Genomic DNA, 49,684 nt, shown 5'->3' with positions numbered 1-49,684 from the left:
ACACCCTCGCCGAGCAGATCGAGCAGGCGACGATCCTGATGCAGGACGTCAAAGGTGCCCCGAAGCCCCACACCGCCATCGTCGATCTGGGCTATCGGGGGGTTGAAGTGCCGGGAGTCGAGATCATTCATCGCGGCCGGATCAAGAGTCTGAGCGCCCAGGCCCGCCGTCTGCTCAAACGCCGTCAGGCGGTGGAACCCGTGATCGGGCACCTGAAGGACGACTGCGGGCTAAGGCGGAACTGGCTGAAAGGATCGGAAGGGGATGTGCTGCACCCGGTGCTGTGTGCCGCCGGGTACAACCTGCGCTGGTTGATGCGGGCGGTGGCCCGTCTGGGGCTGAAGGCCCTTTTTGCGCTCTGGCTTCTGGTTGGGATGCGTGGGCGGGTGGTCAGCAACGAGCGTTCCTGGCTGCCAGACGGGCCGCGGGCAACGGCAAACTGAATATTTCAGGACCGACTTTATAGACCGCCCACTTATCACGGAGGGAATATGAAGGAATTTTTTGCCTTTATCACTGCACTGTCTGCTGCAATTGGATCTATTTCTTCGTGCAGCGACAAAGCTCAACGCACTCCGTCTGGCCCACCAGCAAGCCAGCAGCAGTCCACCACAGTCATGATCACTCCTTCGCAAAATCTAGCGACGGAGGCCTCCAATGCAAAGGAATCACCGAATAACGCTGAATCGCCTGCACCGCAAAGGCCGTCAATGAGCGTGGTGTCCTCGTCTTTTCCAAGTATCGCAATGGACAAATATCTTGAGCTAAAAGCGCTTAATGCTGCTCCAGTAGTTGGCGATAGCGGGGAAGCTGCAGAAAATCGTCTTATTCATGCGTACCGCAAACTCGAATTGGCCAGTTTTCTTGCAGAGAATGCTCATTTGCTGAAGCAGCTTACTGGAGCAAATTCGGATTATGTCGGAGCCATCGAAGAAGCAGACCGACTACCGTACTACCAAGCTGAAGCAGCTCGTTTGGAATCAGCATGGAAACGATAAAAACCGGCTTCTCCCTCATGCTTTCCGTTTGCCTCGTGGCAGCAGGCTGTGCCTTACCTCAGGCACCAGCGGAAAATCCGAAACACACGCCGTCATGCGCAGTGGGAATTCTGCTCGCCGGGCGAGATCAGGTAAGTACGGTTTTCAAGCTAAAGATAGATAATAATGTTGCTTATCTGACGACAGCTCACTCCCTACCATCCAAACCGAAGGATATGTCGGTGATCTTTCGTTGCAACGGAGCCATGGCGGAACAGCCCGTGCTTACTTCGGAATCTCTGCCTGGCGTGGATGTAGCCCTCCTTGGATTACCGGGACCGCTCTTAGGAATGCCTGCCCTGAAACCCGAACGCGCAACAACAGAGCGAATTCGGATTCCCCACTATCCGAACATGAGCGCCCTTGACCCAAGGCTGGCCGAAATGGCCATTGAGATCGACGGAAAAATTTTCGGCGAGAAGGGCGGCCGTATTTATTACACTGCAACCCCCATACGTATTGGCGCAAGCGGAGCCCCCGTTCTCAATGAAAATGGACGAGTAGTCGGCATCTCAGTGGGGCGCCTGATGGACGGCAACATTTTTTCTGGAATTGGATATGGAGAAACGATTGAAAGAGTGCTTACTGCACTTGCGATCAGGGATCGTTCCGGCAATCGTAATGCAACTGGCAGCATGCTCGACAACGTCGCCACCAATGCATTCTGATAGTGAGATTACCATCAAGCCCGAGCTTAAAGTATATAGCTCAGCAGCAGTCGAGGGATTAAAAATTAACAATCTCTACAACGCTGGTCAGTATAGCGCAGCTTATGATCAGGTCAGGATCTGGTTCGGCGACGATAACAAAGTGTCGAATCTTTTTGACAACCCATCTGTGACCAGTCATGCGCTGCAGGTCTGCGCATGGAAGGGTGACCAAATTCTTCACAGCACCATTTCAAGAAAGTCTAATGCGGCGACTAAAGCAATTAGCGCTCACAAAGCGATCTCAGCGAAAAATTCACTCCCAGACTTCTTAAAACTTAAGGATTATTATCAGTGTTACCTCAGGAGTCGCCCCCCATCTCTTTCGGAATGCGGGGCACAAGTTAGGGAGTTGGTACGCATGACTCCGGAGTACAAGGAAATTTGGGAGCCTGCGAGGTGATCACCACCGCCTCGCTAAGCGGCTACCTTGTAGTAATCTGATTTCCCTGGACTACGCAGGCAATTGTGATCGCATCAGTCCAGCCTGGCCCCCATTCACCCGCCCTTTACCCCCGACCCACCGGCTTCACGCCCTCGAGGGGGCTGTCGAGGATGGCGGCGCGGATCACGTCGATGGCGCCGCTGCGCGGGTAGGTGACGCGCCAGGCCAGCGCGACGCGGCGGAAGGGCTCCGGCGCGGTGAAGGGGCGCACCGAGAGCAGCGTGTTGCCCCCCGGCAGCGGATCGGCGGCGGCGCTGGGCAGCACCGTGATGCCGGCGCCGGTGGCCACCATGTGGCGGATGGTTTCGAGGGAGCTGCCTTCGAGGGTGCGCTGCAGGCCCTCGCCGGAGCGGCACAGCGGGCAAGCTTCGAGCACCTGGTCGCGGAAGCAGTTGCCCGCCCCGAGCAGCAGCAGCGGCGCCTCGGCGAGCCGGCGGGCCTCGATGCGCTCTTCCGACTCCCAGGCATGGCCGGCGGGCAGCAGCACGCGGAAGGGCTCGTCGTACACCGCCTGGGTGACGATGCCGGGCTCCTCGAAGGGCAGCGCCACCACGATCACGTCGAGGTCGCCGCGCTTGAGGGCCTCGGCGAGGCGGGCGGTGTAGTTTTCCTGGATCAGCAGCGGCATCGACGGCGCCGCGGCATGCACCCGGGGGATCAGGTGGGGCAGCAGGTAGGGCCCGATGGTGTAGATCACGCCGAGCTTGAGCGGGCCCGACAGCGGGTCGCGGCCGGCGGTGGCGAGCTCCTTGATCTGCCCCGCCTCGAGGAGCACCTTCTCGGCCTGGGCGACGATGCGCGCGCCGATGTCGGTGATCTTCACGTCGGCGGCGCTGCGCTCGAAGAGGGTGACGGCCAGCTCCTCCTCGAGCTTCTTGATGGCCACCGACAGGGTCGGCTGGCTGACGTTGCAGCGCTCGGCGGCGTGCCCGAAGTGACGTTCGCGGGCGAGGGCCACGAGGTAGCGAAGATCGGTAAGCGTCATGAAAGCACTCCGCGATGGCGATAGGCTTTAACTATACATGGGAACGGGCGCCCGGCTCCCCCTTCCCCGCACCTCACCGCCTCGCGCCCCTTGTTTCCGCGCCGGGCCACCCCAAATTTGTAAGTCGATGTTCGCCCGGGGAACGGCCCGCCCCGGGGCACGTCCATAGTCCCGTGACAAAATTCAGGAGCACCCCATGAAGCCTGCCGTGTTTCGATCCACCCTCGGCGTCTCCGCCATCGTCCTCGCCCTTGCCGGCTGCCTGCAGGAAGGCGGCGCGATCTCCCCGTCCCACGCGGCCAACGGCAGCGCCCCCCCGGTGGTAGCGCCGGCCGCCGCGCCGGCTGCCAGCCGCTACGGCCTGCCCGACTTCTCGGCGCTGGTCGAGCAGGTCGGGCCGGCGGTGGTGAACATCAGCGTGACCCAGAAGGTCGGACGGGGCGACGCCACCGCGGGCGAAGACCCCTTCGCCGACGACCCCTTCTACGACTTCCTGCGCCGCTTCGGCGTGCCGGTGCCAGGCATGCCGGGCAATGGCGGCGGGCGCCGCATGCCCGAGCAGATCCAGCAGGGCGTCGGCTCGGGCTTCATCGTGAGCGCCGACGGCTACGTGCTGACCAACGCCCACGTGGTGGATGGCGCCACCGAGGTCACCGTCAAGCTCACCGACAAGCGCGACTTCAAGGCCAAGGTGGTGGGCGTCGACAAGCGCACCGACGTGGCGCTGCTCAAGATCGACGCCACCGGCCTGCCCTTCGTCAAGACCGGCGACGCCGAACGCAGCAAGGTCGGCGAATGGGTGGTGGCGATGGGCTCGCCCTTCGGCTTCGAGAACACCGTGACGGCCGGCATCATCAGCGCCAAGGCGCGCCGCCTGCCCGACGAGAACTACGTGCCCTTCATCCAGACCGACGTGGCGATCAACCCGGGCAACTCCGGCGGGCCGCTGTTCAACCTGGCCGGCGAGGTGATCGGCATCAACTCTCAGATCTACTCCCGCTCGGGCGGCTTCATGGGCATCTCGTTCGCGATCCCCATCGACGTGGCGATGAAGGTCAAGGACCAGCTCCAGAAATACGGCAAGGTGTCCCGTGGCCGCCTGGGCGTGACGATCCAGGGCCTCGACGCCGAGCTGGCCCAGAACTTCGGCCTGGACAAGCCGGCCGGCGCGCTGGTGGCCAGCGTCGAGAACGGCTCCCCCGCCGCCAAGGCCGGCCTCGCGCCCGGCGACGTGGTGCTCGGCGTGAACGGCCAGAAGGTGGACAACTCCGCCGACCTGCCGCGCATCATCGGCGAACAGAAGCCCGGCTCGGTGGTGCGCCTGTCGATCTGGCGCGACCGCAAGGCCCGCGACATCAACGTGACCCTCGGCGAACAGGCCGGCGAACGGCTCGCCGCGAGCGGCAGCCCCGAAGGCAAGGGCGACAACACCAGCGGCAAGCTGGGGCTCACCGGCCGCGCCCTGACGGCCCAGGAGGCAGCCCGCCTCGGCGTGCCCGGCGGGGTGGTCGTCGAGGGGCTGGGCGGCCCGGCGGCCAAGGCAGGCCTGCAGCCCGGCGACGTGATCCTCGGGGTCAACAACCAGCCGATCACCGGGATAGAGCAGTTCCGCAAGCTCCTCGACGCGGCCGGCAACCGCTTTGCGCTGCTCGTCCAGCGGGGCGGCAGCCGCATCTTCGTGGCCATCCGCCTCGGCTGACGCACGCCTGGCCGGGGAGTGGCGCCCCCCGGCCAGGCGGCCGGGCGCCGGCGAGCGCACACACCGCCACAAATATTACGCAGCGGCACTCGGGGCCGCGTGGCTATAATTGGCGCAAGAATGGTGGGGATATTTCCAGGGCACCAGACTCTGCCCCACGAAAAATAAAAAGCCAGCGCGCCGCCGATGCCCCCTATCCCCCGGACCTTGCTCGTCCTCCTTGCAGGCGCCTTGCCTGCAGGAGCCGCCATTGGCGCCGATCAGGTGGCGTCCGCCGCCAGTGAGTCGCCCTTCTTCGAAGAGCTGCCGACGGTGCTGTCGGCCTCGCGCCTGCCCCAGGTCCTCCACGAGGCGCCGGGGGCCGTCACGATCCTCGACCGGGATTTCATCCGCGCCACCGGCTACCGCGACGTGGCGCGCCTGCTGCGCCTGGTGCCGGGCATGCAGGTCGGCCAGGAGCGCGGCCACGCCCAGTGGGTCACCTACCACGGGCTGAGCGGCGACTTCCCCACCGAGATGCAGGTTCTCATCGACGGCCGCTCGGTGTATGCGGCGGGCTCCTTCGGCGAGGTCGACTGGCCGGCGCTCCCCCTCACCGTCGACGAGATCGAGCGCATCGAGGTCGTCCGCGGCACCAACTCCAACACCTTCGGGGCCAACGCCTTTCTCGGGGTGATCAACATCATCACCCGCGACGCGCGCCAGGACCAGGGCAGCCGCGCCCAGGCCAACCTGGGCAACCATGGCATCGCCGACCTCCAGGCCAGCTGGAGCCACAGCGACGACGGCCTGGGGATGCGCATCGCGGCTGCCCGCACCCGCGACAACGGCTTCAGCGGCATCAACGACTCGCGCGTCAGCCAGACCCTCAGCCTGCGCAGCGACTACCGGCTCGATGCCCGCAACGAGCTCACCGTGCGCGCCGGCGCCAACACCCTCGAACGTGGCCAGGGCTACCCCGACTCGATCTTCGGCAACAACGCCGAGCGCACGCTGGCCACGGAAGCCTACAACCTGCACCTCACCTGGCGCCATACCACCGGCGACGACGGGGAATGGCTGGCCAGCTTCTACCACACCCGCGAGTCCGGCATCGACCACTGGCTGGCCAATGGAGCCTTCAACGGCCGGCTGTTCATCAACGTACCCCTGTCGCGCGACACCACGAGCAGCCGCACCAACGCCGAACTCCAGCACCGCTTCGCCCTCGGCCCCCAGGCGCGGCTGGTGTGGGGCCTGGAGGCGAGGCGCGACGAGGCCAACTCGGTCGGGCTGTTCGCGGGCGGCCAGCCGCCGGCCTACGAGCTCTACCGGGCCTTCTCCAACCTCGACTGGCGGCCGACGCCGGGCTGGCAGCTCAACCTCGGCGCCCTCGTCGAGAAGAACGGCACCGCCGCGCTGCAGTTCGTCCCGCGGGCCTTTGTGAACTGGCAGGCCAGCGCCACCGACACCTTCCGGGCGGGCTACTCGCGGGCCTGGCAGCAGCGCAACCTGTTCGAGCTCTACGGCGACGTGCGCGCCTACGACCCCAAGGGCGCGCCGGGCGCCCCGCCGATCGCCCGGCCCTACGCCCCCAACCCCAACCTGCGCCCCCCCCACGTGGATACCGTGGAGCTGGGCTACCTGGGCCGCTTCCCGCGCCTCGACGCCACCCTCGACGTGCGCGTGTTCAACGAGCGGATCAGCGATTTCGTGGTCCGCTCGCTGCTGCCGGCCTCGCCGCTGAGGCCCCTGGCGCTGCCGCTGCCGACCTCCCAATACACCAACCTCGCCAGCCCGATCGAGCTGCGCGGCGTCGAGTACCAGCTGCGGACCAAGCCCTGGCGCGGCGGCGAGCTGCTGTTCAGCCACACCCTGATCGACCGCCGCACGGACAGCCAGGAGATCCGCCAGCGCACCTCGCCCTACGTGGCCTCCCTCACCTGGCTGCAGGCCTACCCGGACGGCTGGACGAGCACGGCCAGCGGGCTGCGGATGGGGCCGCTGGCGGGCGCAGCGGGCTACGTGCCGGGCTGCGACACCACCTCCCGCGCCTACACCGCCCTCGACCTGCGCGTCGCCCGGGCCTTCCGGCTCGAAGGCCGCCGGGCCGAGGTGGCCGTGAACGGCATCAACCTCGGCGGCCGGCACCAGGAGATCGCCGACCGCTCCGAGCAATGCCTGCCAACCCACCGCGGCACGCCGGTGAACCCGGTCTCGAGCATGGTCTGGACCTCCCTCTCGATCGAACTCTAGGCGGCCCGCGGCGGGGCCTCAGGCGTCGGGGCCGGTGGTCTTGCGGATGAACACCGCCCGCTGCACGTCGCTCACCCACACCAGCCCGTCGCCGGTCTGCCCGGTGGTGGCCACCTGCACGATCTGCTCCACCAGCGTGTCCACCATCTCGTCGGGGGCGATGATCTCGACCCTCACCTTCTCGGTGAAATCCACCAGTTCCTGCTTGATGTTGTGGGGCGTGTGGCGCACCGTCGAGCCGCAACCGAACGCCTTGCTCACCGTCATGCCCGGGAAGCCCGGCAGGGCCCGCAGGGCCTCGCGCAGGCGCGGCAGCTTCTGCGGGCGGATGATGGCGCGGATTTCCTTCATTGTCGTCTCCTTGCGTCGGCGGGCCGCCCGCGGCGGGGCAGCCCGTCCGGATCAGTCAGCGGTCAGGCCTCGTAGGGCGTGTCGTCGAACCACTTGTAGAGGGTGGGCAGCACCACCAGGGTCAAGAGGGTCGAGGTGAGCAGGCCGCCGATCACCACGATGGCGAGGGGACGCTGCACCTCAGAGCCCGGCCCCGTGGCGAACAGGAAGGGGATCAGCGCCAGCAGCGCCACCGTAGCCGTCATCATCACCGGGCGGAAACGCTGGGTCGCCCCTTGCACCACCGCCTCGGCGAGGGAGACCCCCTCCGAGCGCATGTTGCGAATACAGGTGACCAGCACCACCCCGTTGAGCACCGCGATCCCCCACAGGGCGATGAAGCCCACCGAGGCTGGCACCGACAGATATTCACCTGTGAACAGCAACCCCAGCACCCCGCCCACGCTGGCGAAAGGCAGCACCAGAATGATCAGGCTGGCGAGCTTGAGGGAGCCGAAGAGCAGGAACAGCAGGAAGAAGATCGCGCCCACCGTCACCGGGATGATGATGGTCAGGTGGCCCATCGCCCGCTCCAGGTTCTGGAACTGGCCGCCCCACTCGAGGTAATAGCCCTCCTTCAGCTCGACCTTGGCGGCGATGGTCTTCTGCAGCTCGGCGACGAAACCGCCGAGGTCGCGGTCCTTGACGTTGATCGCCACCACCACCCGGCGCTTGGCGAGCTCGCGGGAGATCTGCGCCGGCCCATCGACGATGCGGATGTTGGCCAGATTCTCCAGCGCCACCTGCACGCCGCCGGGGGCGCTGACCAGCACCTTGCCGATCTTCTCGACGTTGTCGCGGAAGCTCTCGGGCAGGCGCACCACCGAGGCGAAGCGGCGCTCCCCCTCATACACCTCGGTGGCCTGCTTGCCGCCGATGGCCGCCTCGATCACGTCGTTCACGTCCGACACGTTGAGGCCGTGACGGGCGATCGCGCCCCGGTCGATCTCGATCGACAGATATTGCTGGCCGGTGATGCGCTCGACGCGGATGTCGGTGGCGCCGGCCACGCCGGCTGCCACGCGGGCGATCTCGTCGGCCTTCTGCTTGAGCAGGGCGAGGTCGTCGCCGAAGACCTTGACGGCCACGTCCGAGCGCACGCCGGTGACCATCTCGTCCACCCGGTCGGAGATCGGCTGGGCCATCACCACCTGGGCGCCGGGCAGCACCTTGAGCTTCTCGCGCATGGCGTCGGTGATGTCGTCCTGGGTCCAGCCGGCCGGCCACTCATCGCGGGGCTTGAGGCTCACGATGGGGGTCGATTCGTTCTGGCCCTGGGGGTCGGCCGGGGATTCGCCACGGCCGACGCCGGAGATCGCCGACTTCACGCCCGGCACCTCCATCACCAGCTTCATCGCCTGCATCTCCATCTTGATCGACTCGTCGAGGGAGATGTTGGGCACCCGGTTGATGCCCGGCACCACCGAGCCCTCCTTCATCTCGGGGATGAAGGCCGTGCCCAGGAAGGGGAACATCCCGAGGGTCGCCACCAGCAGCACCGCGCTGCCCGCCACCACCTTGCGGCTGTTGCCGACCGCCCAGTGGAGCATCTTGAGGTAGGGCGCCTTGATCTTCGCGATCAGCCAGGTGTCGTGGCCCGGGCCGCCCTTCAGCAGGTAGGACGACAGCACCGGCGTGAGCGTGAGCGACAGGAACAGCGACACCGCCAGCGCGATGGCGATGGTGTAGGCCAGCGGGGCGAACATCTTGCCCTCCATGCCCTGCAGGGTCATCAGCGGCAGGAACACCAGGATGATGATGCTGACCCCGAAGATCACCGGCGTGGCCACCTCCTGCACCGCGTCGAAGATGATGCGGGCCTTGCTCTCGCCGCGGTCGGCGGCGTGGCCGAGGCGCTCGAAGGCGTTCTCGACCACCACCACCGAGCCGTCCACCATCAGGCCGATGGCGATCGCCAGGCCCCCCAGCGACATCAGGTTGGCGGAGATGCCGTAGTGGTTCATCGCCATGAAGGTGAGCAGCGGGGTGAGCACCAGGGTCGCCACCACGATCAGGCTGGAGCGCACGTCGCCGAGGAACAGGAAGAGCACCACCACCACCAGCACGACACCCTCGAGCAGCACCTTGGTGACGGTCCACAGGGCCGCGTCGACGAGCTCCGAGCGGTCGTAGTAGGGCACGATCTTCAGGCCGTCGGGCAGCATGCCCTTCTCGTTGATCTCGGCCACCCGCGCCTGGATGCGGCTCACCACCTCCTTGGCGTTGCCGCCGCGCAGCATCATCACCACGCCGCCGACCGCCTCGGTGGTGCCGTTCTTGACCACCGCGCCCTGGCGCACCTCGTGGCCGAAGGTCACCTCGGCCACATCGCGCACATACACCGGCGTGCCGCCGACCTCCTTGAGCACGATGGCGCCGATATCGGACAGGTTCTTGACCAGGCCGACGCCGCGGATCAGGTACTGCTCGGCGTACTGGGGCAGGATGCCGCCGCCCGAGTTGGCGTTGTTGCGCGCCACCGCTTCATACACGTCGCGCACCGTGAGCTGGTAGTGACGCAGGCGGTCGGGGTTCACCAGCACCTGGTACTGGCGGTTGTAGCCGCCCTGGGAGTTGATCTCGGCCACGCCGGGAATCGAGCGCAGCAGCGGGCGCACCACCCAGTCCTGCACGATGCGCCGCTCGGTGAGCTCCGCCTCGGTGAGCTGGCGGTCGCCGTCGTCCGGGTGGTCGAGGGTGTATTGGTACACCTCGCCAAGGCCGGTGGACACCGGCCCGAGCACCGGCACCACGCCCTCGGGCATCCGGCTGCCCACCTCGAGCAGGCGCTCCATCACCAGCTGACGCGCGAAGTACACGTCGGTGGCGTCGGTGAACACCAGGGTGATCAGCGACAAGCCCGGCTTGTTGAGGGAGCGCATCTCCTCGAGCCCGGGCAGGCCGGTCATCGAGATTTCGAGGGGCACCGTGACGAAACGCTCGACCTCCTCGGGCGAGCGGCCCGGCGCCTCGGTGGCGATCTGCACCTGCACGTTGGTGACGTCGGGGAAGGCATCCACCGACAGCTGGCGCGCCGCGTTGAAGCCGAAGGCGAGCAGCACCACCGCCACCACGACCACCACCAAGCGCTGCTGGAGCGCCGTCCTGACAAGGGATTGGATCATGCGTTACTCCAGTTCCTTGCGCTTGCGCTCGTTGTTGAGATGGAAGGCCCCCGTGGCCACGATGGGCTCGCCGGCCTTCAGCCCGTCGAGCACCGGGCGCTGGCCGCCGCTCTCGGGGCCGAGGCGCACGGGCGTCAGGCGGAAGGTCCGCGGCGCGATTTCGACGAACACGTGGTCGGCGTTGTTCTCGCGCACCACCGCCTCGGCGGGCACCACGATGCGCTGCGCCGGCGCGGCCTGGATCAGCATGGTCGCCAGCATCGCCGGCTTGAGCTGGCGCTCGGCGTTGTTCACCCGGCTGCGCACGGTGACCGTGCGGGTCTCCGGGTTCACCGTGTCGGCCACGTAGATGAGCTTGCCGGTGAGCCGCGCGCCCAGCGCCGGCACCTCGATGTCCACCTGCTGGCCGGCACGCACCAGCGCCGCCTGCTGCTCGGGCACCTCGGCGGTCACCCACACCTCGGACAGGTCGGCCACCACGTACAGCGCGTCGGCGGGCTGGACCACCTGGCCCTGGGTGATGCTGCGCTCGACGACGGTGCCGGCCACCGTGGACACCACCGGCGTCACCGAATTGATCGCCCCGTTGTTGCCCAGCCGGGAGATCGCCGCGGCGGACATGCCGAGCACCCGCAGCTGGTCGGCGGCGGCGCGCTGCTCGGCCGAGGCGATCGCCAGCTCGCTCTCGCGGCGCTGGAGTTCGGCGCGGCCGATCACGTCGGCGGCGAACAGCTGGCGCGCCCGCTCCACGCTGCGCGCCTGCAGGTCGGCCTGGGCGCGGGCCTTGATGTAGTCGAGCTGGGACTGGCCGAGCTCGGTACTGTTGATCACCGCCAGCGCGTCGCCGACCTTGACCGTCTGGCCCAGGCGCGCGTTGATCTCGATGACCCGGCCGGTCACCGTCGCGCCGATGCGCGACACCCGGTATTCGTCGAAGTCGACCCGGCCGGCCACCCGCAGCGTATCGGACACCGAACGCGCGCCCGCCGGCACCACCTTGAGCGCGGTGCCGAAATCGGGGGCGGCGCTGACCACCAGCGGATCGGGCCGGGCGGCCTTCTCGCCGGCATTGAGGGCGGTGGACACCTCGTCGGCCGCCGGCTTGCCGTTGGTGTTGGCGGACTCCTTGCAGCCGGCAAGGAGGAAGGCGGCCGTCAGCACGGCCAGGGCGAGGGGCTGGATCTTGAGTCTGGGTTTCATGGCGAGGGTCCGGATCATTGGGGCGCGCGCAGGCGCTCGATTTCGATGGCGGCCAGCTGCAGCGCGTAGCGGGCGGCGATGAGTTCGTTACGGGCGGCACGGAAGACGCGCTGGGCGTCCAGGTATTCGAGGATGCCGCGCTCGCCGAAGCGGTAGGCCGCCTCGGCGACCTTCATGGTGGACTCGGCCTCGCGCAGGATGCCGTTCTCCAGGGCATTGACCTGGGTGCGGGCGATCTCGTATTCCCGGTAGGCACCCTCCAGGGCCTGCACCAGCATCAGCTGCTGGCTGGCCTCCTCGCTGCGGCTGCGCGACAGCAGCGCGGTCGCCTCGGCCACCGGCCCCTTGCGGCGATCCCAGATCGGCACGTTGACCACCACGCCAAGACGGGTGTCGCGCAGCTCGCGGTCCTGCTCCTCGGCCACCTTGAGGGCCACCTCCGGCTGGCGGCGCAGGCGCTCCAGGTCGAGCTGGCGCTCGGCCCGGCGCACGTCGGCGCGGCTGCGCAGCAACTCGGGGTTGCGCGCCAGCAGGTCGGCGCGCAACTCGTCGAGGGACGGCACCACCGGATTGCGGGCAAGGCTGCCTTCCACCTGGAAATCGGCAGGCAGCGACGGCCCGACCACGGTACGCAGCGCGGCCCGGGCCTGGGCGATGCGCAGGCCCGCGCTCTCGGCCGCCTTCTGGGCGTTGAGCAGCTCGGTGTCGGCCTTGATCAGCTCGTAGCGCGGCGATTCGCCGGTGTTCACCCGCACCGCCACCTTGCTGCGGATCTGCTCGGCGATGCCCAGGTCTTCCTGGCTCGCCCGCAGCTCGGCCTGGCGGCGCAGCATGTCGAAGAAGCGCTGGTCGAGCCGCGCCAGCAGGTCGTTGCGCAGGCCGCGGCGCTCGGCCTCGCGGGCCTCCAGGCCGAAACGCGCCGCGTCGAGGCGGGCCTCGCGCTGCCACGGGTTGTCGAGGCGCTGGGTCAGCGCCAGGCTGCGGACGCTGCCGTCCACCGCGCCGGGCAGGCGGGCCTGGCTGCGGCCGGCCAGAAACTCGACGTCGGGGTTGGGATAGGCGGCCGCCGTGGTGAGCTGGGCCTGGCCCGCCTCGACATAGGCGTCGGCCGCCGCGAGGGACGGGTGCGTGGCGCGGGCCATGTCGCGCAGGGCGGCGAGGGAGAACGCCGCAACGGGCGCCGCAGCCGCAGCCGCAGCCGGGGCCGCGGCGGGCGCCAGCGCCGGCCGGCCGGGCACCACGTCACCACCCGAGGCCGCGAAGCCGGGAAAGACCGCCGCGGAAAGGGCGACGGCAACACAGATTTTGCTGATCATTGGAATCTTTCGGCGCCCGGGCGGCGCCGTCTGGCTGGTTGGACGGCAGAGGGCGGCGCGCGGCAGAGCCCCGCCCGATCGGGCGGAATACAGCCGAAGAGCCACCCGCGAAGGGTGTCGGTCAGACCCGTCGCGGGGGCGGAGAGGTGGGGCGGGGAAGGATGGGGCTGAAGGCGGGCAGCACGGGCGTCGGCCGCACCTCCAGAAGCAGGCGCGACGGCTGGGCGAACACGCTGACGATGCCGGGGCAGTCCTGGGGATCGCCCCCGTCGCCGTCGAAGACCAGCTGGCTCAAATGTTCCACCTGCCCCTGGTCGGCCAGCTCGAAGGCCGAATCACAGGCGTCCTGGGCGCTGGCGGCGCCCGCCCACATCAGGACGAGGCAGGCGAGCAGCAGGGAGAGGAGGCGGCGGACTAATTGCATTGCAGCATAAGGACATTGCCGGCGGCGCGGGAGTTCCCTTGTAACAGAAAAAAACCAGCGCCGTTTGCGGCCGGTTGGGTGACTATAATCGCACTTTTTGGTTTTTGCTCCGATCATGTTGCGTCGCATCATCCTGCTCCTGCTGGTCCTCCCGACCCTCGCCTTCGCCCAGATCGCGCCTCCACCGGTCGCCGCCCGCGCCTGGCTGCTCCTCGACGTGGGCTCCGGCCAGGTGCTCACCGCCGAAAACCCCGACCAGCGCATCGAGCCCGCGTCGCTCACCAAGCTGATGACCGCCTACCTGGCCTTCGCCGCGGTGAAGGGCAAGACCCTGTCCCTCGACCAGACCATCCCGGTCTCGCCGAAGGCCTGGAAGGTGCCGGGCTCCAAGATGTTCATCGAACCCCAGACGCCGGTCACCGTGAAGGAGCTGCTCCACGGCATGATCGTGCAGTCGGGCAACGACGCCTGCGTGGCGCTCGCCGAGGCCATCGCCGGCTCCGAAGAGGCCTTCGCCCAGCTGATGAACAAGGAAGCCGCCCGCCTCGGCCTCAAGAACACCCACTTCGAGAACGCCACCGGCCTGCCCAACCCGTCGCACCTCACCACCGTGCGCGACCTGTCGGTCCTCGCCACCGCGCTGATCCGCGACTTCCCCGAGTTCTACCCCATCTACTCGGTCAAGGAATATACCTACAATAAGATCAAGCAGCCCAACCGCAACCGCCTGCTGTTCCTCGACCCGAGCGTGGACGGCGTCAAGACCGGCCACACCGACAGCGCCGGCTACTGCCTGATCGCGTCGGCCAAGCGCAACGACCGCCGCCTCCTGTCGGTGGTGGTCGGTACCACCAGCGACAGCGTGCGCGCCCAGGAATCCCAGAAGCTGCTCAACTGGGGCTATCTGGCCTACGATACGGTCAAGGTGTATGGCGCCAACCAGGCCGTCACCGAGCCGCGCGTCTGGAAGGGCAAGGAGAACACCGTCAAGGCCGGCTTCCTGAACGACTTCGTGCTGTCGGTGCCCAAGGGCGACGCCGACAAGCTGAAGGCCACCGTGGTCAGCCAGCAGCCGCTGCTGGCGCCCATCGCCAAGGGCCAGCAGATCGGCACCCTGCAGCTCGCCCTCGGCGACAAGCCGATCGGCGAATATCCGCTGGTGGCCATCGACGAGGTGCCCGAGGCCGGCTGGTTCGGCCGCCTGTGGGACGCGCTGCGCCTGTGGATCAAGAACCTGTAAGCCATGACTGAAGAACGCAAGACCCTGCTCGAATTCCCCTGCGACTTCCCCATCAAGATCATGGGCGCGCGGGTGGACGACTTCGCCCAGACGGTGCTCGAGGTGGTGCTGCGCCACGCCCCCGACTTCGACGCCGGGGCGATGCAGATGCGACCCTCCTCCAAGGGCAACTACCTGGCCATCACCTGCACCGTGAACGCCACCTCCCAGGCCCAGCTCGACGCGCTGTACATCGAGCTGTCGTCCCACCCGATGGTGAAGGTCGTGCTGTGATCGTCCGCCGCCCCGGCCGCGTGCCCTACGAACCCACCTGGCGGGCGATGCAGGACTTCACCGCCCAGCGGGACGCCGCCACGCCCGACGAGCTGTGGCTGGTCGAGCACCCGCCGGTGTACACCCTGGGCCAGGCCGGCAAGGCCGAGCACCTGCTCCACGTCACCGACATCCCGCTGGTCAAGATCGACCGCGGCGGCCAGATCACCTACCACGGCCCCGGCCAGGTGGTGGGCTACCTGCTGCTCGACCTGCACCGCCGCGGGCTCAAGGTGCGCGAGATGGTCAATCTGATCGAGCAGGCCCTGATCGACTGCATCGCCGATTATGGTCTCGACGCCCGCCGCAAGGACGGCGCGCCCGGCGTGTACATCGACGACGCCAAGGTGGCCGCCCTCGGCCTGCGCGTGAAAAACGGCTGCAGCTACCACGGCCTGTCCCTCAACGTCGATATGGACTTGACACCATTTACCTGGATCAACCCCTGCGGCTATAGTGGGCTCCAGACCATCCAACTCAAGGACTTCGGCGTGACTGAAGGCCCCGACGAAGTCACCACCCGGCTTCTCGGCCACCTGCAGCGGCATTTCCCGGACGTCCCGCCCACCTGACCAAAGGACAGCAGCTTCATGGAAGACACCGCCCGCAAGCAACGCGGCGCCGAAAAAACCGCGCGCATCCCGATCAAGATCGTCCCCGCCGAGCGCCTCAAGAAGCCCGACTGGATCCGCATCAAGCTCGGCGCCGGCGTCGAGGCCGAGCGCTTCAACGAGATCAAGGACACCCTGCGCGAGCACAAGCTGCACACGGTGTGCGAGGAAGCCTCCTGCCCCAACATCCACGAATGCTTCGGCAAGGGCACGGCCACCTTCATGATCATGGGTGACATCTGCACCCGCCGCTGCCCCTTCTGCGACGTCGGCCACGGCCGCCCGCTGCCCCTCGACGCCAACGAGCCGGCCAACCTGGCCAAGACCATCGCCGCGATGCGCCTCAACTACGTGGTGATCACCAGCGTCGACCGCGACGACCTGCGCGACGGAGGCGCCCAGCACTTCGCCGAGTGCATCCAGGCCACCCGCGCCGCCAGCCCCAAGACCACCATCGAGGTGCTGGTGCCCGACTTCCGCGGCCGCATGGAGATCGCCCTCGACATCTTCGACCAGGCCCCGCCGGACGTCCTGAACCACAACCTCGAGACCGTGCCGCGCCTCTACAAGCAGGCCCGCCCCGGCTCCGACTACGCCTACTCCCTCGAGCTGCTCAAGCAGTTCAAGGCCCGCCACCCCGAGGTGCCCACCAAGTCCGGCCTGATGGTCGGCCTCGGCGAGACCGACGAGGAGATCCTCGACGTCATGCGCGACATGCGCGCCCACAACGTCGAGATGCTCACCATCGGCCAGTACCTCCAGCCCTCCGGCGGCCACCTGCCGGTGCTGCGCTACGTGCATCCCGACGTGTTCAAGATGTTCGAGACCGAAGCCCTCAAGATGGGCTTCAAGAACGCCGCCTGCGGCCCGATGGTCCGCTCCAGCTACTGGGCCGACCAGCAGGCGCACGGGGCGGGAGTGGTGTAAGCCTCTGCCGGTCAGTTGTCTGCCAAGAGGGCGTCCTGCGGGGCGCCCTTTTTCGTTAACGCTGCAAGCTGTCCAGAAAAATACAAAAACTTCTTTGTGCAAAAAATTCTTTGCACTATATTTTCTTTGCACAAACACCCAGACCACACCATGGACAACATCGCCGGCTCCCCGGTCGAAGGGGCTAACTTTTTGGCTCTGTCCTCGTTACCTGTGGAACCACCCCCTTGCGATGCTGTCTGTATGTACAGTCAAGCCGAGCGAGGGAGTTTGCGATGAAATCACTTGATTTTCAGCGCATCGCGAAGTCGGTCGGGGCGCTGTCGCACTGGCAGCGCGACAGGCTGCTGAGCCTGTTGCGCGAGCCTGCGGCGGGCCGAGAGGCGATTGGGTGCATTCAGGCCTCGTTTGAGGCCGTGCCGAAGTGTCCGCACTGCGGCCACGAACAGCTGCACCGACATGGCCAGTCCGATGGTCTTCAGCGCTACCGCTGCCGCGCCTGTGGCAAGACCTTCAATGCCTTGACGGGTACGCCGCTGGCGAGGCTTCGGCACAAGGCGAAGTGGCTGGGTTTTCTGCAGACGACGCTCGATTCCATGACGGTTCGTCAGGCCGCCCGGGAAGTGGATATTCATCGGCACACCAGTTTTCGCTGGCGCCACCGCTTTCTGGAGTGGGTCAAGAACGACCGGCCCGAGCATCTGCATGGGATCACCGAGGCCGATGAGACCTACTTTCTCGAGTCCCACAAAGGCGCCCGCCAGCTTGAGCGCCCCGCCCGCAAACGCGGCGGCTCCGCGACCAAGCGCGGGGTTTCCAAGGAGCAGGTCTGCGTGCTGATCGCCCGCGACCGCACGGGCCAGACCCTGGACTTCGTCACCGGCAACGGCTCCGTCAGGAAAGCCCAGCTGCGCCAATGCCTCCAGCCGGCGCTCGACAAGGACGTCCTGCTCGTGAGCGACGCCAATGCCAGTTACCGCTACTTTGCCAAAGAGGCGGGCATCAGCCACGAGGCGGTCAATCTATCCGCTGGCACGCGCGTCAAAGGCGCCATCCATGTGCAGAACGTCAATGCCTACCACAGCCGGCTGCGACAGTGGATTCAACGCTTCCATGGGGTCGCTACGCGCTACCTGCCCAACTATCTGGGCTGGCGCCGCGCACTCGATACGCGCCACCTTGACACGCCAGGGAAAATGCTAATGGCTGCGTGTGGCATATTTCCACAGGTAACGAGGACATAGCCTTATACTTTGCCATCTTCTGCAAGGCAGATATAAGTTCAAGAGCGGGGTGACTGCTGTATCCGAACAGTCAGTGGATAGCACACGGCAAAAGCCATATCCACGCAGGAACCCTCTCCGACAAGGATTCATTGGAAGGTAAGGGCATGACTGAAATCAGTGTAGTGATCCCGGCGCACAACGAAGAAAAGAACATCGCGTCGACTTTTCGGGAAGTCCAGAGCGCGCTGGAGAATTCGGCCGCCGATTGGGAGATCATCTTCGTTGATGACGGCTCACGCGACGGGACTGCCGCGGCCGTGCGCTCACTGATGACCGCCTGCAGCGGTATCCGGCTGATTCAGCTAGCACGCAATTTCGGCCATCAGGCTGCCCTGATGGCCGGCCTCTCCGCCGCCAGGGGTCAGGCCGTGATCTCGATGGACTGCGATCTTCAGCACCCGCCCCGCTACATCCCCAAGATGATCGACGCCTGGCGAGCCGGCTATCTGGTCGTGGACATGGAGCGGGAGCGCACCATTGGCATCTCCAAGACCAAACACATGCTGTCAGTGGGGTTCTATCGTCTAATTAACCTGCTGAGTTCGGTCCCGATCTCCGAAGGCGTTTCCGATTTCCGCCTGCTCGACCGCATCGTCGTCGAACAACTGATCAAGATCAACGATCCAAAGCCATTCATCCGGGGGCTGGTCGCCTGGCTCGGATTCAAGCCCAAGATGATCAAATACACCGCCGACGAGCGGCGCTTCGGGCAGCCAAGCTACACCCTGCGCAAAAGCATGCGCTTGGCCCAGCATGCGCTGCTGTCGCTTTCTCAGGAGCCCCTGCGCTTCAGCATCTACGTTTCCGTCGGGCTTTTCCTGCTGTGCTTCGTTTATCTTGCCTACGTCATCGTCGCCAGCCTTACCGGCAACGTGGTCGCGGGCTGGCCCTCCATCATCGTGTCGGTGCTCATTCTGGGCGGCATCCAATTGATGTCCCTGGGGGTACTGGGTGAATACGTGGCACAGATATTCGAGCGCACCCGCAATCTACCGGCCTACGTCACCCTGCCCGAATCCCCCCCTAACACCCAAGCCTGAGGAAGCCCATGAGCAGTTTACTTTTATTGCTCTTGCACGGAGCGCTCGGCAGTCTCGGGCTCGCACTCATGAAGCTCCACCTGGCGCCCGCCCGATCGTCCGTGCTGAACGGCGCCCTCATGGATAACAGCGTAATGTTCGCGGCAGCGGGCATCGGCCTGTACGTCGCGAGCTTCCTGCTGTGGCTGACCATCGTCACAAAAATGCCACTCAGTTACGCCTACCCCATGTCGGTGGGCATCACGCTGCTCGCTACCAGCCTGCTCGCGATATTCTTCCTTGCGGAATCCATAAGCCTGTTTCGCATCGTCGGCATGGCGGTGATTCTCTTCGGGGTCGTGATCGTCAATCTCGCCTCCTGACACCCTGGACCTGGCGCCTCTGTATCCTGCCCTCACGCACCGACGACTGAAGCCATCCGAAATGAAATTGCCCGGTTCCCCTGCAGCGCTCCCACCGGGTGACGCACCAGCCGAGTTGACCAAATTTCGCCTGCTGCTCGTTGCCCTCGCCATCTTCGGCATCGCCCTCTCGGCATATGTATTCTTTCTTCCATACGACACCGTCGCCGACGAAGAAGAATATCTGACAGAAATTTTTTCTGCTGCGCGGGGCCACCCTTCGGGTTGGGGAATCCGGCACCTGCTCTATCCGTTAATCATCTCCCCGTTCGTCGCCTTGGCCAGCACCGCAGGAACCCCTCCGGAATCTCTTGCGCTGGTGGCACGCCTCGTGAACTGGTCGATGTGGTGGCTCAGCCTGTACGCCGCCTTTCGCATTGCAGATCGCATCTTCGGCCGCGAAGCTGCCTGGCTGGCAGTGGTCTTCATCGCCTTCAACTGGGCCTGGATGCTCGCCAGCAAACGCCTGATGATGGACGTGCCCAGCACAACCTGGCTGTTGTTGGCACTGTATTTTCGGATCGTGCCCCAGCGACCGGAAGGCCTGCAGCCCTTGCTTGCCGGCCTGACCTGTGCAGCCCTCGCCGCGGCGACCAAGTTCCAGATGGGGCCACTGGCGGTGATATATGGCCTGTGGCTGTTCTTTGAACGGGCGCGGGCACGTCAGACCTGGCAAATCCTGATTGCTACAGCCTTCAGCCTGTTTCTGGTCGGCGGGATAGGCATGGTCGATTACCTTACCTACGGACGCTGGTTCTCATCGATACTCGAATTCCGCCAATACAACTTGGTCAACGCCCAGGACTTTGCGATCAAATATGGTGCATGCGAGGAGCCGCTGTATTACCTCAAGCACGCAAAGGACATCTTTTCTCTTTTCCTGATCCCGCTGGCGCTGCCCGGACTCATCCTCTGCCTGGGAGCACGCAGAAGACATGGCGGACTGCTGGCCAGCCTGGTTGTCGCCTACTTCGTTATCCTCCACCTAGTCTGCCACAAACAAGCGCGCTACCTAGTCTCCATCCTGCCCGAGGTTTCAATCCTTGGGGCAGGTGGGCTTGCGCTCGCGCTGAACTGCATCAACACCCTTGCACGGCCCGTCATGCGCCACAGCCTCATCGCCCTGGTCATTGGGGGAGTCGCGCTGACCATCGTCTCGCTCACGCCACGCAACGAGCTCAAGACGATTTTCGGACAGCAGGAAACCTGCGCCGACTTCGTCTATCGCACGATCAACGAGCTCCCCAAGGGCTCTAAGGTCGCGCTGGCGACGCCCTGCGGCGCACCGACCACCTATCTGAAGGACTACGAAATTCACTTCGGCGACCTAGGGTTCAACAGCTACACCCGCAAGGCCGAGATAGAGAAATTTGCCGGACTGATCGAATCCGTCGATGCAGTTTTCGTCGATCCGCACAATTCACTCGGTGAAACCGTCAGGGCTGCCTGGAGCCGCCAAGGCTATGCGACGACGCCCAGCCCCCTGGGAAACTACGTGCTGTATCGCCGTCTAGGCCTATCCCAGCCTGCGCAGTGAGCCATGTCGATCTAGCGTGCGAGGGAATACCGCGTCAAAATCGGCGTTCCTTTCCCACACAAAGGACAACCCAATGAGCAGCGCCCTCCGCGACATCCCCCTCAACAAGATCGACGGCACCCCCGCCACCCTCGCCGAATACGCCGGCAAGGTGCTGCTGGTGGTCAATGTGGCCTCAAAATGCGGCCTCACCAAGCAGTACGAAGGGCTCGAAAAGCTCTACGAAAAGTACCGCGACCAGGGCCTGGTGGTGCTGGGCTTCCCGGCCAACGACTTTGCCGGCCAGGAGCCGGGTAGCGACGCCGAGATCGCCGGCTTCTGCACCGCCAACTTCGGCGTGCAGTTTCCGATGTTCAGCAAGCTGGTCGCCACCGGGCCCGACAAGCACCCGCTCTACGCCGCCCTCACCGCCGCGCTGCCCGAGACCGAGGACCGCGCCGGCATGGAACAGGCCCTGCGCGGCTACAAGATCGAGCCCACCGCCGCGCCCGAGGTGTTGTGGAACTTCGAGAAGTTCCTGATCGGCCGCGACGGCCAGGTGCTGCGCCGCTTCGCCCCCGACACCGCGCCGGATGCCGACAAGCTCGTCGCGGCAATCGAGGCCGCCCTCGCCGCCTGAGGTCCCAGAGACCCCAGGCCGGGCCTTGCGCCGCCGCCGTCAAAACGCCGCCCAATGCCCTGGCTCCTGCTCCTCGCCGCCATCGTCGCCGAAGTCGTTGCCACCTCGCTGCTCAAGTCCACCGCGGGTTTCACGCGGCTCGGGCCTTCGGTGGTGGTGGTGCTCGGCTACGGGGTGGCCTTCGTGCTGCTGTCACGCTGCCTCACCCGGATCCCGGTCGGCGTCGTGTATGCGGTGTGGTCGGGGCTGGGCGTGGCGCTGATCACCCTGGTGGCGTGGCTCTTCCTGGAGCAGCCGCTGGATGGCCCGGCCCTCGCGGGCCTCGCGCTGATCGTCGGCGGGGTGGTGGTGATCAACGTCTTCTCAAAGGCGGCGGCAGAATGACGCCGCCGGCCGGCAGAGGCGCCTGAGATGCAGTGGCTGTGGCTGGCGGTGGCGATTCTGGCCGAAGTGACCGCCACCTCGGCGCTCAAGTCGTCCGACGGTTTCCGGCGCCCGGGGCCGTCGGTGGTGGTCGTGGGCGGCTACGCCCTGTCGCTCTACCTGCTGTCCCTCACCCTCGACGTGCTGCCGGTGGGCGTGGTGTATGCGATCTGGTCGGGGGTGGGGGTCGCCCTGGTCACGCTGGCCGGGCGGGTGTTCTTCAAGCAGAAGCTGGACCGCGCGGCGATCATCGGCATCGGAATGATCGTCGGCGGGGTCGTCGTGCTGCAGCTGTTCTCGAACGCGGTGGGGCACAACTAGCCCGGCGCCACCCCTGCCGCCGCAAAAAAACCATCCAGCCGGGCGATCCAGCCGGCCTTCTCGGCGTCCGTCGCAAAGCTCGCCTCGACGCTGTTGCGGGCCAGCCGGTACCAGATGGCGGCGTCGAAGCCGAAGGCCGCCTGCACCGCGCGGATGTTGTCGTTGAGATAACCGCCAAAGTACGCCGGGTCGTCGCTGTTGATGGTCACCCTGGCGCCCGCGGCGATGAGCTGCGGCAGGCTGTGCTCCGCCATCGCCCCGAACACGCACAGCCGCGTGTTGGAGAGCGGGCAGACGGTGAGCGGCACCCCTTCCCGGGCCAGGCGGGCGAGCAGCGCCGGGTCTTCCGGCGCCCGCACGCCGTGGTCGATGCGCCGGGCGCCGAGGATGTCCAGCGCCTCGGCAATGTAGGCCGGCGGCCCCTCCTCGCCGGCGTGGACGACCACCGGCTTGCCCAGCGCCCGGCAGCGCGCGAAGAGCCGCGCAAACTTGGAAGGTGGGTGCCCGCGCTCCGACGAATCCAGCCCGAAGCCGTGGAGGCGCCCGGCGAAAGGCTCGGCCTCGGCCAGCGCCGCGAGGCACTCATCCTCGCTCAGGTGGCGCAGGAAGCACATGATCAGCCGCCCCGAGATGCCCCAGCGGCGCGCCCCTTCGGCGAGCCCGTCGTCCAGCCCGTCGAGCACCGTGGCAAACGGAACGCCCCGCGCCGTGTGGGTCTGCGGGTCGAAGAAGATCTCGGCGTGGACCACCCCGTCGGCGGCGGCGCGCTCCAGGTAGGCCAGCATCAGGTCGCGGAAATCGGCGCGGGTCTGCAGCACCGCCGCGCAGGCGTAGTACAGGTCGAGGAAGGACTGCAGGCTGTCGAAGGCGTAGGCCGCCTTCAGCGCCGCCTCGTCGGCGTAGGGCAGCGCGACGCCGTTGCGGCGCGCCAGCGCAAAGGCCAGCCCGGGCTCCAGGCTGCCCTCGATGTGGATGTGCAGCTCGGCCTTCGGCATGCCGAGGGCCAGGGCGAGGGGATCGGCGCGGTTCATCATCACTTCTCCTCAAACGCAGCAGGCTTCATCATAGTCCGACCGCAAAAGATCGGCGACGGCGCGCAAGTTCCGGCCCCGCCGGCCGTAATGATTCAACAGGCTCCGTCGAGCCCCCGCTCCGGAGCCCACGCTCCGACGACATGGATATCGTCTTCCTCATCTACGGCCTCGCCTTCCTGGTTCTGGGCATCACCATCGTCATCCGGCCCACGGAAGGCAGCCGCTTCGAGTTCGCACGGCTGAGCCTGTGGCTGGCCGGCTTCGCCTTCGCCCACGGCACGCTGGAGTGGATGGACCTGTGGCGGGTCGTGCGGGGCGAGGCCCCCGCCCTCGTCGTCGCCCGCCCGCTCACGCTGCTCGCCTCCTACGTGATGCTCTACGAGTTCGGGCGGCGCATGCTGTACGCAGCCCGGCCCACCGGGCGGCCAAAGCGCCTGCTGTCCGGGTGGATGCACGTGCTGCTGCTGGGCGGCGTGACGGCGGGCACCTTCGCCGGCGGTAACACCCTCGACAACCTGGGCATCTGGTCGCGCTACCTGTACGGTTTTCCGGGGGCGATGCTGTCGGCCCTCGGGCTGCAAGCCTATGCGACCCGGCGCATCCGCCCCGAGCTCACCACGCAGGCCTTCACCACGGTGCAGCGCAGCTGCCTGCTCGCCAGCGGGGCCTTCGCCCTCTACGGGGTGCTGGGCGGGCTGATCGTGCCGGCGGCCCCCTGGCCCCCCGCCGCCTGGCTCAACCAGGACGACTTCCTCGCCGTCTTGGGCCTGCCGGTACAGGTCTTTCGCGCCGTCTGCGCGCTGCTGATCACCTACTCGATGACCCGGGTGCTGCACGTCTTCCACATCGAGCAGCAGCAACAGCTCGCCGACACCCTGCGGCAGACCGCCGACGCCCTCGCGGAAACCGCCCGGCTGGGCAGCCACAACCAGCTGTTGCTGGAGTCCGTCGCGGAGGGCATCTTCGGTCTCGACCTCGAAGGGCGCGCCACCTTCATCAACCCGGTCGCCCTCCGCCAGCTCGGCTACGAACCGGGCGAGCTGACCGGCCAGGCCCTGCACGAGCTCATCCATCACAGCGAGCGCGACGGCCGGCCAAAACTGCCGACGCAGTGCCCGATCTGCCAGACCCTGCAGGACGGCCAGGCCCGCCACGTGCCCCACGAATACTTCTATCGCAAGGACGGCAGCGGCTTCCCGGTGTCCTACCACACCGCCCGGATCCAGGAGCAGGGCCAGGCGATCGGCGTGGTGGTGGTCTTCGAGGACATCTCCGAGCGCGTCCGGCTCGACGCCGAGCTCGACGCCCACCGCCACCAGCTCGAACAGCGGGTCGAGGAGCGCACCGCCCGCCTGCGGGAGGCCGAGGCCTACAGCCGGCTGATCCTCGAGAGCGCCGCCGGCGGGCTCTACGGCATGGACGCAAAGGGGCGCTTCACCTTCATCAACGAGGTCGCCGGCGAGCTGCTGGGCTACCCGCCCGGCAGCCTGATCGGGCTGCCGGTGCACGCCACCATCCACCACCACCACGCGGACGGCAGCGATTTTCCGGTGGAAGACTGCCCGATGGTCGCCGCCCTCAGCCGGGGAGAGCCGGTGCACAACGACGACGACCTCTTCTGGTGCGCCGACGGCAGCCCGCTGCCGGTCGCCTCGGCGATCCGGCCGATGCTCCAGGAGGGGCAGATCGTCGGCGCGGTGGTGAGCTTCACCGACATCCGCCAGCGCAAGGCCATCGAGGAGGCCCAGCGCCGGGCCCTCCACGAGGCCGAACGGCTGGTGCAGATGAAGAGCGAGTTCCTCGCCAACATGTCCCACGAGATCCGCACCCCGCTCAACGCCATCATCGGCATGACCCACCTGCTGCGCCGCGGCGGGCTGACCGACAAGCAGCAAGGCCGCCTGCAGCAGATCGAGGTGGCCGGGCAGCACCTGCTGGAGCTCATCAACACCATCCTCGACCTCTCCAAGATCGAGGCCGGCAAGTTCGTGCTGGCCGACAAGCCACTGACCCTCGAGGCCATCGCCGTCAACGTCTGCTCGATCCTCGCCGAGCGGGCGCGGGCGCGGCAGGTCGAACTCAGCACCGAGATCCAGCCGGTCAGCGCCCAGCTCCATGGCGACGCCCTGCGCCTGCAGCAGGCCCTGCTCAACTTCGCCGGCAACGCGGTCAAGTTCACCGAGCGCGGCCGGGTGAGCATCCGCATCCGGCTCGCCGAGGACGGGCCGGGGAGCGCGCTGGTCCGCTTCGAGGTCGAAGACACCGGCATCGGCATCGCCGCCGACGTGCTGCCGCGGCTGTTCACCCCCTTCGAGCAGGGCGACGGCTCGCTGACCCGCCGGCACGGCGGCACCGGCCTCGGCCTGGCGATCACCCGCAAGCTGGCCGAGCTGATGGGCGGGCAGGCCGGCGCCAGCAGCACCCCCGGCGTCGGCAGCTGCTTCTGGTTCACCGCCCGCCTGCGCAAGAGCGCGCCCGACACCGGGCACCCCGACACCGACGCCCCCTCGCCGGTCGAGGTGGCGCTGCGCGAGCGCCATGGCCACTGCCGCCTGCTGCTGGCCGAGGACGAGCCGATCAACCGCGAGGTGGCCCTCGAGCTGCTCACCGAATGCTTCCAGCACGTGGACGTGGCCTGCGACGGTGTCGAGGCCGTCGAGCTCGCCGCCCGCCAGCCCTACGACCTGATCCTCACCGACCTCCAGATGCCGCGCATGGACGGCCTCACGGCCGCCCGGCGCATCCGCGCCCTGCCGGGCTACGCCACCCGGCCCATCATCGCCATCACCGCCAACGCCTTCGCCGAAGACCGCGCCCGCTGCCGCAGCGCCGGCATGGACGACTTCATCGCCAAGCCCTTCACCACCGACGAGCTGTACACCACCCTGCTGCGCTGGCTTTCCCGCAGTGCGGCAGCAGAGAGCCGGACGATGTGATAAGTTGAAAGCGTCCAGGTAGATCCGGGCTCACCCATCCCGGCTGCACGCCATGAGCGAACGCCCCATCCAGTTCTGGTTCCGCGGCGCGATACGCCAGGTCGCGGGCGTCCCCCCGTCCCGCACGGTGCTCGACTGGCTGCGCGAGGACATCCGCGCCACCGGCACCAAGGAAGGCTGCGCCGAAGGCGACTGCGGCGCCTGCAGCGTGGTGATCGGCGAAGCCATCGGCGGCGCGCTGCAGTTGCGGGCCGTCAATGCCTGCCTCCGCCTGCTGCCCACCCTCGACGGCAAGGCGCTGTTCACCATCGAAGACCTCGCCCCCCTCGCCGGCCCCGACCGCCTGCACCCGGTCCAGCGGGCCCTGGCGGACGGCCACGGCTCCCAGTGCGGCTTCTGCACGCCCGGCTTCGCGATGGGCCTGTTCGCCCTCTACGAGAACCACCCCACCTGCCCCGACCGCGCGGCCATCACCGACGCCCTCGCCGGCAACCTGTGCCGCTGCACCGGCTACCGCCCCATCCTCGACGCCCTGCCTGCCGCCTACCGGCTGCCGCCGGCGCGCCTCGACCGCGCTCCCGTCCTCGCCGCGCTGGACGCCCTGGCGGCGCTGCCGCCCCTCGACTACCGGGCCGGCGGCCGCCGCTTCCTCGCCCCGCGCAGCCTCGCCGAACTCGCCGCCGCCCGGCTGGCCGCGCCGGATGCCCGCCTCGTCGCCGGCGCCACCGACCTCGGCCTGTCCATCACCAAGGCCCTGCGCGACCCGGGCGACCTGCTGTGGCTGGGGGCCGTGCCCGAGCTGCAGGCCATCACCCACAGGCCCGACGGCGGCATCGTGATCGGCGCCGCCGCCAGCCTGGCCGACGCCTTCGCCGCGCTGGTCGCCCTCGAGCCCGGCTGGGTCGAGATCGCCCGCCGCTTCGCCGGCCCGCCGGTGCGCCACGCCGGCACCCTGGGCGGCAACATCGCCAACGGCTCGCCGATCGGCGACAGCATGCCCGGCCTCATCGCCGCCGGCGCGCGGCTGGTGCTGCGGCAAGGGGGCACTCAGCGCCGGCTGCCCCTGGAGGATTTCTACCCCGGCTACCGGCAGACCACCCTCGCCCCCGGCGAATTCATCGAGGCCATCGAGCTGCCCCCCGCTCCGCCGGGCCGGATCTTCCGCTGCTGGAAGGTCTCGAAGCGCCACGACCAGGACATCTCCGCCCTGTGCGGCGCCTTCGCCCTCACCCTCGCCGCTGGCCGGGTCGGCCACGCGCGCATCGCCTTCGGCGGCATGGCCGTGACGCCCGCCCGGGCCCGCGCCACCGAGGCGGCCCTCATCGGCCAGCCGTGGAACGAAGCCACCGTGGAGGCGGCCATCGCCGCCCTCGCCACCGACTTCACCCCGCTCGACGACCTGCGCGCCTCCGCCGCCTACCGCCACCAGGCCGCCGCCGGCCTGCTGCACCGGCTGTGGCTCGACACCCGCGGCGCCACGCCGCTGCGCCTCGCCGAACTCACCCCGGCCGCCCACCCCGGGCGCGCCGCAACCCCAAGCGCCGAACACCGCCCGCCCCCCATCGGCCAGCCCCTGCCCCACGAGAGCGCCCACCTGCACGTGGCCGGTAGCGCCGCCTACACCGACGACCTGCCCGAGCCGGCCGGCCTGCTGCACGCGGCGGTCGGCCTGTCCGCCGTTGCCCACGGCCGCCTGATCGGCCTCGACCTCGCCGCCGTCCGCGCGGCGCCCGGGGTGCGGGCCGTGATCACCGCCGCCGACATCCCCGGCGACAACGACTGCGGCCCGGTGGTCCACGACGACCCCATCCTGGCCACCGGCGAGATCCTGTTCCACGGCCAGCCCCTCTTCGCCGTCGCCGCCGACACCCGCGAGCAGGCCCGCCGCGCCGCGCGGCTGGCGGTGGTGCAGATCGAAGCCCTGCCAGCCATCCTGACCGTCGACGACGCCATCCAGGCCGGCAGCGAGGTGCTGCCCCCCGCCGAACTCGCCCGGGGCGACGTCGAGGCCGCCCTCCAGGCCGCGCCCCACCGCCTCGCCGGCACCCTGCGCACGGGCGGCCAGGAGCACTACTACCTCGAAGGCCAGGTGGCCTGCGCGATTCCCCGCGAGGACGACAGCCTGCACCTGCTCAGCTCCACCCAGCACCCCACCGAGATGCAGCACGCCGTGGCCCGCGCCCTCGGCTGGCGGATGCACCAGGTGAGCTGCGAATGCCGCCGGATGGGTGGCGGCTTCGGCGGCAAGGAGGCCCAGTCCGCCCAGTGGGCCTGCCTCGCCGCGCTGCTCGCCCAGGCCAGCGGGCGGCCGGTCAAGCTGCGCCTCGACCGCGACGACGACATGCGCGCCACCGGCAAGCGCCACGACTTCCGCATCGACTACGACGCCGGCTTCGAGGCGGACGGCCGCCTCACCGGCCTGCGTCTGCGGCTGGCCTCCCGCTGCGGCTTCTCGGCCGACCTGTCGGGGGCCATCAACGACCGGGCGATGTTCCACGCCGACAACGCCTACTACCTCGACGCGGTGGCCATCCGCAGCCTGCGCTGCCGCACCCACACCGTCTCCAACACCGCCTTCCGCGGCTTCGGCGGGCCCCAGGGGATGTTCGCGATCGAATCAGTGCTCGACGACATCGCCCGCCACCGGGGCCTCGACCCGCTGGCGGTGCGCTGCGCCAACTTCTACGGCGGGCCCGGCCGCGACCTCACGCCCTACGGGATGCGCGTCGAGGACGACACCCTCGCGCCCCTCGTCGCCCGCCTGGCCGCCGATGCCAGCTACGCCGAGCGCCGCGCCGAGATCGCCGCCTTCAACGCCGTGAGCCCGGTACTCAAGCGCGGGCTGGCGCTCACGCCGGTGAAGTTCGGCATCTCCTTCACCAACACCTTCCTCAACCAGGCCGGCGCCCTGGTGCATGTGTACACCGACGGTAGCGTGCGGGTCAGCCACGACGGCACCGAGATGGGCCAGGGCCTGTACACCAAGGTGCGTCAGATCGTAGCCGCCGAATTCGGCCTGCCGATGGACGACGTGCGCCTGTCGGCCACCGACACCACCCGCGTGCCCAACACCTCGGCCACCGCCGCCTCGTCGGGCAGCGACCTCAACGGCAAGGCCGCCCAGGCCGCCTGCCGGGCGATCCGCGGGCGGCTGGCGGCCTTCGTCGCCGGCAGGCTGGGCGTGGACGCGGCCGACGTGCGCTTCGCTGCCGGCCGGGTGCGCGCCGCCGGCTTCGACGCCCCCTTCGCCCAGGTGGCGCGGGAGGCCTGGATGGCCCGCGTGCAGCTATGGGACACCGGCTTCTACGCCACCCCCAAGCTCGACTACGATGCCAGCGTGATGCGCGGCCGGCCCTTCTACTACTTCGCCTACGGCGCCGCGCTGAGCGAGGCGGCCATCGACACCCTCACCGGCGAACACCGCCTGCTGCGCGTCGACATCCTTCACGACCCCGGCAGCTCGATCAACCCGGCCATCGACATCGGCCAGATCGAGGGCGGCTTCATCCAGGGCCTCGGCTGGCTGACCAGCGAAGAGCTGGTGTTCGGCCCCGACGGCGCGCTGCTTACCCATTCTCCGGCCACCTACAAGATCCCCACCGCCGCCGACCTGCCACCCGTCTTCAACGTGAGCCTGTGGGGCCAGCCCAACCGCGAGGACGCCATCCACCGCTCCAAGGCCGTCGGCGAGCCGCCGCTGATGCTGGCCCTGTCGGCCTTCTTTGCGCTGCGCGACGCGGTGGCCGCCGCCCTCGGCCCCGGCGCCCGCCCGCAGCTCGACGCCCCGGCCACCCCCGAGGCGATCCTGCGCGCACTAAACCTGAAAACGGCGGTTGACCGCTTTTCACCGCCTTGAGGGCCATATGAAGCCCAACCATGAACCCTTCTTCGTGACGTGTACAGCGGGAAAGCACGCTACACGCCCGCTGGCACGTCCGCACGGGCGCCTGGCTTTGTCGCTCCGCCTTGCAGGCATCAGCCTGCGGCGTTGTCGCTTCGCGTCAGACACCCGCGCGAACGCACCTTCGGGCGCGTCCAACCACCGGTTCCAGGTTTACGGAGGCCCCCTGCCATGACCGAATGGCTCTCCGCCCTCGCCGCCCGGCTCGCCGCCGGCGAGGCCGCCGTCCTCGTCACCGTCGCCCACACCGTCGGCTCCGCTCCCCGGGAGGCCGGCGCCACGATGCTCGTCGGCGGCGGGCCCGGGGTCGGCAGCGTCGGCGGCGGGCAGCTCGAGTGGCTGGCCAGCGACGCTGCCCGCGGGCTGCTCGACAGCGCCGGCCCGCCGCGTCTGGTGCGCCTCGCCCTCGGCCCGTCGCTGGGCCAGTGCTGCGGCGGCATCGTCTGGCTGGTGCTGGAGCGCATCCCCCCCGACAGCGCCGCCGACTGGCGGCTCCGGGCCGACGCGGTGGCCCGGGGCCAGGGCCTGCGGCGCCAGCTGGCGGTGGACGACGCGGCCTCCCGCTGGAGCGTGGTGGCCCGGCCCGCCCACGCCACCGCCCACCTGCTCGCCGACGGGGCCCGCTGGACGCTCACCCACCTCGTCGGCGGCATCGACTTTCCCGTCACCCTGTTCGGCGCCGGCCACGTGGGCGAGGCCGTCGTGCGCGCCCTCGCCCCCCTCGGCGCCCGCATCAGCTGGGTCGACACCCGGGACGACATCTTCCCCGCCGAGCTCCCGGCCGGCGTCCAGGCCATCACCACCGACAGCCCCGAGGCCGAAGTGCGCGCCGCGCCACCGGGCAGCTACTTCCTGGTGATGACCCACAGCCACCCGCTGGACTTCGCCCTGTGCGAGGCGATCTTCGCGCGGCGCGACTTCGCCTGGCTGGGGCTGATCGGCTCGGCCTCCAAGCGCAGCAACTTCACGCGGCAGCTCGTGATCCGCGGCCTGGACCCCGACCGCCTCGCCGACCTCAGCTGCCCGATCGGCATCCCCGGCATCGAGGGCAAGCACCCGGCGGTGATCGCCCTCGCGGTGGCAGCCCAGCTCCAGCAGGTGCGCGAGGCCCGGCGGGCCATCGACCACGCCGCCCATCCGCCCCCCGCGGCGCCGCCCCTGTCGTCGCTGCCGCGGCCGTGAACGCCCGATGAGCATCGTCTCCAACCGCCTCGTCCGCGGCCAGCTGCTGCACTTCCTGGCCGACCCGGGCATGGGCGACGACCCCGCCGCGTGGCAGTTCTTCGACGACGGCGGCCTGTGGATACGCGACGGCCGCATCCAGGCCGCCGGCCCCTGGGCCGCCCTCACGGCCGCGCTGCCGCCCGGGGTGGGCGAGTCCGCCACCGTCCACGACTACCGCGGCCACCTGGTGCTGCCGGGCTTCGTGGACTGCCACCTGCACTACCCCCAGGCCGGCGTGATCGCCAGCTACGGACGCCAGCTGCTCGACTGGCTGAACGACTACGTATTCCCCGCCGAAGCCCGCTTCGCCGACGCCTCCGAGGCCGAACGCAGCGCCGCCTTCGTCGTGGATCGGCTGCTCGCCCACGGCACCACCACCGCCTCGGTGTTCGCCACCGTCCATCCCCATTCGGTGGACGCCTTCTTCGCCGCCGCCGAGGCCCGCGGCCTGCGCATGCTGTGCGGCAAGGTGCTGATGGACCGCAACTGCCCGCCCGACCTGCGCGACACCGCCGCCGGCGGCATGGCCGACAGCCTGCGCCTCATCGAACGCTGGCACGGCCGCGGCCGGCTGCGCTACAGCCTCACCCCGCGCTTCGCCCCCACCTCCAGCCCCGAGCAGCTGCGCCTGTGCGGCGAGCTGCTGAACAGCCAGCCGGGCCTGCACCTGCAGACCCACCTCGCCGAAAACCCCTGCGAGCTCGACTGGGTGAGGCAGCTCTTCCCCACGCGCGGCAGCTACCTGGACGTCTACCAGCACTACGGCCTCGCCGGCCCGCGCAGCCTGCACGCCCACTGCATCCACCTCGACGCCGCCGAGCGCCGCAGCCTGGCCGCCGGCGGTGCCGCGGCGGCCTTCTGCCCGGGCTCCAACCTGTTCCTCGGCAGCGGCTTCTTCAACCTGGATGCCAGCCGCGAGGCCGGGCTGCGCGTCGGCCTGGCCACCGACATCGGCGCCGGCACCGGCTTCAGCCTGCTGCGCAGCCTCGCCCAGGCCTACGAGGTCGGCCAGGCCCTCGGCGCACCGCTGCCGGCCCTGCGCGGCTTCTACCTCGCCACCCTCGGCGGCGCCCGGGCGCTCTACCTCGACGACTGCATCGGCAGCTTCCAGCCCGGCCGCGAAGCCGACTTCATCGCCCTCGACTGGGCCGCCACCCCCGAACTCGCCTGGCGCATGGAACGCTGCCAGACCCTCGCCGAACGCCTGTTCGCGCTGATGATGCTCGGCGACGAACGCTGCGTGGTGGCGACGCACGTGATGGGGGAAGTGGCGTTCGTGCGCTGAGGGCGGGCGGCAGCCCCGGCCAGGGGCAGATCAGGCATTACAATGCTTCGGTGACATGGCTTGCGTTCAGGGAGAGTTACGCATGGGGCAGGAGCAACTGATTCCACGTTTGATGAGCGCCGACGAGTTCTATGCATGGCTCGAGTCCCAGAGCGAACGGTATGAGCTGGTCGATGGGCAGCCGCTGCTCATGGCCGGGGCGACGATTGCCCACGACACGGTCGTCATGAATGCGAGCCGGCTCATCGGTAACCAGTTGCTGGGCAAGCCCTGCCGCCCCCGCTCCGCCGATATCGCCGTCAAGATCTCGACTCATCAGGTTCGCTATCCGGACCTGAGCGTGGATTGCGGAGACCCCGCCGGCACCTCCCGGGAGGCCGCCAAGCCGACGCTGGTCATTGAAGTGGAATCCCCCAGCACCGGCATGGTCGATGCGATCGACAAGCTGGAGGAATACAAGTCGCTTCCCTCCATGCAATACATCCTCCTCGTGTCGATCAAACGGCCGCGCGTCCGGTTCTACTTCCGCAACGCTGCAGGCGCCTGGGACAGCCAGGTGATCATCGGCATGGAATCCCAGATCGAGATGCCCTTGATCGGGGTGATGCTGTCACTGGGTGATCTGTATTACGACCTCAGCTTCGACGCCGGGCAGAAGTGAGGGCGAGGCGGGCGCGGGCGAACCTCCATCTGATCTACACGCCCACGTTGACGGGACAGGGGTAGGTGCCGGCGCACCGCACGCCCATCCCACCAGCGCTCCCGACCCCGGATACATCCCACCCGCCTGTCCGCGAGGGACTCGCGTCTATCCCGGGGACTGTCGTGCCCACTCCTCGAAGTGCTCCCGAGCAGCCCGGAAGCCGTCCCGTGGGCAGTTCGATGCGGCGGGCGCCTGTCCGGCGGAGTATGCAACCCTGTCGCCGGGCCGCTCGCGAGCACCTCAAATGCCCACGCGCCTATCCGGCGGATAGGGCTGCCCTGTAGGTTTTGCCCAGCCCTTGCCCGAATTTCGTCCTCGCGAGCACTTCAGGGAGTAGGGCATACCCTCCCGGAAATGCTCGGTCGGACCTCCGGCGTGATCGATTGGGCGGGCGAAGGGGTCGGCTGGGATTCCGGCGTGGTCGGCCGGGCGCACGAAGCGCTCACTCGGGCCTCCGGAGTGATCGGCCGGGCGGGCGGGAAGATCGACGGAGCACAGGGCCGGGGAAGTTGGGCCGCGCGGGGGATCGGCCGGGCCTGCCGGCCACTGCAGACAGCCCGGCCCCGGCGCGGGGCAGGCCCTGAACAGGCCGCTCAGGCCTCGGGGCTGGCCGGTTTGCGCGGCTTGCGGGACAGGCGGGTCTTCATCGCCTCCTTGAGGGTGTCCAGGCTGGTGCCCTTGCCGAAGACCTTGGTCAGCGCATAACCGTCGAGGGACGCGCTCAGGATGTCGCTGCCCAGCGCCAGCTCGGTGTCGTCGGCGCGGTCGGTGAGCGCGCGCAGACGCTGCAGGCGCGGCCGCAGCGCATCGAGGGTGGCGATGTCCTGCTGGAACTCGGCCAGCTCGAAGTCGGCCGGCACCATACCGGCGTTCTGGCGCAGCACCAGCTCGGTCTGGCGGCAGAACACCTCGGACCCGTCCCCCATCTTCAAGGCCTTGCGGCGCTGCTCGGCGGTAAGGGTGACCAGCTCGGCGAGGTTCTTCTCGAGCGCCGCCAGGGCCGCATCCACGGCCTCGAGCTGGGCCGCACTGAATTCGAGGGAGACGAGATTCTGTTTCATGGCAACACTCCTGATCGTTGTGGGCTTGCTGCCACATGCCACGGAAATCCGCGGGCGATGCTAATGGCAGCCCGGGGATAGTACACGTGATTGAATACCGAGAAAATAGGACATGACCATGAAAGGAGCTTGCAGGGATGACGCCGCTCAAGTTGGACGACTGCGGCCCGCGCCCCTCTCGGTGGATGCCGCGTGCGCTGAAAAATGGTGTAGCATTTAACTCAAGACGGATAAAAAACTGATCCTCAGCTGTTTGTGCTTATGCGTATGCTGTTCGCGACCAAGGCAATAGTGGTAAGAAGTAACAACTACCTGCCGTATTTGGCCTGCCACCTACCTAAATCAATACGGACGCACCGCAAGGAGTGCACCCCTGCTTCCAACGCTATATCCAGCAAGGAATTCACAGTGCCAAAAGAAACAAACAAACAAAGAAAAACCATATACGTAAATGCAAGACCTATAAGCTCCGGAGAAAACGAATATGTTTGCTGGATAGATCTCATGGGAACAAAGTCCATAATGGGACATTCTCTTGAAATGGCGGCAAATTATATCTGCCGGCTACATGCAGCTATTTTGGATTCTATTGACGGGACAGAGCAGCTATACCCCATGATTGACGGCATGTACATTACAACGCCATCAAAGCAGTCCATGCTAAATTTTTTGAGGAAAGTATTCAAAAAGCCATCCCAAGAATTTATAGAAGCCAGCGAAAACCAGCACCGTTTTATTCCCAAGGCAGCAATTGCCTACGGCCCCGTCGTGCATGGCAAGCACATCACAAAGAAAGTCAACTTAGCACTCAGCGAAAACAAAACAATAAAAGAATCCTTGCTATTTGGAATACCTGTGATAGCGGCCAGCCAAGGCGAAAGAAACGCGCCTCCGTTCGGAATATATGTAGATCAATCAGCCCGAATGTTCGCACCAAGCCCCACAAAACCATTGCCATATATTTGGTATAAGTGGTTCAACCCAAAGGACGCCATTCGAAACCAACTCAAAGAAAAAATAGAAAACTACTACGAATGGTGCCTTGCAAATTACTACACCCTTACTTATTCGCAGGATCGAATCAAAGAGCACAAAGCAATGGCAATGGAGTACCTGAGTTAACTGGACGATCAACCACATATCCCAGACACATCCTCCGACCCCAGGCAGAAAAACGATGGGCCGCCATAGTCGCCCCCCGGCCCTCAATGTTCCACTATTTCTCGGCCGAGCCCCGGACGCCGACCGACCATCCGCAGCGTCGAGTCAAAAAGCTGGCCGGGCCAGCGCTGTCCGGATATTTCGGGTGAATTTGATGGCCTATATGCCCAGACGACGGGGCTGTCGATTCCACCTGAGCGGCGCCGGGGGCGGGGTCGAAGACGGCTTTCGCCGTCAGGCTCTCCGCGCCAGACTCCGCCCGGAGGCCACCGCCCCGGGGCAAACAAGCCGCCCCTTCCCTCCGCCGCCGCGCCGGGCTACCGTAGCGGCCGCACCGTACACCCCGCCCCCATGCCCCCCGCCCTTCGCGCCCTCGCCTCCCGCAACTACCGCATCTACTTCGCCGGCCAGCTGGTGTCCCTGGCGGGCACCTGGATGCAGCAGATCGCGATGGTGTGGCTGGCCTACCGGCTCACCGGCTCGGCGCTGGTGCTGGGGGTGGTGGGCTTCGCGAGCCAGATCCCGATCCTGGTGCTGAGCCCCTTCGGCGGGGTGCTCATCGACCGCTTCGACCGCCGCCGCCTGCTGATCCTCACCCAGGCCCTGTCGATGCTTCAGGCGCTGCTGCTGGCCGGGCTGGTGTGGCAGGGCGTGGCGACGCCCGCGCACCTCGTCGCGCTGGCCTTCGGCCTCGGCTGCATCAACGCCCTCGACGTGCCGGCGCGGCAGGCCATCGTGGTGCAGCTGGTGAACGACAGGGACGACCTGCCCAACGCCATCGCCCTCAACTCCTTCATGATGCACGCGACCCGCTTCGTCGGCCCGGCGCTGGCCGGCTGGGTGGTGGCGACCGCCGGCGAGGCCCTGTGCTTCCTGCTCAACGCGGCCTCCTACCTGGCGGTACTGCTGGCGCTGCTGGCGATCCGCCTGCCCGGCGCCGGCCCCCGCAAGCCGGCGGCGCGGCCGCTGCAGGCCCTGCGGGAAGGCGTGGCCTATGCCGCCGGCCACCGGCGCATCCGCGCCTCGCTGCTGCTGATCGCCAGCCTGAGCGTGCTGGCCACGCCCTACACGGTGCTGATGCCGCTGTTCGCCCGGGAAATCTTCGGCGGCGACGCGCGCCTGTATGGCCTGCTCATGGGCACCGCCGGCTGCGGTGCCCTGGGCGGCGCGGTGCTGCTGGCGCTGCGCGCCGATACCGCCGGGCTCGGCGCGCTGGTGGGGCGGATGGCCCCGCTGGTAGGCGTGGCGCTGGCGGTGTTCGCGCTGTCGGAGAGCCTGTGGCTGAGCGTGCCGGCGCTGCTGGTGCTGGGCTTTGCGATCCTGCTGTGCGTGGCAGGCAGCAACACGCTGATCCAGACGGCGGTGGACAACGACTTCCGCGGCCGCGTGATGGCGCTGTTCACGATGGCCTTCCTGGGCCTCGCGCCGCTGGGGAGCTTCGCGGTGGGCAGCCTGGCCCAGGCCTTCGGGGTGCGCGGCACGCTGGTGGCCTGCGGGCTGGCGAGCTGCGCCGCCGGGCTGGCCTACCGCGCCCACCGGCGGGCCTGCAGCGGCTAGCCCGCATCCGGGTCGAGCTTCAGGCCGGCGCCGTCGAAATCCACCAGCGGCAGCGCGAGGCCCGGCGTCCGCTACGAGATGGCGTCGTACAGCGCCCTCATCGACGCTGCCCGCCCGGCGTGGTCGAAGGCCACGTAACCGTCGATGCAGCCCAGGTACAGATAGCGCGCCAGCCAGCCCTCGTTGTGGCGGCATTTGTCGAGGAGGGCCGCGAGGCGGCCGATGCGCGGGCGCAGCTCGTCGATGCTGAGCAGATCGCCGCGGATCTCGTCCAGGTCCACGTCGGTATCGATGAGCACGTCGCGCTCCTTCACCATCACGTCGACGGCCTTGCGGCAGAAGGCCTCGGCGCGGGTCGAGAAGGGAATCTGCCAGGCCAGGTCCTCGGGGGTGATCTCGCGGAGGCGGCTGAACTTGTCCTCCAGCACGGCCAGGGCCTTGTCGACGGCGGCCCAGTCGGCATCGCTGAAATCGAAGGTGGCGCGGTAGTCTTTCATGGGACGCTCCAGTTGGGGTTTGACGCCGGCGCACGGGGCCTGCGGGGGCCACACCGACACCCGGAAGTGCAGGCCAGAAAGCCCATCCGGGCATGCCATGGGTCTGGCCAAACCGGCCCCGGAACCCGCCGCGGCGATCCGTTATCATTGGCGCCCCGTCCGCCGCCGGCCTGCCGCATGACTGCCCCCCTCACCGCGCCCCGCGTGCTGTCACTCATCCCGCCGATGACGCAGCTCAACACGCCCTATCCGTCCACCGCCTACCTCACCGGCTTCCTGCGCTCCCGCGGCGTGGACGCCCGCCAGGACGACCTGGCCCTCCGGTTGGTGCTGGAGCTCTTCTCGCCGGCCGGGCTCGACGCCCTGCGCGACAAGCTGCGCGCCATCCCGCCCAAGAAACGCTCGGCCACGCTGGCCCAGTTCGACGCCGAATTCGACCGCTACCGGGCCACCATCGGGCCGGCGCTGGCCTTCCTGCAGGGCCGCGACCCGACCCTCGCCCACCGCATCGCCGGCCGCATGCTGCTGCCCGAGGGGCCGCGTTTCGCATCGCTGGACGTGTACTACGACCCGGAAGGCGGCGACCCGCTGGCCTGGGCCTTCGGCGCGCTGGGGGTGCAGGACAAGGCCCGCCACCTGGCCACGCTCTACCTCAACGACCTCGCCGACGTGCTGCGCGAGGCCGCCGACCCGCGCTTCGAGTTCGTGCGCTACGCCGAATCCCTGGCGATGGCCCAGCCGACCTTCGAGCCGCTGGCCCGCGCCCTCGCCGCCCCGCCAACGCTGGTGGACGACACCCTGCGCCGCCTCACGCTGGAATCCCTGGCCCGCCACCAGCCCCAGGTGGTGCTGCTGTCGGTGCCGTTTCCGGGCTCGGTGTATGCCGCCTTCCGCATCGCCCAGACCATCAAGGCGGCCAACCCGGCAATCGTCACGGTGCTCGGCGGCGGCTTCGTGAACACCGAGCTCCGCGAGCTCACCGAGCCGCGCGTGTTCGACCACTTCGACTTCATCACCCTCGACGACGGCGAGCGCCCGCTGCTGGCGCTGCTCGAACACCTGGCCGGCCAGCGCGGCAAGTCGCGCCTGGTGCGCACCTACCTGCGCGAGGGTGACGCCAACAGCGGCGTGGTGCGCTACATCAACCTCGCCGAGCCCGACATCCCCTTCGCCGAGGTCGGCACGCCCACGTGGGACGGGCTGCCGCTGGACGGCTACCTGTCGATCCTCGACATGCTCAACCCGATGCACCGGCTGTGGTCCGACGGGCGCTGGAACAAGCTCACCGTGGCCCACGGCTGCTACTGGAAGAAGTGCAGCTTCTGCGACGTGAGCCTCGACTACATCGGCCGCTACGACGCCGTCGGCGCCGGGCTGCTGGTGGACCGCATCGAGGCGGTGGTGGCCGAGACCGGCCAGACCGGCTTCCATTTTGTCGACGAGGCCGCCCCGCCCAAGATGCTGAAGGCGATGGCCGAGGAGCTCGCCCGCCGCGGCCGCAGCATCAGCTGGTGGGGCAACATCCGCTTCGAGAAGTCCTTCACCCCCGAGCTGTGCCGCCAGCTCGCCGACAGCGGCTGCATCGCCATCTCGGGCGGCCTCGAAGTGGCTTCCGACCGCCTGCTCAAGCTGATGCAGAAGGGCGTCTCGGTGGACCAGGTGGCGCGGGTCACCAAGGGCTTCTCCGACGCCGGCATCCTGGTGCATGCCTACCTGATGTACGGCTTCCCCACGCAGACCGTGCAGGACACCGTGGACGCCCTCGAATACGTGCGCCAGCTCTTCGACGCCGGCTGCATCCAGTCGGGCTTCTTCCACCGCTTCGTGTGCACCGTGCATTCGCCGGTCGGCCAGAAGCCCGAGGACTACGGCGTGCGCCTCAAGCCGCTGCCGCCGATCAGCTTCGCGAAGAACGACGTCGGCTTCATCGACCCCACCGGCGTGGACCACGACGCCCTCGGCGTGGCCCTCAACAAGGCCCTCTACAACTACATGCACGGCATCGGGCTCGACCAGGACGTGCGCAGCTGGTTCGACATGAAGGTGCCGCGCACCCGGGTGCCGCGCAACTTCATCGGGCGGGCGCTGGGCTACTGAGGCGGCGCGACGGCTGCGGCTTACCCGACTTTTCCCGGGGCGGCGGCGGAGGTAAGGTTGGGCCGGAACTCGACGATCGGCCCGCTGCCAAAACCGGGCCTTCAACCTTCATCCCGACAGCCTCCGCGCCTTCTCTCGCCATGACCGCCCGCCGCCTCAAGATCCACCACCACCCCGCGCCCCACCACAGCCAACGCCCGCCGCTGCTCTTCGTGCACTGCGGCTACACCAACTCCCGCTGCTGGGAGCACAACTTCATCCCCTACTTCCAGCAGAAGGGCTACGACTGCCACGCCCTCGACCTCTCCGGCCACGGCGAGAGCGCGGGCCACGAGCGCCTGCACCACTTCGGCATCCGCGACTACGCCCACGACGTCGCCCACGCGGTGGGCGAGCTGCCGGCCCGGCCGGTGCTGATCGGCCACTCCATGGGCACCCTGGTGATCCGCCACTACCTGTCCGGCGCCCCGGCCGACAGCGCCGCCGGCGTGGCGCTGCTATCGCCGGTCCCGCCCACCGGCACCGGTGGCTCCGCCAGCCGGCTGGCGCTGCAGCAGCCGGATTTCTTCACCGAGATCCCCAATGTGATCGCCGGCAAGCCCACCGCCAACACCCTGAAGGTGATGGCCAGCGTGTATTTCTCGCCCGACATGCGGCCCGAGGACACCCTGCAGTTCATGCCGATGATCGGCAACGAATCCGACCAGGCCGTCGCCGAGATGGTCGCCCTGCCCTTCACGCCGGCCCCCCGCACCCCGCGGCTGCCGGCCTTCGTGATGGGCGGCAGCCACGACGCGGTGTTCCCGGCCTCGATGCTGTTCTTCACCGCGCTGCCCTGGCGCGCCCGGCCGGTCACCATCGACCGCGCCGGCCACATGCTGATGCTCGACCCCCAGTGGCCGCAGGCCGCCGCCGCGCTGCAGCACTGGCTGGACGGCCTGCCCCCGCGGGAGGGCTGAGCCCGCAGGCCGGCGCGCACCCGACCGCCGTCGAATGCCATTAAAATAGGCCATCGACATTCGACGCGAACACCATGGACCACGCCAGCCTGCTCCAAGCCCTACCCTTCCCCCACGCCCCCTGCGGCAACGACCTGAGCTTCTCGGCAGCCTTCGACGCGATCCAGGAGGCCCGCCGCGCCGACGACCCCAGCCTGGCCCAGGGCGAGTGGGTCACCGAGCTCAAGGAGGCCGACTGGCCCGGCGTCATCCGGCGCTGCGAGGCCCTGCTGGCCCACGACACCAAAGACCTCCGCGTCGCCGGATGGCTCACCGAGGCCCTCGGCCGCAGCCGCGGCCTCGCCGGGCTGGCCGACGGCCACGCCCTCACCGCCGGTCTGTGCGAAGCCTTCTGGAGCGACCTCCACCCCCAGCCCGACGACGGCGACCTCGAACAGCGCATCGGCGCCCTCGACTGGCTGCTCGCCCAGACCACCCGGCTGCTGCGCGAGATCCCCCTGACCGACGCCCCCGGCCGCCGCCACACCCTGGCCGACCTCGAAGCCGCCCGCGCCGCCAGCCGCGGCACCGGGGCCGACCCGGAGGCCGCCGACGGCAGCGCCCCGCGCCTCACCCTCGACGCCTTCGAGGCCGCCGTGCGGGACACCCCGCCCCGCTTTTTTACCGACGGCCTGCGCGACGCCGAACGTCTGCACGCGGCCCTCGAGGCCCTGCGGGCCCTCCTCGACGCCCGCCTCGGCGACGCCGCCCCGGCCTTCGGGCCGGCCTTCGACGCGCTCGACGACGTCACCCGCAGCCACCGCCGCCACGCTCCGGGCACGACCGCTCCGCAACCGGCCGCCGCCCGCACCGCAGCGCTACCCGACGCCAGCGCCGACATCAGGCCCCACGCCGGGATCCCCACCTCCGCCGGCGGCCCGCCGCGCAACCGCGACGAGGCGCTCCGCCAGCTCGAAGAGATCGCTGCCTTCTTCCGCCGCACCGAACCCCACAGCCCGGTCGCCTACCTCGCCGAGAAAGCCGCCCGCTGGGGCAGCATGTCGCTGCACGAATGGCTGCGCAGCGTCGTCAAGGACGACTCGGCGCTGCTGCGGGTCGAGGAGCTCCTCGGCGTCGGGGAGCGGGAAGGCCACGGCTGAGCGGGCCGGGTTCCCGGCACGGCTCAAAACAGATCGACGGTCCCGCGGAGGCCCGGGCTGGCGGCCCGGGCGCCCCCCACCTGAAAGCGGTCCACCACCCGCGCCATGTCCTGGGAGATCGCCCGGATGGTGTCGGCGGCCGACTTGGTGTGACGCGCGGCGGAGTTGGCCTGGCTCAAGAGGCCGTCGATGTGGCCGATCTGGCTGGCGATCTCCCGGCTGGAGGATTGCCCGATATCGACGAGCCGGGTGATGCCCTCCACCACCTCGATGACCTCACCGGCGGCGCTCTCGATGCGCTCGATGGCCTCGCCGGTGGTCCGGGAGAGGGCCATGCTGTCGCGCATCTCGGCCATCACCTGGCGCATCAGCTCGGTGGATTCGAGGGACGTCCCGTGGATGGCGCTGAGGTGCTGGTGGATCAGCTCGGTGGCGTCGGCCGAGCGCTCGGCCAGCTTGCGGACCTCGTCGGCGACGACGGCGAAGCCGCGCCCCGCTTCGCCGGCCCGGGCGGCCTCGATGGCGGCGTTGAGGGCCAGCAGGTTGGTCTGGTCGGCGATCTGGCGGATCTCCGACACCACGCCCTTGATCGCCCCCACCGCCTCGGCGAGGGCGAACACGCGGTCCGACGCCGAGTCGATGCGCGTGGCCAGCGAGCCGATGCGGTTCGCCGTCTCGCGGATCACCGCGCTGTTGCGTGTCGCCTCCTGGCTCGACGCCTGGGTGATCTCGCCGGCCTGGCGGGTGCCCAGGTCGATGTCCTGGATGTGCGCCTGGATGGACTCCACCGCCGACTGGATGGCCGTCGCGTGCCGGCTGCCCTCCGAGGCGATCAACGCCATCGCTCCCGCCGACTGGTGCATCTCGATGGAGGCCGTCTCGTTGCTGCGGATGATCCCGATCATCTCCCCCAGGCTGGCCTGGAGGGTGTCGATCAGGGCATTGAAGGCCCGCACCGACTGGCCGATCTCGTCGTCGCGGCCAACCGGCACCCGCTGGGTGAAGTCGAGGGAGGTGGCGATCGCCGCCATCGTGGCCTCCATCGAGCGCAGCGGCCGCACGATGTTGCGGTGCAGCCGGAAAACCAGCCCGAACAGCACCACCAGTGTCGCGCCGCCGGCCAGCGCCAGCGCCCGGGCGGTCTGGCTGAAGCCGTCATTGACCGCCGCCACCGAGCGGTCCTTGACGCGCAGCTTCTCGATGCGCAGCGTCTCGAGGATCTGCTGCAGCTCCTGCTGGTACTCGGCCACGTTGGCGTACAGGCTGGCGGTGGCCAGGTCCCGCTGGCCCGCCTCGACGAGGGCCAGCGTCTCGTCCATGGCGGCCTGGTAGTTGCCCAGGCTCTCTTCGGCCTGCTTCAGGAGGCCGATCTCGGCGTCGGAGCGGGCGCTCGCGTACTGGGTCTTGAGCTCGCCGAGCAGCAGCCCACGCTGGCGCAGCACCTCCTCCCGGGCCCGCGCCCCGAGCACCGGGGTGGGGGCATGGACGGCTTCGGTGAGGAGAATCTGCATCTCCTTGAGGTGGGCGCCCAGGTTGGCGGCGGCGAGCGCGCCGGGCAGGGAATCGTCGGTGAGGGCGTGGATCAGGTCGGCATTGCGCTTCAGGTACACCCCGCCGACGACGCCCACCGACAGCAACAGGGTGGCGGTGATCGCGATCAGCAGGAGGAGATGGCGTCGGATGCTCATGGCGGGTCTTTCCAGTCGGTCAGGTCGAGGGAGGCGCCGGGGTTGTTGCGGCGCACAACCCGGGCGTGGCGCGGTTATCGGCGCCCCCCCTGACCGGCTGGAATGAAATTTTTCTTACAGCTCTCCCTTTTATTTCAATGAGATATGCCGCCGTGCAAACAGGCCCAGTGGCTGACCCTGCCCGGCCGCCGGCGGGGCCCGCAGTTCGCCGATACCGGCGAGGCAGGCCCGAGCTGGCACGGGCGATCCGGCGCCGGGCCCGCGCATTTCGGGCCATTGCCGCGGCTTCAACCCCGGAACGGCTTTCGTAGCACCCGCGGCTCAGGCCCCGGCTTCGGAGGTGCCGGCCGCCGCCCGGCGGGGCTTGAAGCGGGTCTGGCAGCTGCGGCAATAGGCCTTGCCGCCGAAACGCTCCTTGCGATCCCAGCAGAATCTGGCCACCTCCTTGGGGATCGAAACCCGACACTCGAAGCAGAAGTAGCGCGGGGCCGCGGCGGGTTGCGCAGGGGCCTCGCCCTCCGGGGACGGCGGCGCCACTGCGGCGGCGACCGTGTACTCCGCCGGCGCCTCGGCCACCCGGGCCGGCTCGACCGGCATCTTCCAGCTGCAGCTGCCATCCTTGTTCCCGAGGCAGGCCAGGTAGCGGTCGCGGCTGCCGTCGGCCTTCACCGGCCCGGCCACCGCCGTGGCCAGGGGGTGCGCCCCGCAGGCCGGGCACAGGCTGCCGGGCTGGGGCGCGGCGGGCACTGCCGGCATCGCGACCGGTGTCGCCGGTGCAACGGGGGCCACTGCGTCGGCGGCGGGCGCCGGCTCCTGGAGCGTTGGCCGGGCCCGCGGCGTGTCATGGGCGAGCAGGAAGCGCGCGGTGGCCAGGGCCTCCGCCTTCGACATCGACCACGGCGCCTCCGCCAGCTTGAGGAGGGAGTCGCCCTTGGCCCGGGCCTGGAGCTGCAGGTCGATCTCCGGCGCCACCTCGTCGGCCTTGTACACATGCTCGGGCAGGCGGGTTCCCCGGGCCAGCTTGAACACCGCCGAGGTGGACACCCCGACATAGGTGTCGAAGGGGCAATATCCGAAGCCCTTCTGGAGCAGCCCCAGCAGCTTGCCGAGGACCTGGCCGGCGTTCTCGCGCAGGTACTCCCGCAGCAGCCGGGCCTGCTCCTGCACCTGGCGCACCGGCGAGGGGATCCCCTCCTCCCGGCCGCGGAACTCGCGGCTCCAGTGCTCCCGCCGCTCGTCGTGGCGGGTGATCGACACCTTGCTGTGGATGCTCTTCGATTCGATCAGCGCAATGCCGTAGCGGGTCACGATCAGGTGATCGATCTGGAAGGCGTATTTGCCCTTCTGGATGCGCAGGTCGTGGAGCACGAAGACGTCGTCGCGGTCTTCGAAACGCCGGTCGAGGAGGAAGGCCATCTGCCGCTCGGCCTCGTCCCCCGCCTTCAGGCGCGGGTCGGACTGGGGCGCGAACACTTTCGACTTGATCAACATCATTTAATGCCACTGACACAATGTCGCGATTCTCACGGCGTAGCGCAATCGAGTAAACCCCGGCCGCAGGCGGGGCTTCAGCCCGGGTCGTCAGGGGAGACCGTACGGGCGCGCCAGCGCCAGCAGCTCCGACCACGCGGCGTGGGACGCCGCCCGCATCGCCGGCGCGAAGGGGTCGTGGCCGACGTCCGCCACCCAACGGCAGGCGTCCGCCGGCAGCCGGGCCGCCAGCAAGCGGGTCGCCTCCGGCGGGCAGACGCCGTCGGCGAGGCCCTGCACCACCCGCAGGGGCACCCGGGCGGCGACCAGCGCCTCGGCCGCGTACAGCACCGCGTCGGGCGCCAGGAAGCAATCGCGGCTGAAGTAGTGCAGTTGCAGCCGGTAGCGCCGGAACAGGGTCGCGATCTCCGCCTCGCCGGGGCGGCCCGCCGCAGCCCCAGTCTGGGTACCGGCCAGCGCGCATTCCCAGTGCTGCCAGGCCTGCACCCAGGGCGCGGCCTGCGCCGCGTCGCGCCCGCTAAAGGCGTCGGCCAGCCACGGCAGCATCGCCCCGGCCGCCTCCGGCGCGCCCAGCGCCGCCCAGGCCCGCCAGGCGGCGGGGTAGCGGTGGCGGGCGCCGCCGAAGAAGTGGTCGAGATCCGCCCGCCGGGCGAGGAAGGGGCTGCGCAGCAGCAGGCCAGCGACCCGCGCCGGCTGCGCCGCGGCATGCAGGATGCCCAGCGTGGCGCCCCACGAACCGCCGGTGACGAACCAGCGCTCAAGCCCCAGCGCGGCCCGGATCCGTTCGATGTCGGCGAGCAGGTCGGCGGTGGTGTTGGCCCGGGTGGCGCCCGCCGGCTCGCTGCGCCCGGCGCCGCGTTGGTCTGGCACGATGACCCGACAGCGGGCCGGATCGAACAGGCCGGCCAGCCGCGGCGAGCCCCCCGAGCCGGGGCCACCATGGAGCACCAGCACCGGCACCCCGTCCGGGCACCCGTACTCGGCGACGAACAGCCGGTGGCCGCCCGCCGCCGGCAGCCAGCGGGTGCGGAAAGCCTCGGCGGGGGCGAAGGGCGTCGTCATCGGCCGATTCTAACGGCCCGCCCCCGCGGCGCGCCCCATGAAAATCATGAGCGGCTTTTCATGCTTATCCAGAAGATGCGCCCGGGGTCGGGTGGGATAGTGGAAACCAGCCCGACGCCATCGCGCCGGGCGAACATCCACCACACCAAGGAGACTGCCATGCAATGGGAAACCCCGACCGCCTGTGACTTCCGCTTCGGCTTCGAAATCACGATGTACATCGCCGCCCGCTAAGCGCCGGCGCCAAGTCACCCGCGACACCCCCCGCGGGTGGCAGCGCACCACCATACATCATGAGACTCATCATCCTCGGCGCCGCCGCCGGCGGCGGCTTCCCCCAGTGGAACTGCAACTGCCGCAACTGCGCCGGCGTGCGCAGCGGCAGCGTCCGCGCCCGGCCGCGCACCCAGTCGTCGATCTGCGTCGCCGCCGACGGCAGCGCCGACTGGGCCCTGCTCAACGCCTCGCCCGACATCCTGCAGCAGATCAAGGCCACCCCCGAACTCCAGCCGGCCCGCCGCCTGCGCGACACCGGCATCGGCGGCATCCTGCTGGTGGATGGCCAGATCGACCACGCCACCGGCCTCTTCATGCTGCGCGAGCAGAAGACCCCGATGGCCCTGTGGTGCACCGACCCGGTCCATGAAGACCTCACCACCGGCAACCCGGTGCTCAACGTGCTCGGCCACTACTGCGGGGTCGACCGCCACCCGGTGCCGCTGGACGGCGCGCCCTTCGTGATGCCGGGCGTGCCGGGACTCGACTTCTCGGCGCTGCCGCTGTCGAGCAAGGCCGCCCCCTACTCGCCGCACCGGGAGGCCTCGGTGGACGGCGACAACATCGGCGTCACCATCACCGACCAGGCCAGCGGCCGCAAACTGTTCTACGCCCCCGGCCTGGGCGCCCGCACGCCGGAGGTCTTCGCCCGCATGCTTGAGGCCGACTGCGTGATGGTGGACGGCACCTTCTGGACCGACGAAGAGATGATCGCCGCCGGCCTGTCCACCAAGACCGCCCGCGACATCGGCCACCTGCCCCAGTCCGGCGCCGGCGGCATGCTGGACTGGCTGGGCGAGCTGCCCGGCCACATCCGCAAGATCCTCATCCACATCAACAACACCAACCCCATCCTCGACGAGGACTCCCCCGAGCGTGCCGAACTCACCCGGCGCGGCATCGAGGTGGCCGAGGACGGCTGGCGCATCGACCTCTGACGGGAGCCCCCATGATCCGAGCCGACATCCTTGCCGAATCCATCGACGCCGACGACGGCCGCCCGGCCTGGAGCCGCGACGAGTTCGAAGCCCAGCTGCGCGAGAACGGCAAGTCGTACCACATCCACCACCCCTTCAACGTGATGCTCAACACCGGCCGCGCCACGCCGGAGCAGATCCGCGGCTGGGTGGCCAACCGCTACTACTACCAGATCGCCATCCCGGTGAAGGACGCCGCGATCATGGCCAACTGCCCCGACCGGGAGGTGCGCCGCGGCTGGGTGCAGCGCATCCTCGACCACGACGGCTTCGAGTACGGCCTGCCCGGCGGCGAGAAATTCATCGACGCCGGCGGCATCGAGGCCTGGCTGCGCCTCGGCGAAGCCGTCGGCCTGACCCGCGCCGAGATCATCGACCTGCGCCACGTGCTGCCCGGCGTGCGCTTCGCGGTGGATGCCTACGTCAACTTCGCCCGCCGCGCACCGTGGCAGGAGGCGGTGTGCTCGTCCCTCACCGAGCTGTTCGCGCCGGCCATCCACCGCCAGCGCCTCGCCACCTGGCCCGAGCATTACCCGTGGATCGAGCCCGACGGCCTGCAATATTTCCGCAACCGCACCAGCCAGGCCCCGCGCGACGTGGAGCAGGGCCTGCAGGTCACCCTGAACCACTTCCGCACCCGCCCGATGCAGGAGCGCGCGGTGCAGATCCTGCGCTTCAAGCTCGACATCCTGTGGTCGATGAACGACGTGATGGGCCAGCACTACGGCACAAGCGGCGTCACCGCCGAGGCCACCACCGAACGGAGGGCCGCCTGATGGACGGCACGCCGCGCCTCGCCCACGGTTTCCGCTTCCAGTGGGAGCCGGCCCAGGACTGCCACGTGCTGCTCTACCCGGAAGGGATGATCAAGCTCAACCGCAGCGCCGGCGAGATCCTGGCCCGCTGCGACGGCAGCCACGACATCGCCGCCATCGTGGCCGAGCTGGAGCAGGCCTTCGCCACCAGCGGCCTGCGGCCCGAGGTCGAGGCCTTCGTGGCGATGGCGGTGGACAAGCGCTGGCTGCGCCTCGAGGCGCCCACCCCATGAACGCCCCCGCCCCTTCCGTCACCACTGTCGGCCCCCCCATGTGGCTGCTGGCCGAGCTCACCTACCGCTGCCCGCTGCACTGCGTGTTCTGCTACAACCCGGTGGACTTCGCCCGCCACGAGGATGAACTCTCCACCGCCGACTGGCTGCGCGTGCTGCGCGAAGGCCGCGAGCTGGGCGCCGTGCAGTGCGGCTTCTCGGGCGGCGAGCCGCTGCTGCGGGACGACCTGGAAATCCTCATCGCCGAGGCCCGCCGACTGGGTTATTACACCAACCTGATCACCTCCGGCGTCGGCCTCACCGAGGCCCGGCTGGACGCCTTCAAGGCCGCCGGGCTCGACCACATCCAGCTGTCCTTCCAGGACTCCACCCGCGAGATCAACGACTTCCTCACCCACACCCGCACCTTCGAGCTCAAGCAGCGGGTCGGCGAGATGATCAAGGCGCGCGGCTGGCCGATGGTGATGAACGTCGTCATCCACCGCCTCAACATCGAGCACATCGGCCGCATCATCGAGATGGCCGACGCCCTCGGCGCCGAATACCTGGAGCTGGCCAACGCCCAGTATTACTCGTGGGCGCTGCTCAACCGCGACCAGCTGATGCCGTCCCGCGAGCAGCTGCGCCGCGCCGAGGCCGTCACCGACGAATGGAAGGCCCGCCTCGCCGACCGCATGCGCATCCTCTTCGTGGTGCCCGACTACCACGAGGGCAAGCCCAAGAAGTGCATGAATGGCTGGGGCAACGTCTTCCTCACCGTAACGCCCGACGGCACCGCGCTGCCCTGCCACACCGCGCGGATGCTGCCCGGCCTCGACTTCCCCAACGTGCGCGAGCACGGCCTGCGCCACATCTGGTTCGAGTCCGAGGGCTTCAACCACTACCGCGGCACCGGCTGGATGAAGGAGCCCTGCGCCAGCTGCGACGACAAGGAGAAGGACTACGGCGGCTGCCGCTGCCAGGCCTACCTGCTCGCCGCCGACCCCGACGCCGCCGACCCGGTGTGCCCGAAGAGCCCCCACCACGGGCAGGTCGCCGCCGCCATCGCCCAGGCCGACACGGGGCCGACATCCACCAAGCCCCTGATTTTCCGCGCCCCCAAGGAGAGCCGGCGCCTCGCCGGGCTCGACTGAGTAAGCTGCACCCACAGCAGCTGCCATTCGGTCGGGTAATCCCGGCGCACGAGGGGATTCATCCACTGAACCCCGACCACCTGGGCGCGGAAGGGCTCGGCGGGCGGGGCCGCCGCCTCGGCGGGGCCGGGCGTCACGCTCCCGCGGGTGGTGCAGGCGGTGCCGAGGAACAGGG

At 68.6% G+C, this 49,684-nt stretch carries 43 protein-coding genes and 1 pseudogene; 32 read left to right on the top strand and 12 right to left on the bottom strand.

The annotated features are described in order from the left end of the window. From ACE3OU_RS13870 to ACE3OU_RS13855, 4 genes and pseudogenes are all read left to right on the top strand, one after another. Positions 1-443, top strand: a pseudogene (locus ACE3OU_RS13870) (hypothetical protein); the annotation flags it as partial. A 48-nt stretch (positions 444-491) separates the two neighbouring features. Next, entirely contained in the window at positions 492-998 is a 507-nt protein-coding gene (locus ACE3OU_RS13865) for a hypothetical protein (RefSeq protein ID WP_374242143.1), read from the top strand. After that, positions 986-1,705: a trypsin-like peptidase domain-containing protein gene (locus tag ACE3OU_RS13860; RefSeq protein ID WP_374242142.1), complete on the top strand. Its 720-nt coding sequence runs from the start codon at positions 986-988 to the stop codon at positions 1,703-1,705. Before ACE3OU_RS13865 ends, ACE3OU_RS13860 begins: the two co-directional genes overlap by 13 nt. Further along, positions 1,659-2,147, top strand: coding sequence for a hypothetical protein (locus ACE3OU_RS13855; protein ID WP_374242141.1), 489 nt, complete (start codon positions 1,659-1,661; stop codon positions 2,145-2,147). Before ACE3OU_RS13860 ends, ACE3OU_RS13855 begins: the two co-directional genes overlap by 47 nt. A gap of 106 nt (positions 2,148-2,253) precedes the next feature. Here the strand turns inward: ACE3OU_RS13855 and ACE3OU_RS13850 are convergent, their stop codons facing one another. Continuing rightward, positions 2,254-3,174: a hydrogen peroxide-inducible genes activator gene (locus ACE3OU_RS13850; protein WP_374242140.1), complete on the bottom strand. Its 921-nt coding sequence runs from the start codon at positions 3,172-3,174 to the stop codon at positions 2,254-2,256. Positions 3,175-3,370: 196 nt separating this feature from the next. Here ACE3OU_RS13850 and ACE3OU_RS13845 point away from each other — a divergent pair, with 196 nt between their 5' ends. Next, positions 3,371-4,873, top strand: a complete 1,503-nt coding sequence (locus ACE3OU_RS13845; protein WP_374242139.1) for a DegQ family serine endoprotease — start codon at positions 3,371-3,373, stop codon at positions 4,871-4,873. Positions 4,874-5,104: 231 nt separating this feature from the next. Beyond that, positions 5,105-7,108 (top strand): TonB-dependent receptor plug domain-containing protein, encoded by a 2,004-nt coding sequence (locus tag ACE3OU_RS13840; protein WP_374242138.1) that lies wholly within the window; start codon positions 5,105-5,107, stop codon positions 7,106-7,108. Positions 7,109-7,126: 18 nt separating this feature from the next. Here the strand turns inward: ACE3OU_RS13840 and ACE3OU_RS13835 are convergent, their stop codons facing one another. From ACE3OU_RS13835 to ACE3OU_RS13815, 5 genes are all read right to left on the bottom strand, one after another. Further along, positions 7,127-7,459, bottom strand: a complete 333-nt coding sequence (locus tag ACE3OU_RS13835) for a P-II family nitrogen regulator (RefSeq protein WP_374242137.1) — start codon at positions 7,457-7,459, stop codon at positions 7,127-7,129. Positions 7,460-7,521: 62 nt separating this feature from the next. Continuing rightward, positions 7,522-10,623, bottom strand: coding sequence for an efflux RND transporter permease subunit (locus ACE3OU_RS13830; protein WP_374242136.1), 3,102 nt, complete (start codon positions 10,621-10,623; stop codon positions 7,522-7,524). Positions 10,624-10,626: 3 nt separating this feature from the next. Beyond that, on the bottom strand, positions 10,627-11,823 hold the full coding sequence (locus ACE3OU_RS13825) for an efflux RND transporter periplasmic adaptor subunit (protein ID WP_374242135.1): 1,197 nt from the start codon (positions 11,821-11,823) through the stop codon (positions 10,627-10,629). A 14-nt stretch (positions 11,824-11,837) separates the two neighbouring features. Further along, positions 11,838-13,139, bottom strand: coding sequence for a TolC family protein (locus ACE3OU_RS13820; protein ID WP_374242134.1), 1,302 nt, complete (start codon positions 13,137-13,139; stop codon positions 11,838-11,840). Between the two features lie 121 nt (positions 13,140-13,260). Then, positions 13,261-13,563 (bottom strand): hypothetical protein, encoded by a 303-nt coding sequence (locus tag ACE3OU_RS13815; RefSeq protein WP_374242133.1) that lies wholly within the window; start codon positions 13,561-13,563, stop codon positions 13,261-13,263. A gap of 115 nt (positions 13,564-13,678) precedes the next feature. On the opposite strand from ACE3OU_RS13815, the gene ACE3OU_RS13810 reads away from it, so the two are divergent. The 11 genes from ACE3OU_RS13810 (at position 13,679) to ACE3OU_RS13760 (ending at position 22,280) form a co-directional block, all read left to right on the top strand. Beyond that, positions 13,679-14,803, top strand: a complete 1,125-nt coding sequence (locus tag ACE3OU_RS13810) for a D-alanyl-D-alanine carboxypeptidase family protein (RefSeq protein ID WP_374242132.1) — start codon at positions 13,679-13,681, stop codon at positions 14,801-14,803. 3 nt (positions 14,804-14,806) lie between these two features. Continuing rightward, positions 14,807-15,076 (top strand): YbeD family protein, encoded by a 270-nt coding sequence (locus ACE3OU_RS13805; RefSeq protein WP_374242131.1) that lies wholly within the window; start codon positions 14,807-14,809, stop codon positions 15,074-15,076. Next, positions 15,073-15,687 carry a lipoyl(octanoyl) transferase LipB gene (lipB, locus tag ACE3OU_RS13800; RefSeq protein WP_374242130.1) on the top strand — a complete coding sequence of 205 codons (615 nt, stop codon included), beginning with the start codon at positions 15,073-15,075 and terminating at the stop codon, positions 15,685-15,687. The genes ACE3OU_RS13805 and lipB overlap by 4 nt, the downstream gene beginning before the upstream one ends. Positions 15,688-15,705: 18 nt before the next feature. Further along, positions 15,706-16,653 (top strand): lipoyl synthase, encoded by a 948-nt coding sequence (lipA, locus tag ACE3OU_RS13795; protein WP_374242129.1) that lies wholly within the window; start codon positions 15,706-15,708, stop codon positions 16,651-16,653. A 275-nt stretch (positions 16,654-16,928) separates the two neighbouring features. Then, positions 16,929-17,897, top strand: a complete 969-nt coding sequence (locus ACE3OU_RS13790; protein ID WP_374242128.1) for an IS1595 family transposase — start codon at positions 16,929-16,931, stop codon at positions 17,895-17,897. 146 nt (positions 17,898-18,043) lie between these two features. Next, positions 18,044-18,979: a glycosyltransferase family 2 protein gene (locus tag ACE3OU_RS13785; protein ID WP_374242127.1), complete on the top strand. Its 936-nt coding sequence runs from the start codon at positions 18,044-18,046 to the stop codon at positions 18,977-18,979. 68 nt (positions 18,980-19,047) lie between these two features. Beyond that, complete coding sequence (locus tag ACE3OU_RS13780) at positions 19,048-19,341, top strand: multidrug efflux SMR transporter (protein ID WP_374242126.1); 294 nt, start codon at positions 19,048-19,050, stop codon at positions 19,339-19,341. Positions 19,342-19,402: 61 nt separating this feature from the next. After that, complete coding sequence (locus ACE3OU_RS13775; RefSeq protein WP_374242125.1) at positions 19,403-20,917, top strand: glycosyltransferase family 39 protein; 1,515 nt, start codon at positions 19,403-19,405, stop codon at positions 20,915-20,917. 73 nt (positions 20,918-20,990) lie between these two features. Then, positions 20,991-21,536, top strand: a complete 546-nt coding sequence (locus tag ACE3OU_RS13770) for a glutathione peroxidase (RefSeq protein WP_374242124.1) — start codon at positions 20,991-20,993, stop codon at positions 21,534-21,536. A 54-nt stretch (positions 21,537-21,590) separates the two neighbouring features. Further along, a complete protein-coding gene (locus ACE3OU_RS13765; RefSeq protein WP_374242123.1) occupies positions 21,591-21,920 on the top strand; it encodes a multidrug efflux SMR transporter in 330 nt (109 codons plus the stop codon). A gap of 27 nt (positions 21,921-21,947) precedes the next feature. After that, the gene (locus ACE3OU_RS13760) at positions 21,948-22,280 is read left to right on the top strand and encodes a multidrug efflux SMR transporter (RefSeq protein WP_374242122.1); all 333 of its coding nucleotides are present in this window, start codon (positions 21,948-21,950) and stop codon (positions 22,278-22,280) included. On the opposite strand, the gene ACE3OU_RS13755 is transcribed toward ACE3OU_RS13760, so the two are convergent. After that, positions 22,277-23,314, bottom strand: coding sequence for an adenosine deaminase (locus ACE3OU_RS13755; protein WP_374242121.1), 1,038 nt, complete (start codon positions 23,312-23,314; stop codon positions 22,277-22,279). The genes ACE3OU_RS13760 and ACE3OU_RS13755 overlap by 4 nt on opposite strands. Before the next feature lie 140 nt (positions 23,315-23,454). Between ACE3OU_RS13755 and ACE3OU_RS13750 the strand changes: the two genes are divergently transcribed. From ACE3OU_RS13750 to ACE3OU_RS13730, 5 genes are all read left to right on the top strand, one after another. Continuing rightward, positions 23,455-26,250, top strand: coding sequence for a PAS domain S-box protein (locus ACE3OU_RS13750; RefSeq protein WP_374242120.1), 2,796 nt, complete (start codon positions 23,455-23,457; stop codon positions 26,248-26,250). Positions 26,251-26,302: 52 nt separating this feature from the next. After that, positions 26,303-30,106: a xanthine dehydrogenase molybdopterin binding subunit gene (gene xdhB / locus ACE3OU_RS13745; protein ID WP_374242119.1), complete on the top strand. Its 3,804-nt coding sequence runs from the start codon at positions 26,303-26,305 to the stop codon at positions 30,104-30,106. 216 nt (positions 30,107-30,322) lie between these two features. Next, positions 30,323-31,333 carry a xanthine dehydrogenase accessory protein XdhC gene (gene xdhC, locus ACE3OU_RS13740; RefSeq protein ID WP_374242118.1) on the top strand — a complete coding sequence of 337 codons (1,011 nt, stop codon included), beginning with the start codon at positions 30,323-30,325 and terminating at the stop codon, positions 31,331-31,333. A 7-nt stretch (positions 31,334-31,340) separates the two neighbouring features. Then, positions 31,341-32,660 carry a guanine deaminase gene (guaD, locus tag ACE3OU_RS13735; RefSeq protein ID WP_374242117.1) on the top strand — a complete coding sequence of 440 codons (1,320 nt, stop codon included), beginning with the start codon at positions 31,341-31,343 and terminating at the stop codon, positions 32,658-32,660. Between the two features lie 82 nt (positions 32,661-32,742). Beyond that, positions 32,743-33,321, top strand: coding sequence for a Uma2 family endonuclease (locus ACE3OU_RS13730; RefSeq protein WP_170182922.1), 579 nt, complete (start codon positions 32,743-32,745; stop codon positions 33,319-33,321). Positions 33,322-33,956: 635 nt separating this feature from the next. Here the strand turns inward: ACE3OU_RS13730 and ACE3OU_RS13725 are convergent. Further along, entirely contained in the window at positions 33,957-34,424 is a 468-nt protein-coding gene (locus tag ACE3OU_RS13725; RefSeq protein ID WP_141351075.1) for a hypothetical protein, read from the bottom strand. A gap of 267 nt (positions 34,425-34,691) precedes the next feature. Here ACE3OU_RS13725 and ACE3OU_RS13720 point away from each other — a divergent pair, with 267 nt between their 5' ends. Both ACE3OU_RS13720 and ACE3OU_RS13715 read left to right on the top strand, forming a co-directional pair. After that, the gene (locus ACE3OU_RS13720) at positions 34,692-35,546 is read left to right on the top strand and encodes a hypothetical protein (RefSeq protein WP_374242116.1); all 855 of its coding nucleotides are present in this window, start codon (positions 34,692-34,694) and stop codon (positions 35,544-35,546) included. Positions 35,547-35,936: 390 nt separating this feature from the next. Further along, positions 35,937-37,142 (top strand): MFS transporter, encoded by a 1,206-nt coding sequence (locus ACE3OU_RS13715; protein ID WP_374242115.1) that lies wholly within the window; start codon positions 35,937-35,939, stop codon positions 37,140-37,142. Between the two features lie 71 nt (positions 37,143-37,213). Here the strand turns inward: ACE3OU_RS13715 and ACE3OU_RS13710 are convergent, their stop codons facing one another. Then, the gene (locus ACE3OU_RS13710; RefSeq protein WP_374242114.1) at positions 37,214-37,639 is read right to left on the bottom strand and encodes a hypothetical protein; all 426 of its coding nucleotides are present in this window, start codon (positions 37,637-37,639) and stop codon (positions 37,214-37,216) included. A 177-nt stretch (positions 37,640-37,816) separates the two neighbouring features. On the opposite strand from ACE3OU_RS13710, the gene ACE3OU_RS13705 reads away from it, so the two are divergent. From ACE3OU_RS13705 to tssA, 3 genes are all read left to right on the top strand, one after another. Continuing rightward, positions 37,817-39,736 carry a radical SAM protein gene (locus tag ACE3OU_RS13705; protein ID WP_374242113.1) on the top strand — a complete coding sequence of 640 codons (1,920 nt, stop codon included), beginning with the start codon at positions 37,817-37,819 and terminating at the stop codon, positions 39,734-39,736. Between the two features lie 140 nt (positions 39,737-39,876). Beyond that, entirely contained in the window at positions 39,877-40,695 is an 819-nt protein-coding gene (locus tag ACE3OU_RS13700; RefSeq protein ID WP_374242112.1) for an alpha/beta hydrolase, read from the top strand. Between the two features lie 74 nt (positions 40,696-40,769). After that, positions 40,770-41,834: a type VI secretion system protein TssA gene (tssA, locus tag ACE3OU_RS13695; protein WP_374242111.1), complete on the top strand. Its 1,065-nt coding sequence runs from the start codon at positions 40,770-40,772 to the stop codon at positions 41,832-41,834. A gap of 23 nt (positions 41,835-41,857) precedes the next feature. Here the strand turns inward: tssA and ACE3OU_RS13690 are convergent, their stop codons facing one another. From ACE3OU_RS13690 to ACE3OU_RS13680, 3 genes are all read right to left on the bottom strand, one after another. Beyond that, positions 41,858-43,522 (bottom strand): methyl-accepting chemotaxis protein, encoded by a 1,665-nt coding sequence (locus ACE3OU_RS13690; protein ID WP_374242110.1) that lies wholly within the window; start codon positions 43,520-43,522, stop codon positions 41,858-41,860. Between the two features lie 321 nt (positions 43,523-43,843). Next, a complete protein-coding gene (locus tag ACE3OU_RS13685) occupies positions 43,844-45,016 on the bottom strand; it encodes a nuclease-related domain-containing protein (RefSeq protein ID WP_374242109.1) in 1,173 nt (390 codons plus the stop codon). A gap of 87 nt (positions 45,017-45,103) precedes the next feature. Then, entirely contained in the window at positions 45,104-46,075 is a 972-nt protein-coding gene (locus ACE3OU_RS13680) for an alpha/beta fold hydrolase (RefSeq protein WP_374242108.1), read from the bottom strand. Between the two features lie 60 nt (positions 46,076-46,135). Between ACE3OU_RS13680 and pqqA the strand changes: the two genes are divergently transcribed. Genes pqqA through pqqE form a run of 5 tightly spaced genes read left to right on the top strand, consistent with a single transcriptional unit; the run spans position 46,136 to position 49,509 of the window. Further along, positions 46,136-46,309, top strand: a complete 174-nt coding sequence (gene pqqA / locus ACE3OU_RS13675; protein WP_374242107.1) for a pyrroloquinoline quinone precursor peptide PqqA — start codon at positions 46,136-46,138, stop codon at positions 46,307-46,309. 59 nt (positions 46,310-46,368) lie between these two features. Beyond that, positions 46,369-47,289: a pyrroloquinoline quinone biosynthesis protein PqqB gene (pqqB, locus tag ACE3OU_RS13670; protein WP_374242106.1), complete on the top strand. Its 921-nt coding sequence runs from the start codon at positions 46,369-46,371 to the stop codon at positions 47,287-47,289. An 11-nt stretch (positions 47,290-47,300) separates the two neighbouring features. Beyond that, positions 47,301-48,104, top strand: coding sequence for a pyrroloquinoline-quinone synthase PqqC (gene pqqC, locus ACE3OU_RS13665; RefSeq protein WP_374242105.1), 804 nt, complete (start codon positions 47,301-47,303; stop codon positions 48,102-48,104). After that, positions 48,104-48,376 carry a pyrroloquinoline quinone biosynthesis peptide chaperone PqqD gene (gene pqqD / locus ACE3OU_RS13660; RefSeq protein ID WP_374242104.1) on the top strand — a complete coding sequence of 91 codons (273 nt, stop codon included), beginning with the start codon at positions 48,104-48,106 and terminating at the stop codon, positions 48,374-48,376. The genes pqqC and pqqD overlap by 1 nt, the downstream gene beginning before the upstream one ends. After that, positions 48,373-49,509, top strand: coding sequence for a pyrroloquinoline quinone biosynthesis protein PqqE (gene pqqE / locus ACE3OU_RS13655; protein WP_374242103.1), 1,137 nt, complete (start codon positions 48,373-48,375; stop codon positions 49,507-49,509). The genes pqqD and pqqE overlap by 4 nt, the downstream gene beginning before the upstream one ends. Positions 49,510-49,684: the final 175 nt, after the last annotated feature.

The sequence above is a fragment of the Zoogloea sp. genome, from assembly GCF_041908905.1.
In the GTDB taxonomy this organism is placed as follows: domain Bacteria; phylum Pseudomonadota; class Gammaproteobacteria; order Burkholderiales; family Rhodocyclaceae; genus Zoogloea.
Note: the sequence above shows the minus strand (reverse complement) of the source record. Positions and strands in the feature narration are given on the sequence as shown.

Excerpts from the sequence above, each read along its gene's own strand:
- ACE3OU_RS13865 (WP_374242143.1), top strand. The coding sequence starts at position 492 with ATGAAGGAATTTTTTGCCTTTATCACTGCACTGTCTGCTGCAATTGGA.
- ACE3OU_RS13860 (WP_374242142.1), top strand. The coding sequence starts at position 986 with ATGGAAACGATAAAAACCGGCTTCTCCCTCATGCTTTCCGTTTGCCTC.
- ACE3OU_RS13855 (WP_374242141.1), top strand. The coding sequence starts at position 1,659 with ATGCAACTGGCAGCATGCTCGACAACGTCGCCACCAATGCATTCTGAT.
- ACE3OU_RS13850 (WP_374242140.1), bottom strand. The coding sequence starts at position 3,174 with ATGACGCTTACCGATCTTCGCTACCTCGTGGCCCTCGCCCGCGAACGT.
- ACE3OU_RS13845 (WP_374242139.1), top strand. The coding sequence starts at position 3,371 with ATGAAGCCTGCCGTGTTTCGATCCACCCTCGGCGTCTCCGCCATCGTC.
- ACE3OU_RS13835 (WP_374242137.1), bottom strand. The coding sequence starts at position 7,459 with ATGAAGGAAATCCGCGCCATCATCCGCCCGCAGAAGCTGCCGCGCCTG.
- ACE3OU_RS13830 (WP_374242136.1), bottom strand. The coding sequence starts at position 10,623 with ATGATCCAATCCCTTGTCAGGACGGCGCTCCAGCAGCGCTTGGTGGTG.
- ACE3OU_RS13825 (WP_374242135.1), bottom strand. The coding sequence starts at position 11,823 with ATGAAACCCAGACTCAAGATCCAGCCCCTCGCCCTGGCCGTGCTGACG.
- ACE3OU_RS13820 (WP_374242134.1), bottom strand. The coding sequence starts at position 13,139 with ATGATCAGCAAAATCTGTGTTGCCGTCGCCCTTTCCGCGGCGGTCTTT.
- ACE3OU_RS13815 (WP_374242133.1), bottom strand. The coding sequence starts at position 13,563 with ATGCAATTAGTCCGCCGCCTCCTCTCCCTGCTGCTCGCCTGCCTCGTC.
- ACE3OU_RS13810 (WP_374242132.1), top strand. The coding sequence starts at position 13,679 with ATGTTGCGTCGCATCATCCTGCTCCTGCTGGTCCTCCCGACCCTCGCC.
- ACE3OU_RS13805 (WP_374242131.1), top strand. The coding sequence starts at position 14,807 with ATGACTGAAGAACGCAAGACCCTGCTCGAATTCCCCTGCGACTTCCCC.
- lipA (WP_374242129.1), top strand. The coding sequence starts at position 15,706 with ATGGAAGACACCGCCCGCAAGCAACGCGGCGCCGAAAAAACCGCGCGC.
- ACE3OU_RS13790 (WP_374242128.1), top strand. The coding sequence starts at position 16,929 with ATGAAATCACTTGATTTTCAGCGCATCGCGAAGTCGGTCGGGGCGCTG.
- ACE3OU_RS13785 (WP_374242127.1), top strand. The coding sequence starts at position 18,044 with ATGACTGAAATCAGTGTAGTGATCCCGGCGCACAACGAAGAAAAGAAC.
- ACE3OU_RS13780 (WP_374242126.1), top strand. The coding sequence starts at position 19,048 with ATGAAGCTCCACCTGGCGCCCGCCCGATCGTCCGTGCTGAACGGCGCC.
- ACE3OU_RS13775 (WP_374242125.1), top strand. The coding sequence starts at position 19,403 with ATGAAATTGCCCGGTTCCCCTGCAGCGCTCCCACCGGGTGACGCACCA.
- ACE3OU_RS13770 (WP_374242124.1), top strand. The coding sequence starts at position 20,991 with ATGAGCAGCGCCCTCCGCGACATCCCCCTCAACAAGATCGACGGCACC.
- ACE3OU_RS13765 (WP_374242123.1), top strand. The coding sequence starts at position 21,591 with ATGCCCTGGCTCCTGCTCCTCGCCGCCATCGTCGCCGAAGTCGTTGCC.
- ACE3OU_RS13760 (WP_374242122.1), top strand. The coding sequence starts at position 21,948 with ATGCAGTGGCTGTGGCTGGCGGTGGCGATTCTGGCCGAAGTGACCGCC.
- ACE3OU_RS13755 (WP_374242121.1), bottom strand. The coding sequence starts at position 23,314 with ATGATGAACCGCGCCGATCCCCTCGCCCTGGCCCTCGGCATGCCGAAG.
- ACE3OU_RS13750 (WP_374242120.1), top strand. The coding sequence starts at position 23,455 with ATGGATATCGTCTTCCTCATCTACGGCCTCGCCTTCCTGGTTCTGGGC.
- xdhB (WP_374242119.1), top strand. The coding sequence starts at position 26,303 with ATGAGCGAACGCCCCATCCAGTTCTGGTTCCGCGGCGCGATACGCCAG.
- xdhC (WP_374242118.1), top strand. The coding sequence starts at position 30,323 with ATGACCGAATGGCTCTCCGCCCTCGCCGCCCGGCTCGCCGCCGGCGAG.
- guaD (WP_374242117.1), top strand. The coding sequence starts at position 31,341 with ATGAGCATCGTCTCCAACCGCCTCGTCCGCGGCCAGCTGCTGCACTTC.
- ACE3OU_RS13730 (WP_170182922.1), top strand. The coding sequence starts at position 32,743 with ATGGGGCAGGAGCAACTGATTCCACGTTTGATGAGCGCCGACGAGTTC.
- ACE3OU_RS13725 (WP_141351075.1), bottom strand. The coding sequence starts at position 34,424 with ATGAAACAGAATCTCGTCTCCCTCGAATTCAGTGCGGCCCAGCTCGAG.
- ACE3OU_RS13720 (WP_374242116.1), top strand. The coding sequence starts at position 34,692 with ATGCTGTTCGCGACCAAGGCAATAGTGGTAAGAAGTAACAACTACCTG.
- ACE3OU_RS13715 (WP_374242115.1), top strand. The coding sequence starts at position 35,937 with ATGCCCCCCGCCCTTCGCGCCCTCGCCTCCCGCAACTACCGCATCTAC.
- ACE3OU_RS13710 (WP_374242114.1), bottom strand. The coding sequence starts at position 37,639 with ATGAAAGACTACCGCGCCACCTTCGATTTCAGCGATGCCGACTGGGCC.
- ACE3OU_RS13705 (WP_374242113.1), top strand. The coding sequence starts at position 37,817 with ATGACTGCCCCCCTCACCGCGCCCCGCGTGCTGTCACTCATCCCGCCG.
- ACE3OU_RS13700 (WP_374242112.1), top strand. The coding sequence starts at position 39,877 with ATGACCGCCCGCCGCCTCAAGATCCACCACCACCCCGCGCCCCACCAC.
- tssA (WP_374242111.1), top strand. The coding sequence starts at position 40,770 with ATGGACCACGCCAGCCTGCTCCAAGCCCTACCCTTCCCCCACGCCCCC.
- ACE3OU_RS13690 (WP_374242110.1), bottom strand. The coding sequence starts at position 43,522 with ATGAGCATCCGACGCCATCTCCTCCTGCTGATCGCGATCACCGCCACC.
- ACE3OU_RS13685 (WP_374242109.1), bottom strand. The coding sequence starts at position 45,016 with ATGATGTTGATCAAGTCGAAAGTGTTCGCGCCCCAGTCCGACCCGCGC.
- ACE3OU_RS13680 (WP_374242108.1), bottom strand. The coding sequence starts at position 46,075 with ATGACGACGCCCTTCGCCCCCGCCGAGGCTTTCCGCACCCGCTGGCTG.
- pqqA (WP_374242107.1), top strand. The coding sequence starts at position 46,136 with ATGCTTATCCAGAAGATGCGCCCGGGGTCGGGTGGGATAGTGGAAACC.
- pqqB (WP_374242106.1), top strand. The coding sequence starts at position 46,369 with ATGAGACTCATCATCCTCGGCGCCGCCGCCGGCGGCGGCTTCCCCCAG.
- pqqC (WP_374242105.1), top strand. The coding sequence starts at position 47,301 with ATGATCCGAGCCGACATCCTTGCCGAATCCATCGACGCCGACGACGGC.
- pqqD (WP_374242104.1), top strand. The coding sequence starts at position 48,104 with ATGGACGGCACGCCGCGCCTCGCCCACGGTTTCCGCTTCCAGTGGGAG.
- pqqE (WP_374242103.1), top strand. The coding sequence starts at position 48,373 with ATGAACGCCCCCGCCCCTTCCGTCACCACTGTCGGCCCCCCCATGTGG.